Here is a 55800-nt window from a genome sequence, read left to right on the forward strand (position 1 = left end):
CTTGTCGCCGTAGGCCGGGCCGATGCCGCGGCCGGTGGTGCCGATCTTGCGCTGGCCGAGGAACCGCTCGGTGACCCGGTCCAGGGCGCGGTGGTGGGGCATGATCAGGTGCGCGTCGGCGGAGATGACCAGGCGCGAGGTGTCGACGCCGCGCTCCTCGAGGCCGGCGAGCTCGCCGATGAGCACCTCGGGGTCGATGACCACACCGTTGCCGATGACCGGCGTGCAGCCCGGGGTCAGGATGCCGCTGGGGATCAGGTGCAGCGCGTACTTCTCGCCGTCCGGGGTGATCACGGTGTGGCCGGCGTTGTTGCCGCCCTGGTAGCGGACCACGTAGGGCACCCGCCCACCCAGCAGGTCGGTGGCCTTGCCCTTGCCCTCGTCGCCCCACTGGGCGCCGATCAGCACGACTGCGGGCATGCGGCAGGTCTCCTCGTTCGTCGCGCCGGCAGGTCCCGGCGAGCCAGGTGGCAGGGTATCCGCATGCCCGCCACCCAGCTCGACCTGCGCGGCCTGGCGGCGGTCCAGCCGCCCTCGCGCCGGCACGTCGCCTCGGTGGTGGACGGCGCCGACGAGGTGCACGTCCTGGGTCCGGTCCCCGCGCTGTCCGCCGTCCTGACCCGACTGTGGCGTACCGAGCGACTGCCGGGCGTGCCGGTCGCCTGGACCCCGGCGGAGGACGCCGCGTCGACCGGGCTGGCCCACGCGCTGGGGGTGGGCACCGGCACCGACCGCGAGCTGCCGCTGGTGCGCGACGACCACGGCGGGGTGCTGCTGCACGCCGGGCGGGTGACCGCCGCCGGCGAGCAGCGTCGCGTCCTGGAGCGGCGGTTCGGCGCGCAGGCGTACTGCGACGACGACCGGGTGGCCGACGGCGAGATCAGCCGGATCGACGCGCGGCCGGACTGGACGGCGGTGGACCGGCTGTCCGTGGCGGTGGTGCGGCTGCCGCTGCGCCCGGTGCGCCGCGCCACCGGGCGGGCGCTCCAGATCGCCTGCGCCCCGGCCCAGGTCGTCCGGGACGGAGTGCCCTTCGACCGCGAGGTGACCAAGTGGACCTGGTACGCCGACGACCGGGTGCGCTGGCGGCTGCGCCCCTGAGCCGGGGTCTCCGCCACCGGCTGAGGACGGGCGCGCGGGGGCATGCCCGGTCCCCGCGCCGCGACGTCACCACAGCGGGGTGGTGAGGCCGGAGTCTCCCGTCAGGCGCCGCCGGATCGTGGACACTGAGATGACCGCCCCGATCGAGGAGGCCTCGCTGTCGTCGTCCCGTCGCCCGACCGTCCTGCCGGTCGCTCCCGAGCGGCTGCCCGCCTTCGGGCCCGCTGTGCCGGTGGTGCCCCGCTCGCCCGGACGGCGGCTGCTGGACCGGGTGCTGGCCCGACCCGGCGCCTCCGCCCTGTTCGGCCTGCTCGTCGTCGGCCTGTTCTTCGGGCTGCAGTCCCCGGGCCTGCTGAGCTCCGGGGGCCTGGCCACCGTGCTGGACGTGGCGGCGCCGCTGGGCATCGGCGCGGTGGCCGTGGGCATGCTGCTGGTGGCCGGCCAGTTCGACCTCTCGATCGGCGTGGTGGCGGTGACCACCAGCCTGGTGACGGCACTGCTGGTCAGCGAGCTGGGGCTGGGCATCTGGCCGGCGCTGCTGGTCTCCCTCGCCGCGGCCCTGCTCATCGGCGCGGTCAACGGGCTGCTGGTGGTGAGCACCGGGCTGCCCAGCTTCCTGGTGACCCTGGCGACCTTCCTGGTGCTGCAGGGCAGCTCGCTGGCCGTCGCGAGCGCGGTCGCCGGGTCTTCCCGGGTCACCGGCCTGGCCGGTTCGTCGGGCTGGGACTCCGCGCTGGCCGTGTTCGGCGCGACCGCCCAGCTGGGTGACGGACGGTTCCGCATCTCGCTGGTCTGGTGGCTGCTGGCCACCGCGCTGACCACCTGGCTGCTGTGGCGCACCCGGTTCGGCAACTCGGTCTTCGCCAGTGGCGGCGCCGGTCAGGCGGCGCGGGAGCTGGGCGTCCCGGTGGCCCGCACCACCGTGCTGCTCTTCCTGGGCACCGCCACCGCCGGCTGGCTGATCGGCACGCTGGGGCTGGTCCGGCTGGGCGGGGTGCAGGTCGACCCGGCCCTGGGCGCGGAGATCGAGTTCATCGTGGTCGCGGTGATCGGCGGGTGCCTGCTGACCGGCGGCTACGGCTCGACCGTCGGCGCCGCGCTGGGCGCCCTGCTGTACGCCGTCGCCCGGGAGGGGATCCTGCTGGCCGGCTGGGACCCGCGCTGGTTCCAGGCCTTCCTCGGTCTGCTGCTGCTGGTGGCGCTGCTGGCCAACGGCCTGGTCCGCAGCCGGCTGCGCACGGCGCCCCGGTCATGAGCACGGCCGCCGACACCGGGACGACGCCGGCGCTGGAGCTGCGCGGGGTGACCGTGCGGTACGGCAGCGTGCCGGCCCTCTCCCGGGTCTCGCTGGCGCTGCGGGGCGGCCAGGTGCTCTGCGTGCTGGGGGAGAACGGGTCCGGGAAGTCGACGCTGGTCGCCGTGCTGTCCGGGCTGCAGCGACCGGCCGAGGGCGAGCTGCTGGTCGACGGCCGCCCGGTGCGGTTCCGCTCGCCGCAGCAGGCCCGGGCGTGCGGGATCGCGACCGTCTGGCAGGACCTGGCGATCGCCCCGCTGATGTCGGTCTGGCGGAACTTCTTCCTCGGCGCGGAGCCGACCCGCGGCACGTGGCCGTTCCGCCGGCTGGACGTCGGCCGGGCGGAGGAGGTCACCGCGCGGGCGATGGCGCAGGTCGGGGTCACCGGGCTGGACCCGGGGCAGGCGGCGAGCGCGCTGCAGGCCGGCGAGCGGCAGAGCCTCGCGATCGCACGGGCCCTGCACTTCGGCGCCCGGGTGCTGGTGATCGACGAGCCGACCGCGCCGATGACCGTGACCCAGCGGGCGCTGGTCCTGCAGTCGGTGCTGGCCGCCCGGGACTCGGGGCTCGCGGTGCTGTTCGTGACGCACAGCCCGCAGTACGCCCACCTGGTGGGCGACCGGTTCCTGCTGCTGGGCGACGGCCGGGTGGCCGGTGACCTCACCCGGGAGGACGTCGACGTGCACGACCTGACCCGGCTGGTGGCCGGGGGCGACGAGCTGTCCCGGCTCACCGACTCGCTGCGCGAGGCGCACCAGCGACGTTGAGGGGGCGCCCCCTCACGTCGGCGCCAGGGGCGCGACATGAGAGGGCGCCACGTCAGTTGAAGACGCTGACACCGCCCGGGCCGACCAGCAGCCCGACGATGATGAGGACGATGCCCCACAGCAGTTGCTTGCGCACGATCGCGACGATGCCCGCGATCACCAGGACGACGGCCAGGATCCACAACAGGGTGACCATGACGAACCCCCTTCTCGGGGCGACGCCCTGCTGGCGTCGACCGGACGACGACGCTAACGGCCCGTGATCATCCCGGCATCAGGACGATCACGGTCCGCAATCAGCGGGCCGACGGCCTCAGGCCGCCAGCGTCGGGTCGCAGTCGCGCAGCAGCTGGGTGCAGCGTTCCTGCTCGTCCACCTCGCCGATCCGCTCCGCGGCCTTCGCCAGCACGGTGACGCAGCGCAGGAAACCGCGGTTGGGCGCGTGTGACCACGGCACCGGGCCGAAGCCCTTCCAGCCGTTGCGGCGCAGCGCGTCCAGGCCGCGGTGGTAGCCGGTGCGGGCGTAGGCGTAGGCCTCGATCGTGCGGCCGGCCTCCAGTGCCCCTTCGGCCAGCGCCGCCCAGGCGGCACTGGAGGTGGGGTGGGCGGCGGCCACCTCGGCCGGGTCGGCGCCGGCGGCGAGCGCGTCGTCGGCCTCGGGGATCCCGGGCAGCAGGGTCGCCGGCGGCTCGCCGAGCAGGTTGCGGTGTGCGTGGGTCACGGCTCAGCCCGCCTGCGACTGACCGGCGGACAGCAGGTCCTCGCAGGCCTGCACGACGCGGTCGGCCATGTTGGCCTCGGCCAGCTTCATGTAGGTGCGCGGGTCGTAGGTCTTCTTCACGCCGACCTCGCCGTCCACCTTCAGCACGCCGTCGTAGTTGCTGAACATGTGGCCGGCGATGGCCCGGGTCAGCGCGTACTGGGTGTCGGTGTCGACGTTCATCTTCACCACGCCGTAGGAGATCGCCTCGCGGATGTCGGAGAGGTCCGAGCCCGAGCCGCCGTGGAAGACCAGGTTGAACGGCTTGGCCCCCTCGCCCAGGCCGAACTGCTCGGCGACGACGGCCTGCCCGCGCTCGAGCACGTCGGGGCGCAGCTTCACGTTGCCGGGCTTGTAGACCCCGTGCACGTTGCCGAAGGTGGCGGCCAGCAGGTAGACGCCCTTCTCTCCCAGGCCCAGTGCCTCCGCGGTGCGCACGAAGTCGCCGTCAGCGGTGTAGAGCTTCTCGTTGATCTCGTGGGCGACGCCGTCCTCCTCGCCGCCGACGACACCGATCTCCACCTCGAGCACGATCTTGGCGGCGGCGCACTTCTCGATGAGCTCCTGCGCGATGGACAGGTTCTCGGTGAGCTCGACAGCCGACCCGTCCCACATGTGCGACTGGAACAGCGGCGCCTGACCGGCGTCGACCCGGTCCTGGGACAGCGCGATCAGCGGGCGGACGTAGTCGTCCAGCTTGTCCTTGGGGCAGTGGTCGGTGTGCAGCGCGACGTTGACCGGGTAGCGCTCGGCGACCACGTGGGCGAACTCGGCGAGCGCGACCGCGCCGGTGACCATGTCCTTGACCCGGGTGCCGGAGCCGAACTCCGCCCCGCCGGTGGAGAACTGGATGATCCCGTCGCTGCCGGCGTCGGCGAAGCCACGCAGGGCGGCGTTGATCGTCTCGGACGAGGTGCAGTTGATCGCCGGGTAGGCGAAGCCGCCCTCCTTCGCCCGGGTGATCATGTCGGCGTAGACCTCGGGGGTCGCGATGGGCATGCGGTGCACTCCTGATGTCGGGACCAGCGGCTCTGCTCGCCGCCAGTATCGCGCCGGGTGATCGTCGGTGGCGTGCCCGGGGCTCCCCGGGTGAGCCCGCGGGTGCCCCTCAGCCCTGCTCGGTGCGGCTGACGGCCCGGGCGGCGACCACGACCGGGTCGTAGGTGGGCGAGAACGGCGGGGCGTAGGACAGGTCGCTGCCGGCCAGCTCCTCGGCGGTCAACCCCGCCCAGATCGCGGTGGCCAGCACGTCGATCCGCTTGGCCGAGCCCGGCCCGCCGACCACCTGCGCGCCCAGCAGCTGACCGGAACCGGCCTCCGTCACCAGCTTGACCGCGACATCCTCGGCACCCGGGTAGTAGCCGGCCCGGGTGGTGGCCTCGATGGTGTCGGTCCGGAAGGCGAACCCCGCCTCCTCGGCCTGGGTGGTGCACAGCCCGGTCCGGCCGATCTCCAGCTGCCCCACCTTGGTCACCGCGGTGCCCAGCACCCCGGCGAACCGGGCCGGCCGGCCGCCGATCACCGAGCCCGCGACCCGGCCCTGCTTGTTGGCGTGCGTGCCCAGCGCCACGTGCGCGACCTCGCCGGTGACCCGGTGGAAGGTCTGCGCGCAGTCGCCGGCGGCGAAGACCTCCGGATGGTCGCGGCAGCGCTGGCTGCGGTCGACGTCGACCGCCCCGGTCGGCCCGATCGCCAGCCCGGCGTCCGCGGCCAGCCGCACCTCCGGCCCCATGCCCAGCCCGAGGACGACGAGGTCGGCCTCGTACGAGCCGACGTCGGTGCGCACCCCGCACGCCCGCCCGGCCGCGTCCACCAGCACCTCGCGCACCGCCTGGTCGGTGTGCACGGCCATGCCCATCGCCACCATGCCGTCGCAGACCCGCCGGCCCATGTCGGCGTCCAGCAGCTGCATCGGCAGCGGGTCGGCGAGCACGACGGTGACCTCCAGCCCGCGCCGCTGCAGGGCCTCGGCCATCTCCAGGCCGATGTAGCCACCGCCGAGCACCAGCCCCCGGCGGGCCCCGGCCGCGACCGCGGCCCGCACCGCCGCGCCGTCGTCCAGCCGGTGCACGCCGAACACCCCGTCGGCGTCCAGGCCGGGGATCGGCGGCCGGGTGGGCCGGCCGCCGGTGGCCACCACCAGCCGGTCGTAGCCCAGCCGCTCGCCGGCGGCGGTGACCACGACGCCGGCGTCCAGGTCGATCGCCTCCGCGCGGGTGCCGGTGCGCACGGTGATGCCGGCTGCGGCGAACTCCGCCGGGGTCCGGGCGATCAGGTCGCTGCGGTCGGCGACCTGGCCACCGACCCAGTAGGGGATGCCGCAGGCGGAGAAGGAGACGTCCTCCCCCTGCTCCAGGACGACGATCTCCAGGTCCTCGGCGGTCCGCAGCCGGCGGGCCTGCGCGGCGGCGGACATCCCGGCGGCGTCCCCGCCGACGACCAGCAGGCGTTCGCTCATGCCCGCCACCCTGCCACCGCTCAGGCCCGGGGCAACCGGCCGACGGCAGCGAGGTCTGCGACCGCGGCCCGGCGGAACACCTTGCCGGGGTTGAGGATGCCGGCCGGGTCGAGCGCGTCCTTGATCGCCTGGTGCACCGACAGCGACACCGGGCCGATCTCGCGTTCCAGCCAGTCGGCCTTGAGCGTGCCGACGCCGTGCTCCCCGGTGATCGTGCCGCCGAGGGACAGGCCGAGCTCGAGGATGGCGTCGAAGGCGGCGAACGCCCGGGTGCGCTGGTCGGGGTCGGCGCCGTCGAAGACGACGGTCGGGTGCATGTTGCCGTCCCCGGCGTGCCCGACGACCCCCACCACCAGGCCGGCGGTGGCGGCGATGGCGTCGCAGCCGTCGATGAAGGTGGCCACCTGGGACCGGGGCACGGCGACGTCGTCGAGCAGGAGGCTGCTGCCCAGCCGCTCCAGCGCCGGCAGCGCCATCCGCCGGGCGGTCATCAGCAGGTCGCCCTCGGCGGGGTCGTCCGTGGAGTGCACGAAGTCCGCCCCCGCTGCCTCGCACAGCCGGGTCAGCGCGGCGATCTCCGCCGCGGCGACCTCGCCGCCGCTGTCGGACTGGGCCAGCAGCAGCGCGGCGGCGTCCCGGTCCAGGTCGGCCTTCATCAGGTCGTCGACGGCGCGGATGCAGGTGCGGTCCATCACCTCGAGCATGCTGGGCACCAGCCCGCTGGTGACCACCTGCTCGACGACCTGCCCGGTCCGGGCGCTGGTGCCGAAGCTGGCGACCAGCGTGACCGGCGGCTGCGGAGCCGGGCGCAGCGCCAGCGTCGCCTCGGTGATCACCCCGAGGGTGCCCTCGGAGCCGACGAACAGCCGGGCCAGGTCGTAGCCGGCCACACCCTTGACGGTGCGCCGCCCGGTGCGCAGCACCCGGCCGTCGGCGAGCACGACCTCCAGGCCGAGCACGTAGTCGGTGGTGACCCCGTACTTGACGCAGCACAGTCCGCCGGAGTTCATCGCCAGGTTGCCGCCGAGGGTGCACCAGTCGTAGCTGGCCGGGTCCGGCGGGTAGAACAGCCCGTGCCCGCGGACGGCGTCGCGCAGGGTCTTGTTGACCACGCCGGGCTGGACGACGGCGAGCCGGTCGGCCGCGGACACCTCCAGGACGGCGTCCATCCGGGTGAGGGCCAGGGTGATGCACCCGTCGACGGCGTTGGCCGCGCCGACCAGCCCGGAGCCGGCCCCACGCGGCACCACCGGGACGCCGTGCCGGTCGGCCAGCCGCAGCACGGCCGAGACCTCCTCGGTGCTGCGCGGCAGCGCCACCGCGGCCGGGAGCCCCGCCTCGGCGAGCATCGCCTGGTCCCGGGCGTAGGCGGCGGTGACGTCGGGGTCGGTGAGCACGCTGTCCGGCCCCAGTGCGTCCTGGAGCTCGCGGACCCACGTCGTCGTGAGGGCGGTCACGCCGCCACGGTACGTCCCGGGCGGACCGCCGGTGGCGCCCCCGTGCGGAGCGGCGCGGCGGCCTCGATCAGGAGAGGCCGAGGTCGGCCAGGTCGAACGCCGCCCGGTACTCCAGGCCGGCGGCCTCCACCGCCGCCCGGGCGCCGCGGTCGACGATGACCGCCACCGCGACGACCTCGGCCCCGGCCTCCTGGAGCGCCTCGACCGCGGTCAGCGGGCTGCCGCCGGTGGTGGAGACGTCCTCGACGACCAGCACCGCGCGCCCGGCGACGTCCGGCCCCTCGATCCGCCGCTGCATCCCGTGCGCCTTCATCTGCTTGCGCACCACGCAGGCGTCCAGGAAGCCCTCCCCGGCGGAGGCGGCGTGCAGCATCGCGGTGGCGACCGGGTCGGCGCCCAGGGTGAGCCCGCCGACCACGTCGTAGCGCAGGTCACCGGTGAGCTGGCGCATCACCCGGCCGACCAGCGGGGCCGCCTCGTGGTGCAGCGTCACCCGGCGCAGGTCGATGTACCAGTCGGCCTCCTGGCCGGAGGACAGCGTCACCTTCCCGTGCACCACGGCGAGGTCGACGATGAGCTCGAGCAGCCGGTCGCGGTCGGGGTGGGCCGGGGCGGGGACGTCCATGCCGGGCACCCTACTGAGCCCGCGTGGGCCCGGTCCGCGGCCCGGGAGCCCGGCGGGCGCTCAGCCGACGGGGGCGAGCACCTGGTCGACGACGTAGACGGTCGCGTTCGCCGTCGGCACGTTGCCGCAGACGACCGTCGCCGGCGCCGCCCCGGCCACGGTCTGCTCCGCGGAGACGCTGGGGGCGTCGGCCGGCCCGGCGACGGTCACCCGGTCGCCGGCGAGGGTGGTGTGCTCACCGGCGAGCTCGTCGGGGGCCAGCCGGCCCGGGAGGACGTGGTGGGTGAGCAGCGCGGTCAGCCGGGGCACGTCGGCCAGCAGGGCCGGGAGCGCCTCGGGCCCCAGCGCGTCGAAGGCGGCGTTGGTCGGCGCCAGCACGGTGACGTCCTCGCGGGTGTTGACCACGTCGACCAGGTTGGCGGTCAGCACCGCCGAGGTGAGGGTGCTGAGCTCCGGCACCGCCCCGGCAGCCGTGCCCACCGGGGTGGTGGCCAGGGCGGCCAGGCTCGCGGGCCCCTCGGCCGGGAAGAGCCCGCAACCGGGCCCGATCGGACCGGTCACGGCCGGGGCGCTGCTCGGCGCGGTGCTGCTGGCCTGGCCCGCGGCCGTGCTGCTGCCTGCGGCGGCGTCGCCGCCCTCGGCGTCGGAGCTGCAGGCACCCAGCCCGCCGAGCAGCAGGGGCACCGCCAGCAGCGGGGCCAGCCGGGCGGCGCCGGGCCGGGAGAGCAGGCGGGGTCGGGACCGGGGGGCCTTCACGGTGGGGTGCTCCTGCTCGTCGGGACGACGCCGCCGGGGTGCGGCGGCCGGGTGTGCTGACCGTCGAGCATGGCAGCTGGGCCGGCCCGCCACGCGGTGCCGCCCCGGCACCGGCCGCGCGCCGCACCGGCGTGCCAGGCTGGGCGGGTGAGCGCCCGTCCGTCGTCCCCCGGTCCGCTCGGCCCGGACCAGAGCCGCCCGGGGATGCCGTTGTCGGCGCGGATGTCGGTGGGCCTGCTCGTCGGGCTGGCCGTGCTGCTGCTGCTCAACGGGCTCTTCACGCTGCTGGCCCGGGACGCCGTGGTCGACGCCTTCGTGCGCGCCCAGCCCGACTCGCCGCGGTCGGACGCCGAGCGGATCGTGCTCATCACCCTCGTGCAGGCAGCGGTCTTCGGAGGGCTGGCTGCCGTCTCGGCGGCCGGGCTGGCCCGGCGGCACAACTGGGCACGGTGGGCCGGGCTCGCGACGAGCGCGGCGCTCGGGCTGGTCACGCTCGCGGCGACCTTCCTGGCCGGTGGCGTCGCCGTCTCCACCTTGTTGCTGCTGGTGCTGTGCGCGGCGGCCGTGGCCAGCCTCGCCGCCCGCACCACGGCTGCGTGGACCGCTGGTCCACGCAGCCGCGGCTCGGACTGACCCGGCTCAGAACCGGTTGCGCCGCTGGCTCTCGGCCTTGTACCAGTCGCTGGAGGGCTTGAGCGCCAGCAGCACGATGCCGGCGATGACCAGCAGCAGCTGGACCACGCCGAGGAAGCCCAGGGCCGAGGCGCCGAGCAGGCTGAAGAGCACGTTGAGGCCGCCGAGCACGAAGAGCACGATGCGCGCCCAGTTGTGGCCCTTCCAGGCGAACCAGAGCACGAGCAGGAAGGCGGCCGTGATGACCAGGCCGATGACCGCGCCGATGGTGATCACCGCGGACACCTCGTCCCGGCTGAGCCCCTGGTCGAGCGCGGCGTCGTCGATGTAGGAGTCCAGGTCGGCGAAGGTGAGGATCGAGCCGATCAGCCCGAGCACCGTGTTCGCCAGGAAGGCGCCGATGCCGGCCTTGACCGTGGTCGGCCGCTCCGTCGGGGCGCTCGGGGCGCCGCCGTACTGGGCGCCCGGCGCGGCGGGGTAGTCGTACTGGCCCGGCTGGCCCGGGGTGCCCTGGCCGTAGCCGGGCTGCTGCCCGTACCCCGGCTGCTGGCCATAGCCGGGCTGCTGCCCGTACCCCGGCTGCTGCCCGTACCCCGGCTGCTGCCCGTACCCCGGCTGCTGGCCGTAACCGGGCTGCTGGCCATAGGGGGGCTGCTGGCCGGACCCGCCCTGCTGGGGGTCCTGCGGTCCTGACGTCATGACGGCTCCTCGGGTGACCTTCGCGTGCGACTGCCGGTGATCATGGCGCATCCCGGCGCTCCCGGCACCGGAACAGCTGCCTCGCCGCACCGGCCGGCCCCGACACGGTGCGTGCCCGCCGCCCGCGGCAGCGGGCGGCGGGCACGGTGCCTCACTCGGTGCCGGCCTCCAGCGCCAGCGGGGCCGCCGGGTCAGCGGCACCGTCGCCCGGGCCGGGGTCGGCCCCCGGCGCGGGAGCCCGGGTGACGCTCAGCCCGGTGTCCCCGTCGGCGACGTCGGCCGGCCAGTCGACCAGCACCTCGTCGCCGTCGCGGATGTCCCCGCTCAGCAGGGCGCGGGCCAGCTGGTCACCGATCGCCGACTGCACCAGCCGCCGGAGCGGGCGGGCGCCGTAGACCGGGTCGAACCCGTTGAGCGCCAGCCACTCGCGGGCCGCGTCGGTGACGCGCAGGGTGAGCCGGCGAGCGGCCAGCCGCCGGGCCAGCACCCCGACCTGGATGTCCACGATGCCGGCCAGCTCGTCGGTGCCGAGCGCCCGGAAGGTGACGACGTCGTCGAGGCGGTTGAGGAACTCGGGCTTGAAGTGCGCCCGCACCACGTCCTGGACGGCGCGGCGCTTGGTCTCCTCCGGGAGGGACTGGTCGGCGATCACCTGCGAGCCGAGGTTGGAGGTGAGCACCAGCAGCGTGCTGCGGAAGTCGACGGTCCGCCCCTGCCCGTCGGTGAGGCGGCCGTCGTCGAGCACCTGCAGCAGCACGTCGAAGACGTCCGGGTGGGCCTTCTCCACCTCGTCGAGCAGCACGACGGTGTACGGACGGCGCCGCACCGCCTCGGTGAGCTGGCCGCCGGCCTCGTAGCCGACGTAGCCGGGCGGGGCCCCGACCAGCCGGGCCACCGAGTGCTTCTCGGAGTACTCGCTCATGTCGATCCGGACCATCGCCCGCTCGTCGTCGAACAGGAACTCCGCCAGCGCCTTGGCCAGCTCGGTCTTGCCGACGCCGGTGGGGCCGAGGAAGAGGAACGACCCGGTCGGCCGGTCGGGGTCGGCGACCCCGGACCGGGCCCGGCGGACGGCGTCGGCGACGGCCCGGACGGCGTCGGGCTGGCCGACGACCCGCTGGGCGAGCTCGTCTTCCATCCGCAGGAGCTTCTGCGTCTCCCCCTCCAGCAGCCGGCCGGCCGGGATCCCGGTCCAGGCCTGGACGACCTCGGCGATGTCGTCGGCGCCGACCTCCTCCTTCAGCATCGACTCGCTGGCGGCGACCGACGTCTCGGCCTCGCGCAGCGCCCGCTCCAGGGCCGGCATCCGGCCGTAGCGCAGCTCGGCGACGTGGGCGAGGTCGCCGTCGCGCTCGGCGCGCTCGGCCTCCAGCCGCACCGCCTCCAGCTCCTCCTTCGTGCGCTGGATGCGGTCGATGGCGGTCTTGTCCTGCTGCCAGCGGGCGGTGAGCTCGTCGAGCTCCTCGCGCCGGTCGGCCAGCTCGTCGCGCAGCGCCGCCAGTCGCTGGAGGGACGACGGGTCGTCCTCCTTGGCCAGCGCCATCTCCTCGATCTCCAGCCGGCGGACGACCCGCTCGACCTCGTCGACCTCGACCGGGCGGCTGTCGATCTCCATCCGCAGCCGGCTGGCGGCCTCGTCGACCAGGTCGATCGCCTTGTCGGGGAGGAACCGCGCGGTGACGTACCGGTCGGACAGCGTGGCGGCGGCGACGATGGCCGCGTCGGTGATCCGCACACCGTGGTGCACCTCGTAGCGCTCCTTGAGCCCACGCAGGATGCCGATGGTGTCCTCCACCGAGGGCTCACCGACGTAGACCTGCTGGAAGCGGCGCTCCAGGGCCGGGTCCTTCTCGATGTGCTCGCGGTACTCGTCGAGCGTCGTCGCACCGACCATCCGCAGCTCGCCGCGGGCCAGCATCGGCTTGATCATGTTGCCGGCGTCCATCGCCGAGTCGCCGCTGGCGCCGGCCCCGACGATCGTGTGCAGCTCGTCGATGAAGGTGACGACCTGGCCCTCGGCGTCGGTGATCTCCTGGAGCACGGCCTTGAGCCGCTCCTCGAACTCGCCGCGGAACTTGGCCCCGGCGACCATCGAGCCCAGGTCCAGCGCCATCAGCCGCTTGCCCTTGAGGCTCTCGGGGACGTCACCGGCGACGATCCGCTGGGCCAGGCCCTCGACGATCGCCGTCTTGCCGACCCCGGGCTCACCGATCAGCACCGGGTTGTTCTTGGTGCGCCGCGACAGCACCTGCACGACCCGGCGGATCTCGGTGTCCCGGCCGATGACCGGGTCGATCTTCCCCTCGCGGGCCCGCTCGGTCAGGTCGACGGCGTACTTCTCCAGCGCCTGGAAGGTGCTCTCCGGGTCGGGGCTGGTGACCTTGCGGTTGCCCCGCACGGTCCGGAAGGCCGCGACCAGGGCGTCGCGGGTGGCGCCGGCGCCGGTGAGCACCGCGCCCGCCTCGCCCTCGGTGGTGGCCAGCCCGACCAGCAGGTGCTCGGTGGAGACGTACTCGTCACCGAGCGCGCTGGCCTGCTCCCCGGCGGCGTTGATCGCCCGCAGCAGCTCGCGGGACGGCGCCGGGGCGGCGACGGTGGCACCGCTGACGCTGGGCATGCGGCGCAGCGCGGCATCGGCCTTCGCCCGGACGTCGGCCGGGTCGGCACCGGTCGCCTGCATCAGCGGGCCGGCGATGCCGTCGGGCTGCTCGAGCAGGGCGACGAGCAGGTGCAGGGGCTCCAGGGCGGCCTGGCCGCGGTCGACCGCGAGGCGCTGGGCGGCGGCGACCGCCTCCTGCGAACGGGTGGTGAGCTTGCTCTGCATGGTCGGTGCGGGTGTCCTCTCTGGCGACTGGCGACGTGCCACTGCGGGGCGCGACGGGGGACGTCTCGATGGGTGCAACGGAGCGGGAGTTGAGTCTGTTCCGCTCAACTCCGGACGTCCAGTCCACCGCCGCCCACCACTGCGGGAACGATTGCAGTGCACAACTCACTGTCCGAGACGGAGAACACGGCGGTCTACGGCCGGGTGGCGTCCTACTGTGGGGCCCATGACGGACACCCCGTCGCCGAGCGTGGCACTCGACGACCAGCTCTGCTTCGCCCTGTACGCCGCCTCCCGGGCCGTCACGGCCCGCTACCGGCCGATGCTGGACGAGCTCGGCGTGACCTATCCCCAGTACCTGGTGCTGATGCTGTTGTGGGAGGAGGACGGCCAGACCGTCGGGCAGCTCGGCTCCCGCCTGGCGCTGGACTCCGGCACCCTCTCCCCGCTGCTCAAGCGGCTCACCACCGCCGGGCTGGTCACCCGGCACCGCCGGGCCGACGACGAGCGCTCGGTCTCCGTCCGGCTCACCGACGCGGGCCGCGCCCTGGAGGGCCCGGCGTGCTCGATCTCGAGCCAGATGATCGACGCCCTCGCGCTGGACCAGCAGCAGTTCGACGCGCTCAAGGACACGCTGCGGCAGATCACCGCACGGGTCTCCGACGCCCGCGTCGACGCCCCCGCCTGACCGAGTCCACCTCCGCGGGTCCAGGGCCGACCCCGGGACCCGGCCCGACCGCCTGCCCTCGGGCGGGCGCTGACGCCTGCCCGCACGCCTGCGGCGAGGCGTCGCACGGGCGCCCGGAGGCCCGCCCGGAGGCCGCAGTCCCCGGGTGGCGGGAACAGCGCCGTCCCGGTGAGGTTGTCTGGGACAGCACAGGTGACCGGCCGGAGCGCAGCCCGCGCCCGGAGGTCACCCCCGAAGAGGAGGTCCGATGCCCACTCGTACCGCACGCACTGCCTGGAACGGCTCGCTGCAGGAGGGGTCCGGCCAGGTCGAGCTCTCCAGCTCCAAGGTCGGCACCTTCGACGTCAGCTTCCCGAAGCGGACCGCCGACGAGGCCGGGGGCACCACCAGCCCCGAGGAGCTCATCGCCGCCGCCCACTCGTCCTGCTACGCCATGGCGCTGTCCAGCGAGATCGGCAAGGCCGGCGGCACGCCGCAGTCGCTGGAGATCAGCGCCGACGTCACGCTGGGGCAGAAGGACGGCGCCCCGACGATCACCACCATCAAGCTCACGGTCCGCGGCGAGGTCGACGGCCTGGACGCCGACGGCTTCGAGAAGGCCGCTCAGGCCGCCAAGGTCGGCTGCCCGGTGAGCAAGGCGCTGTCCGCGGTGGACATCTCCCTGGACGCCGCGCTCGTCTGAGGGAGGACCGTCCTCCCCGCCCCTGGACGGGGCCGACGGCCCTGCAGCCGGCGTGTACGACAGAGGCCCGCCTCCCCGAGGGGAGACGGGCCTCCGTCGCGTCCGGCCGTCCTCGCGTCAGGCCCGCTGGGTCGCCGTCGTCCGGCCGGCCAGCTGGTCGTCGACGTCCGCGGTGGTGTTCGGCTCGACCGGGCGCTCGCCCTGGAGCCGCTCGTCGCCGGACTCGGTGCGCAGCGCGACCTCGCGGATGAAGAGGATCGCCAGGATCGTGATGATCGACAGCACCGCCGAGATCAGGAAGACCCGGCCGGTCGCGTCGCCGTAGGAGACCTGGATCAGCTCGCGGACCGGAGCCGGCGCGTCCGCCAGGGAGGCCAGCCCGATGTCGCCGGAGCCGGCGGCGGCCGCCGCACCCGGGACGTCGGCCAGGCCGGACTGGATGAGGTTGCCCACCCGGCTGGACAGCACCGCGCCGAGCACCGAGACGCCGATCGTGCCGCCCAGGCTGCGGAAGAAGGCGACCGCCGAGCTCGCCGCACCCAGGTCGGTGGCGGCGACGGTGTTCTGCACGGCCAGCACCAGGTTCTGCATGGTCATGCCGATGCCGACGCCGAGGACGGCGAGGAAGACCCCGAGCACGACCATGTTCGTCGCGTGGTCGATCGTCGCCAGCAGGCCGAACCCGATCGCGACCAGCAGGGAACCGGCCACCAGGTAGCGCTTCCACTTGCCGGTGCGGGTGATCAGGATGCCGGAGACGGTGGAGGAGACCAGCAGCCCGCCGACCATCGGGATGGTCAGCAGACCGGCGGCGGTGGGCGAGTAGCCACGGGAGATCTGCAGGTACTGGCCGAGGAAGACCGTCGAGCCGAACATCGCCACACCGATCGCGACGCTGGCGATGATCGCGAGGGTGGTGGTGCGGTCACGGAAGAGCCGCAGCGGGACGATCGGCTCCTCGGCGCGCAGCTCCGTGACGACGAACGCCACGATGGCGAGCACGCCGCCGCCGACGAAGAGCGCGGTCTCCAGCGAGGCCCAGGCGAAGCTGTCCCCGGCGAGGGTGACCCAGATCAGCAGGGCCGAGACACCGGCGGTCAGGAACGCCGCGCCGAGGTAGTCGATCGAGACCTCGCGCTTGGTGACCGGCAGGTGCAACGTGCGCTGCAGCAGGATCACCGCCGCCAGGGCGAAGGGGACGCCGACGAAGAAGCACCAGCGCCAGCCGAGCCAGCTGGTGTCCACCAGCAGGCCGCCGATCAGCGGCCCACCGACGGTCGCCACCGCCATGACCGAACCGAGCAGCCCGGAGTACCGGCCGCGCTCCCGCGGGCTGATCATCGCGGCCATGGCGATCTGCACCAGCGCCTGCAGGCCACCCAGGCCCAGGCCCTGCAGCACCCGCCAGCCGATCAGGGTGGGCACCGACTGGGAGAGCCCGGCGAGCATCGAGCCGACGATGAAGACCACGATGGCGATCTGGATCAGCAGCTTCTTGCTGAACAGGTCGGCGAGCTTGCCCCAGATCGGGGTGGAGGCGGTGGAGGCCAGCAGGGTGGCGGTGACCACCCAGGTGTACTGGCTCTGGGTGCCGCGCAGGTCGGTGATGATCGTCGGCAGCGCGTTCGAGACCACCGTCGAGGACAGGAAGGCGACGAACATCGCCAGCAACATCCCCGACAGGGCGCTGAGGATCTCCCGGTGGGTCATCCGGCCCTGTTGCTCGGCCGGGGCGACCGCCGGGTCGGCGGCGGGTCCGGCTGCGGGCCGGACGGGGGCGGGGGTGCTCATCTGCGTCTCTCCTGGTGGTGCAGTGCGGGTGGTGCGGGACGGCGGCCCAGCGGGCCGCCCGGGGTCAGGCGGCGGACCGCCGGTGGCCGGCGCGGTCGAGGCCGTCGGCGAGCTTCTCGAGCAGGCGGCTGAACTGCTGCGCCTCCTCCTCGGTCCAGTCCGACAGCGCCTCGACCGCCCACTGGCCCCGGACCTGCCGGGTGTGGGCGAGCGCGTCGGCACCGGCCGGGCTCAGGCTGATCAGGCTGGCCCGCCCGTCGAGCGGGTCGGGCCGGCGCTCGACGAGCCCGGACCGCTCCAGCACCGACACCTGGCGGCTGACCACCGAGACGTCGACGCCGGCATGGCCGGCCAGGGCGCTGCAGCGCTGCGCGCCCTCCCGCTCCAGCGGGGCCAGCAGCGCCCAGCCGAAGGAGGGCAGGTCGCCGTAGAGGTCGGCGGCCACCCGGGTGCCCAGGTGCTTGGCGGTGCGGACCAGCCGGGCCACTCCGGCGGTCATCCGCTCGGACGTCTCCCGGGTGAGTGCCACGTCGTCCCCTGTTCCGCCGGTCGCCGGGCCCTCGCCCGTTACGTGTAGACAGCAACCATGGTGCACCTGTTGGTTGGCGTCTGCAACAACCCGTCGGGTGAGGCCCGTCTCCCCACACGCGACGACGGGCGGCGACCGGACCGTCGAGGTCCGGTCGCCGCCCGTCGCGGCCGTGCACAGCCGGCCTGGCGGCCGGCACCGGTCAGCTGGGAGCCAGCGCCTCCAGCACGAGCTCAGCGGGGTGCCACGCCGTGCGCTGGGTGCCGTGGAAGATCTGCTGGCGGCAGGACACCCCGGTCGCGGCGATGACGGCGTCGGCCGCCGCGGCCCGGACCGCCGGGAAGAGCCGGTCCTCCCCCACCTGCAGGGACACGTCGTAGTGCTCGGACTCGAAGCCGAACGACCCGGCCATGCCACAGCAGCCGGCGTCGAGCTCCTGCACCGTGACGCCGGGGATCCGCGACAGCAGGGCGACCGTGGCCGCCGTCCCGGCCTCGGCCTTCTGATGGCAGTGGCCGTGGAAGACCACGGTCCGCCCGGCCAGCCAGCTGTCCTCGCGCAACCGCAGCCGGCCGGCGTCGATCGCCTCGACCAGCAGCTCCTCGGGCAGCTTCACCCTCGCCGCCACGTCCCGCACGTTCGGGTCGTCGGGGAGCAGCTCCACGTGCTCGGCGCGCAGCGTGAGGATGCAGGAGGGCTCGCAGCCCACGATCGGCGAACCCGGCTCGGAGCCCTCGCAGAGGTTGGCCGCCAGCTTCTGCGCCTTGCCCCGGGCGTCGTCCAGCAGGCCCTTGGAGATGCTCGCCCGGCCGCAGCAGCCCTTGCTCTCCAGCCGCACCGGGTGCCCGGCCGCCTCCAGCAGCCGCACCACGGCCTGGCCGATGCCCGGCTCGGTGTAGCTGGTGAACGAGTCGGCCAGCATCGTGACCGGCTGCTGGGTCAGCGCCGCCGGGGCCTCGTGCCGCTTGAACCAGCGCATCAGCGTCGTCCGGTGGAAGACCGGCAGGTCCCGCTGGCGGGCGATGCCCAGCCGGGCGTCCATCAGCGCCCGCAGCGGCTTGATCTTCAACGGCAGGTTCGACAGCGGCGCCGTCGCCGAGCCCAGCCGGTTCAGCGTCCGGATCGCCCCGAACGCCCGCGACCGCAGCGGGGTGCCGTGCACGTCGTGCTTGGCCGCCAGCGCCTCGCTCTTCATCGCCGAGACGTCGACGCCGAGGGGGCACTCGCTCTTGCACGCCTTGCACATCAGGCACAGGTCGAGCACCTCGTGCAGCCGCTCGTCGGCCAGCGCGGTGTGCGGGTCGCCCTCGCTGAGGGCCTTGACCAGCGCGCCGGCGCGGCCACGGGTGGAGTGCTCCTCCATCCGGGTGGCGATGTAGGAGGGGCACATCGCCCCGGTCGTGGACTTGCGGCACAGCCCGATGTTCATGCAGCGGTCGGCGGCGCCGAACATCCCGCCCACGACGTCGAACTGCAGCCGGGTGCGCAGCGGGCCGGGCGTCGGCGGGTTCGCGTCCCGCAGGTGCTCGGTCATCGCCGGGGAGTCGACGATCTTGCCGGGGTTGAGCGTGCCCTGCGGGTCGAAGAGGGCCTTGACCTGCCGCATCGCCTCGTAGAGGTCGTCGCCGAACAGCTCGCGGTTGAACTCGCTGCGGGCCAGGCCGTCGCCGTGCTCGCTGGAGTTCACCCCGCCGTACTCGCGCACCAGGTCCTTGATCTCCACCGCCACCGAGCGCATGACCTCGACCTGGCCGGGCTGGCTCAGGTCGACGAACGGGCGGATGTGCAGGCAGCCGACCGAGCAGTGCCCGTAGAAGCCCGCCTCCAGCTCGTGCCGGTCCAGCACGTCCTTGAACCGGGCGGTGTACTCGGCCAGGTGCCTGGGGTCGACCGCGGTGTCCTCGATGAACGCCAGCGGCCGGCGGGCGCCCACCGAGTTGGCCATCAGCAGGCCCAGGGCGGACTTGCGCACCTTCAGCAGCGCGCCCTGCTGGGCCGGGGTGACCGCCCGCAGGGTGTGGTAGCCGTGCCCGTTGCGCTCCCACAGCTCGACCAGCCGGTCCATCGACTCGACCAGCTGGGCCTCGTCGTCCCCGGTGAAGGAGACGAACAGCAGCGCGTCGGGGTCGCCCTGCAGGATCCTGCCGAGCCCGGCGTACTCGATCTTCTGCCGGGACAGGTCCAGGATCGTGCGGTCCAGCAGCTCGACCTGGGCGGGGTCGACCGACAGCGCGTCCTCGGTGGCGTTGATCGCCGCCTGCACCGTCTCGAAGTGGCCCACCGCGAAGACCTGCTTCGACGGCTTGGGCACCAGCCCGACCCGGGCGGCGGTGATGATCGCCAGGGTGCCCTCGGAGCCGACCAGGAACTTCGCCAGGTCGAAGGGCTGCCCCTCGGCGAGCCGGTCCAGCCGGTAGCCACCGGCCCGCCGCCAGAACGACGGGAACCCGGTGGCGATCGCCTCCGCGTTCTCCGCCACCAGCTCGGGCAGCCGGCGGTAGATCTCCGCCTCGAGCGTGTCGCCCTGGGCCCGGCGGGCCCGCTCGGCCTCGTCGACGACGCCGAAGGTGGCCGTCGACCCGTCGGCCAGGACGACGTCGACCTCCTCGACGTGGTCGATCGTCATGCCGAAGCGCACCGAGCCGCTGCCGGCGGAGTTGTTGCCGATCATCCCGCCGATCGTGGCGCGGTTGGACGTCGAGGTGTCCGGCCCGAACATCAGCCCGTGCGCGGCGGCGGCCCGGTTGAGGTCGTCCTGCACCACGCCGGGCTCGACCCGGGCGGTGCGCGCCTGGGGGTCCAGCTCGGTGATCCGGTGCATGTGCCGGGAGAGGTCGAGCACCAGGCCCGGGCCGACGGTCTGCCCGGCCAGGCTGGTGCCCGCACCCCGGGCGAGCACCGGGATGCCCACCTCACGGGCCAGCCGCACTGCGGCGACCACGTCGGCGGTGTGCGCCGGGTAGGCGACCCCGACCGGCGTCATCGTGTACATCGAGGCGTCCTGGCTGAACAGGTGCCGGGTGTAGTCGTCGAAGGCGACCTCGCCGTCCAGCGCGCGGGTCAGCTCCTGCTCGAGGTCGGCCACCCCCACGCGCGGGCGCTCCGGGGCCGCCGTCATGCCTGCTGCAGGCGCTCGAGGGCCGCCTGGATGCCGTTCGGGTCGATCTGCACACCGGCTCGCACCAGGCCCATCTGCACGCCGCCCAGGGTGCCGACCAGTGTCAGGTCGTTGAAGTGGCCCAGGTGCCCGATCCGGAAGACCTTGTCGGCCAGCTTGCCCAGCCCGGCGCCCAGGGACATGTCGTACTCGCAGAGGATGACCTCGCGGATCGCGTCCGCTCCGCCGTCCGGCAGGTAGATGGCGGTCAGCGAGCCGGAGTACTCGCGCTCGTCGAGGGCCAGCACCTCCAGGCCCCAGCCCCGGACGGCGGCGCGGGTGGCCTCGGCGTGCCGGGTGTGCCGGGCGTAGACGTTGGCCAGGCCCTCGTCGTCGAGCATCTCCAGCGCGACCTTCAGTGCGTAGAGCAGGTTCGTGGCCGGGGTGTAGGGGAAGAAGCCCCGCTCGTTGGCGGCCAGGATCGGCTGCCAGTCCCAGAACGACCGGGGCAGACCGGCGTTCTTGGACGCCTGCAGGGCCTTCTCGCTGACCGCGTTGAAGCTCAGCCCCGGCGGGAGCATCAGGCCCTTCTGGGAACCGGCCACGGTGACGTCGACGCCCCACTCGTCGTGCCGGTAGTCGATGCTGCCCAGCGAGGAGATCGTGTCGACCAGCAGCAGCGCGGGGTGCTCGGCGGCGTCGATGGCCCGCCGCACCTCGGCGACCCGGCTGGTCACGCCGGTGGAGGTCTCGTTGTGCACCACCATGACGGCCTTGATCTCGTGGCCCGTGTCGGCGGCGAGCCGCTCCTGGGCCGCCTCCGGGTCGGCGCCGTGCCGCCAGTCACCCGGGACGAACTCGACCTGCAGGCCCAGCCGGGTGGCCATCTCCTGCCAGAGGGTGGCGAAGTGGCCGGTCTCGAAGGCCAGCACCTTGTCGCCCGGGGAGAGCGTGTTGGTCAGCGCCGCCTCCCACGCCCCGGTGCCCGAGGCGGGGTAGATGACCACCGGCTGGGTGGTGCCGAAGACGGGCTTGACCGCCTCGAGGACCTCCAGGCCCAGCGCGGCGAACTCCGGCCCGCGGTGGTCGATGGTCGGGGCGGCCATCGCCCGCAGCACCCGGTCGGGCACGTTGGTCGGCCCCGGGATCTGCAGGAAGTGCCGCCCGCCGGTCGTCGTCGTCACTGACATGCCCGTGCCTCCATCGGATGTGGCCCTCTGAGTCGGGGCTCCCGGCTCGGCGCGGATCGCGCTCGGGCGGAAGTCCACCATGCGGGAGGCTACTACCGGCAGGTGGATGGATGAACAGACCTCTCGGACGTCCTGTGACCCTTGACACTGATCGTCGCGCCCACTTCAATCCCCGCTGAGCGAGAACACGCTTCCGTATCGCGGAAGCGCCACCGAGCGGGCCGCGGCCCGTTCCGACGAACGCATGGGGACGCCGGTGTCCGTACAGCTCGTCTTGATCCTGATCCTGTTGGCGATCTTCCTGGTCGCCACGGTGCTGCCCGTGCACATGGGGGCGTTGGCGCTGGTCGCGGCCTTCGTCGCCGGGTACTTCATCTTCGGTACCGATGGCGACCCGACCTACGACGACGCGGTCTTCGGCTTCTTCCCGGGGTCGCTGTTCGTCGTCCTGGTCGGGGTCACCTACCTGTTCGCCATCGCCAAGAACAACGGCACGGTCGACTGGCTGGTCCATGCGGCGGTGAAGGGCTCCGGCGGGCGGCTCGCGGCGATCCCGTGGGCGATGTTCGCCGTCACCGGCGCACTCACCGCCATCGGCGGCGTCGTCCCGGCCGTGGTCGCGATCATCGCCCCGGTCGGCATGTCCTTCGCCCGGCGCTACGGCATCAACCCGGTGCTGATGGGCCTGTTCATCATCAACGGCGCCACCGCCGGCGGCTTCTCCCCGCTGTCGATCTTCGGCGTCATCACCAACACCGTGGTCGACGACAACGGCCTGGCCGGCAGCCCGCTGTTCCTCTGGGGCGCCTCGATCGTCATCAACATCCTGCTGTCGATCGGCGTCTTCTTCCTCTTCGACGGCCGGAAGCTGCTCGGTGGTGGCCGGGTCGACGTGACCGACCAGCGGGACGACGACTTCGTGGCCGCCACGGTCGCCGGCGACGCCACCGAGGACACCGGCGAGGACATCCCCGGCGGCGGCAACGGCGCGCAGCGGGCCGCGGTCGGCAGCACCGGCACCGGTGGGGCGGCACTGTCCGGCGGCCGGGTCACCGAGCCCGTGCACGGTCAGCCCGGTCACCAGCACCCGACGGCCGGCGAGCGCGCCGACCAGCGGTCCCTGCAGACCACCGCCCTGGCCCCCGAGGCCCAGGGCCAGGTCACCAGCCTCGACCGGGACCGCTCCCTCACCCTGGGCGGACTGGTGCTGCTGGTCGTGGGTGCGCTCGTCTTCGACCTGGACATCGGCCTGATGGCCGTCAGCGTCGGCGTGATCCTCTCGATCGTCGCCCCGCGCGGAGCCAAGGGCGCCGTGGGCCAGATCGCCTGGCCGACCGTGCTGCTGATCTGCGGCATCGTCACCTACGTCGGCCTCATGCAGGACCAGGACGTGCCCGGCTGGCTCGGTGACAACGTGGCCCAGCTCGGCGTCCCGCTGATCGCCGCCCTGCTGATCTGCTACATCGGTGCGGTCGTCTCGGCCTTCGCCTCGACCACCGGCATCCTGGGCGCGCTCATCCCGCTGGCGGTGCCGTTCCTGCAGGGCGACAACGCGATCGGGGCGATCGGCCTGATCACCGCGCTGGCACTGTCGTCCTCGATCGTCGACTCCAGCCCGTTCTCCACCAGCGGCGCCCTCGTGGTCGCCAACGCCACCGAGGCCGAGCGGGACAAGACCTTCCGGACCCTGATGATCTGGGGCTTCTCGATGGTCGCGATCATCCCGCTCATCACCTGGCTGATCCTGATCGTCCCCGGCTGGCTCTGACGGAGGACCCCGTCCTCCCCACCCCTCGCACACTCGCGGCGGGACCCGGGACGGGGCCGACCAGCACCTCACCAGACCGCGCCCCGGACGGCGACCTGCCGCCGGGGCGCGGTCGTGTCCGGACCACGACGAGAGGACCGAGCCACCCCGTGGAGGCAGACGTGAGCACACCCACCCCCACCGACCAGCCGCCGCTGACCGGCATCACCGTGCTGGAGGTCGGCGTCTTCATGGCGGCCCCCTATGCCGCCATGCAGCTGGCCGACCTCGGTGCCCGGGTGGTCAAGGTCGAGGACCCGCGGTCGGGGGACCCGGTGCGGGCCAGTGGGCCGTTCGTCGACGGCGAGAGCTCCCCCTACCTGCGGCTGAACCGGAACAAGGAGTCGGTGGCACTGGACCTGAAGTCCGCGGCGGGCAAGCAGGCGTTCCTCGCCCTGGCCGAGACCGCCGACGTGGTGATCGAGAACCTCCGGCCCGGTGCGATGGCCCGGCTCGGCCTCGACGCCGAGGCCATCTGGGCGGTCAACCCGCGGGTGGTGCACGCCTCCGGCTCCGGCTGGGGCCAGGACGGCCCGCTGGCCCCGCTGCCCGGACTGGACATCATGGCGCAGGCCCGCAGCGGGATCATGAGCATCACCGGCACCCCCGGCGGGGAGCCGGTCAAGGTCGGCGTCCCGGTCTGCGACCTGGTCTGCGGCCTCTACCTGGCCCTCGCGGTCACCGCCGCGCTGCGCGAACGCGACCGCACCGGCGTCGGCCAGTCGATCGACGTCTCGCTGTTCGAGGCCGGCGTCAGCCTGGCCGTCTGGGAGGCCGGCAAGTGGTTCGCCACCGGCGAGGTCGGCGGGCCCCTGGGCTCGGCGCACCAGAGCCAGGCGCCGTACCAGGCCTTCCAGACCGCCGACGGGTGGCTGACCATCGGCGCGAACACGCCCAACACCTGGGCCGGGCTGTGCCGGACGCTGGACACCCCCGAGCTGCTGGCCGACGAGGGGCTCTCCGACGCCACCCGCCGGCACGCCCGCCGCGGCGAGCTGCTCGACGCCATCGAGGCCCGCACCCGCACCCGCAGCACCGCGGAGCTGCTGGCCGCGCTCAACGCCGCCGGGGTGCCCTGCGCGCCGATCAACGACTACGGCCAGGTGTTCACCGACGAGCACCTGGCCGCGCGGGAGTTCTTCTGGGACGCCCCGCACCCCACACTCGGCCCGGTGCGCCAGCTGGGCTCACCGATGCGGTTGAGCCGCACACCCGCCGTCCGCGGGGTGGCCGGCCCGCCACTGGGCGCCGACACCCGTGCGGTGCTGGAACGGGCCGGCGTCCCGGCCGAGATCGTCGACGCAGTGGCACCCACGGGAGGAGACCGGGCATGAGCGAACTCGAGGTCAGCCAGGACGGCGCCGTCCTGACCGTGCTGTTCAACCGGCCCGAGGCGCGCAACGCGATGACCTTCGCGATGTACGAGGGCCTGGAGGAGGCCTGCGCCCGGGCGGACGCCGACGACTCGGTCCGCGTCCTGGTGCTCCGCGGGGCCGGCCGGGCGTTCGTCGCCGGCACCGACATCGCCCAGTTCCTCGAGTTCGGGACGGGGGAGTCCACCAGCGGGGACGACGGCATCGCCTACGAGGCGCGGATCGAGCGGGTGGTCAACCGCCTGGAGGACGTCACGGTGCCCACCGTCGCCGCGGTCGACGGCGCCTGCGTCGGCGGCGGGCTGGCGCTGGCCGCCGCCTGCGACCTGCGGATCGCCACCGCGTCGTCCCGGTTCGGCGTCCCGATCGCCCGCACGCTGGGCAACTGCCTGTCGATGAACACCTACTCGCTGCTGGTGCACCACCTGGGCCCGGGTCGGACGCTGGACATGCTGCTGCGCGCGAAGCTGCTGTCGGCCGCCGACGCGGCCGGTGCCGGCTTCGTCGGCGAGGTGGTGCCCGACGGCGAGCTCGACCCGGCACTCACCTCGCTCATCGAGACGCTGCTGGCCCACGCTCCGCTGAGCACGAAGGCCGCCGGCCAGGCGGTGGCCCGGCTGCGCCGGGCCACGCTGCCCGACGGCGACGACCTGGTGCGCGAGGTGTTCGGCAGCGAGGACTTCCGGGCCGGGGTGCGGGCGTTCGTGGACCGCGGCCGGGTCAGCTGGACCGGGCGCTGAGCGCGCGGCCGCCGTCCTCGTGCAGCTCGGCAGCGAGCGCGGCCGCGGTCTCCTGCAGCCGCGCCACGATCCCCGGGACGCTCTCCATCGGCACCCGGCCCTCCGGGCCGGAGACCGAGATCGCCGTCTGGGCGGGGCCGCCCGGCACCGGCACGGCCACGCACCGGACGCCGATCTCCTGCTCCCCGTCGTCGAGCACGTAGCCCTGCGCGGCGATCTGCGGCAGCAGCGCCAGCAGCTCGTCGGGGTCGGTGACCGTCTTGGCGGTACGGCGGGGCATCCCGCCGCGCTCGAGCAGGTCACGGGCGGTCCCGGCGGGCAGCTGGGAGAGCAGCGCCTTGCCCACGCCGGTGCAGTGCAGGTGCACCCGGCGGCCGACCTCGGTGAACATCCGCATCGAGTGCCTGGAGGGCACCTGGGCGACGTAGACGACCCGGTCGCCGTCCAGCATCGCCAGGTTCGCCGTCTCCCCCGTGGCGTCGACCAGGTCGCTCAGGTGCGGGCGCGCCCAGGTGCCGAGCGTCCGGGAGGAGCTCTCCCCGAGGTGGATCAGCCGCGGCCCCAGCACGTAGCGCCGGGAGGGCAGCTGCCGCACGTAGCCCCGGGCGACCAGGGTGCGCACCAGCCGGTGGATCGTGGACAGCGGCAGGCCACTGTCCACGGCGAGCCGGGACAGCGCCACCTCGCCGCCGTCCTCGGCCATCAGCTCCAGCAGCAGGAACGCCCGCTCCAGGGACTGGACCCCACCGTCCGTGCCGTCGGCCATGTCGTTCCTCTCCGTCGTGGGCACCCACCGGGCGGACGTCATGACCTCCGCCGGCGGGTGCTCCCGGGCCGGACGGGCGGGATGCTGGCCCCGCCGTCGTCTTGACCCGACTGGTGACCGAGGATACGTTTTCCACATCACAGATGGAACCTTCCGCTTCACGGAAGGTGCGTTCGCTGCGTCTCACTGCGTGCGGCCCCGGAGCACCGGGCGGCCCTCGCAGGAGACCGACCTCCAGGGAGAGTCATGAGCACGGTCGACGGCGTGGAGATCACCGGCCCGATGGGCCCGCGGTTCGACGAGGTCCTGACACCACAGGCTCTCGGCCTCATCGCCCTGCTGCACCGGGAGCTCAACGGGCGCCGGCTCGAGCGGCTGCGGGCGCGCACCGAGCGGGTGCAGGCGCTCGCCGCCGGCGGCACGCTGGACTTCCTGCCGGAGACGGCCTCGATCCGCGAGGACGACTCCTGGCGGGTGGCCCCGCCGGCCCCCGGCCTGGTCGACCGCCGGGTGGAGATGACCGGCCCGACCGACCGCAAGATGACGATCAACGCGCTCAACTCCGGCGCCAAGTGCTGGCTGGCCGACCAGGAGGACGCCAACTCCCCGCTCTGGGAGAACGTCGTCAACGGCCCGCTCAACCTGATGGACTCGATCGACCGCACGATCGACTTCACCAGCCCGCAGGGCAAGAAGTACGAGCTCAAGCCGGACGACGAGCTGCCCACGATCATCGTGCGCCCGCGCGGCTGGCACCTGCCGGAGAAGCACATCACCGTCGACGGCGAGCAGACCTCCGGCAGCCTGGTCGACTTCGCGCTGTACCTCTCCGCCTGCGGCCAGAAGCAGATCGACCGCGGCCAGGGGCCGTACTTCTACCTGCCGAAGATGGAGAGCCACCTCGAGGCGCGGCTGTGGAACGACGCGTTCGTCCTCGGCCAGGACCACCTGGGCATCCCGCGCGGCACCATCCGCGCCACCTGCCTGATCGAGACCTACCCGGCCGCGTTCGAGATGGAGGAGATCCTCTACGAGCTGCGCGAGCACTCCTCCGGGCTCAACGCCGGCCGCTGGGACTACCTGTTCAGCGTGATCAAGACCTTCCGCACCCGGGGCGAGGACTTCACCCTCCCCGACCGGAACTCGATCACGATGACCGTGCCGTTCATGCGGGCCTACACCGAGCTGCTGGTGCGCACCTGCCACAAGCGCGGCGCGCACGCGATGGGCGGCATGTCGGCGTTCATCCCGAGCAAGGACCCGGCGAAGAACGAGTTCGCCTTCAACAAGATCACCGAGGACAAGACCCGCGAGGCCAACGACGGCTTCGACGGCTCCTGGGTCGCCCACCCCGGCATGGTGCAGACGGCGATGGACGCCTTCGACAAGGTGCTCGGCGACAAGCCCAACCAGCTGGACAAGCTCCGCGAGGACGTGCACGTCACCGCCGCCGACCTGCTCAACGTCAAGGCCACCCCCGGTGAGGTCACCGAGGGCGGGCTGCGGGCCAACGTCAGCGTCGGCATCCAGTACGTCGAGTCCTGGCTGCGCGGCTCCGGTGCCGCGGGCATCAACGGCCTGATGGAGGACGCCGCCACCGCCGAGATCAGCCGCAGCCAGGTCTGGCAGTGGCTGCACAACGGCGTGACGCTCAGCGACGGCCAGCCGGTCACCACCGAGCTGGTGCAGCGGGTGATCGAGGAGGAGGTCGCCGCCATCGCCGAGGCCAAGGGAGATGCGTACGCCTCGGGCCGGTGGGACGATGCCCGTGCGCTGTTCACCGAGATGGCCCTGGGCGACGACTACAACGACTTCCTGACCGTCCCGGCCTACGAGCGCATGCCCTGACGCTCGCCCCCCGGGCGGCCATGTTCGCCAACATGGCCGCCCGGGGTCGCACCACCACGTACGAACCTGCAGGTCCGGCAATGAAGGCGGAACCTCATGAGCGGTACGCACGGCACCCAGACGACGGCCGGCCCGGTCCTCGGCGACACCCCGCCCGAGGCGACCTCGGCCACCGGTGAGGCGGGCGACAACGCCGCGGGGATCGAGGCCGTCGGCCGGGTCGCCCGGACGGTGATGCCCGAGACCGGGGTGATCGCCGACCCCACCCAGCTGCGCACCTACGAGTGCGACGGCCTGGCCCACTACCGGGTCACCCCGGCGCTCGTGGTGCTCCCCGAGACCACCGAGCAGCTCGCCGCCGTGGTGAAGGCGTGCGCCGACCACGGGGTGCCCTTCGTCGCCCGCGGCTCGGGCACCGGCCTGTCCGGCGGGGCGCTCCCCCGGGCCGACGGCGTCCTGGTGGTCACCTCCCGGATGCGGACGATCCGCGAGATCCGGCGGGCCGACCAGCGCGCGGTCGTCGAGCCCGGCGTGATCAACCTCGACGTCACCCGGGCCGCCACCGGTGAGGGCTACTACTACGCCCCCGACCCCAGCAGCCAGCAGATCTGCTCGATCGGCGGCAACCTGGCGGAGAACTCCGGCGGCGCGCACTGCCTGAAGTACGGCTTCACCAGCAACCACGTGCTCGGCACCGAGCTGGTCACCCCGCAGGGCGACCTCGTGCAGCTGGGCGGGCTGGCGCCGGACTCCCCCGGCTACGACCTGCTCGGCACCGTCGTCGGCTCCGAGGGCACCCTCGGCATCGCCACCACCGCCACCGTGCGGCTGGTCCGGCTGCCCGAGGAGGTGCGCACCCTGCTCGTCGGCTTCCACAGCACCGACGACGCCGGCGCGGCCACCTCGGCGATCATCGGCAGCGGGGTCCTGCCGGCGGCCATCGAGATGATGGACGCCCTCGCCATCGAGGCCGCCGAGGCCGCGGTGCACTGCAACTACCCCGACGGCGCCGGCGCCGTGCTGGTCATCGAGCTCGACGGAGCCGCGGCCGAGGTCGAGCACGAGTACGCCCTGGTCGAGCGGTTCTGCCAGGAGAACGGCGCCTTCGAGCTGCGGCTGGCCATCGACGCCACCGAGCGGGCGCTGATCTGGCGGGGCCGCAAGTCCGCCTTCGCCGCCGTGGGCCGGATCAGCCCCGACTACATCGTCCAGGACGGCGTGATCCCCCGGACCGCGCTCCCCGAGGTGCTGCGGGCGATCGCGGAGCTCTCGGAGTCCTCCGGCGTCCGGGTGGCCAACGTCTTCCACGCGGGCGACGGAAACCTGCACCCGCTGGTGCTCTTCGACGGGGAGAAGGAGGGCGCCACCGAGGCCGCGGAGCAGGTCAGCGGCGCGATCCTGGACCTCTGCATCACCCACGGCGGGGCGATCACCGGCGAGCACGGAGTGGGCGTGGACAAGGCCGCCTACATGCCCAAGATGTTCACCGACGACGACCTGGACACCATGCAGCTGGTCCGGTGCGCGTTCGACCCGGGCAACATCTCCAACCCCGGCAAGGTCTTCCCCACGCCCCGGCTGTGCGGCGAGGTGCCCGGCAAGCGGAAGAAGGCCCACCCGCTGGTCGAGGCCGGCCTGGCGGACGCGTTCTGATGACCACCATCAGCCTGGACGCCGCCCGCACCGCCCTCGCCGACGCCTGCCGCGAGGTCGCCGACGCCACCGCGGCCGACGCCGTCGACGGGGTGCCCACCGCCCTCGTCGCCCGACCCGGCTCCACCGAGGAGACCGCCGCCGTGCTGCGGGCCGCCGCCGCGCAGGGGCTCACCGTCGTCCCCCGCGGCCAGGGCACCAAGCTCGGCTGGGGCCGCCCGCCCGAGTCCGCCGACGTGGTCCTCGACCTGAGCCGGATGGACCGCGTGCTCGACCACGCCGCCGGCGACCTGATCGTGGAGACCCAGGCCGGCGCGCTGCTCGGCGACGTGCAGCAGACGGTCGGCTCGGCCGGTCAGCGGCTGGCGCTGGACGAGCCGGTCCCCGGCGGCACCGTCGGCGGCATGCTGGCCACCAACGCGAGCGGCCCCGGCCGGGTCGCCGTCGGCACCGCCCGCGACCTGCTGATCGGCTGCACCGTGGTGCGCGCCGACGGCGTGGTCGCCAAGGCCGGTGGCCGGGTGGTCAAGAACGTCGCCGGCTACGACCTCGGCAAGCTGGTCATCGGCTCGTTCGGCACGCTCGTCGTGGTCACCGAGGCGGTGTTCCGGCTGCACCCCGTGCCGGCCGCCCGGCGCTTCCTCACCGTGCCGTTCGGCGCCCCCGAGGACGCCTCCGCCCTGGTGCAGGCCGTCGTGCACGCCCAGGTCGTGCCGGCCGCGGTCGAGGTGGAGGAGCGCGCCGACGGCAGCGGCACGGTCGGCGTGCTGCTGGAGGGCACCCCCGCCGGGGTCGAGGCCCGCACCGCGACCGCCCGGCAGCTGCTGGGCGCGGGCACCGAGGACGCCGAGCAGCCACCGTCCGGCTGGGGCGTGCTGCCGTGGACCGAGCAGGCCGGGTCGACCGGCCTCAAGCTCACCTGCGCGCTGTCCGGGCTGGCGCCGGTGCTCACCGCCGCCCGCCGGGCCGCCGACGAGGTGGGCGTGCAGCTCACCGTTCGCGGCTCCGGGGGCGCCGGCGTCCTGTACGCCGCGCTCGCCGCCGACGCTCCGGTCGACGCCGTGGCCGCGGTCGTCGCCCGTACCCGCGCGGTCTGCACCGAGCACGGCGGGTCGCTGGTCGTCCTGGACGGGCCGGCCGCGGTGAAGGCCGGGGTGGACACCTGGGGGCCGGTGCCGGCGATCGACCTGATGCGCCGCGTGAAGGAACAGTTCGACCCCGAGCGCCGCCTGGCGCCGGGCCGTTTCGTCGGAGGCATCTGATGGCCGAGTCCACCCGCGCCCGTTCCGACGAGCCGCAGAGCGACCCCCGCAAGGCCGACGCCCTCAGCGCCGGGCCGGTGCCCGTGGGCACCCCGACCGTGCGCCCGGCCTTCGACGACGAGCACCCGCCCTCGGCCGAGCTGATCAGCGACTGCGTGCACTGCGGCTTCTGCCTGCCCACCTGCCCCACCTACACGCTGTGGGGTGAGGAGATGGACTCCCCGCGCGGGCGGATCGACCTGATGAAGGCCGGGCTGCAGGGCGCGCCGATGACCGACACGATGGTGCAGCACTTCGACGCCTGCCTGGGCTGCATGGCCTGCGTGACGGCCTGCCCCTCCGGGGTCCAGTACGACAAGCTGATCGAGGCCACCCGGGTCCAGGTGGAGCGGCACCACACCCGCAGCCCCGGCGACCGGGCGATGCGCGCGGCGATCTTCGCGCTGTTCCCGTACAAGAAGCGGCTGCGGGCACTGCGCGGGCCGCTGCGCGCCTACCAGGCCAGCGGCCTGCCCGGGGTGGTGCGCAAGAGCGGCCTGCTGGAGCGGCTCGCCCCCAAGCTGGCCGCCATGGAGGGCCTGGCCCCGGTGCTGGAGAAGCGGGAGAAGCTGCCCGAGCGGGTGCCGGCGACCGGCACCCGGCGGGCGGTGGTCGGGCTGCTCACCGGCTGCGTGCAGGGCGAGTTCTTCCCCGGCGTCAACGCCGCCACCGCCCGGGTGCTCGCCGCCGAGGGCTGCGACGTGATCATCCCGCGCCGGCAGGGCTGCTGCGGTGCACTGTCGGTGCACAACGGGCGACAGGAGGAGGCGGAGTCCTTCGCCCGGGCCACCATCGACGCGTTCGAGGCCGCCGGCGTGGACACCGTCGTGGTCAACGCGGCCGGCTGCGGCTCCAGCATGAAGGAGTACGCCGACGTCCTGGCCGACGACCCCGACTACGCCGAGCGCGCGAAGGCCTTCTCCGGCAAGGTGCGGGACGTCTCGGAGTTCCTCGCCGACCTGGGCAGCGTCGCCGTCCGGCACCCGCTGGAGGTGACCGTGGCCTACCACGACGCCTGCCACCTCGGGCACGCCCAGGGCATCCGCAGCCAGCCGCGCAGCCTGCTCAAGGAGGTGCCGGGGCTGCAGCTGAAGGAGATCCCGGAGGCCGACATCTGCTGCGGCTCGGCCGGCATCTGGAACGTGCTGAACCCCGAGCCCGCGCGCGAGCTCGGTGACCGCAAGGCCCGCAACATCGCCTCGACCGGGGCCCAGCTGCTGGTCACGGCGAACCCCGGCTGCCTCATGCAGGTGTCGTCCTCGCTGGAACGGCAGGGCACCCGGATCGGACTGGCCCACACCATCGAGGTGCTCGACGCCTCGATCCGCGGGCTCCCGGTGTCCACCCTCGGCCCGCAGCACTGAAAGGACCCCGTTCTCCTCACCCCTCGCGAGCTCGGGGCGAGCCTCGGAACGGGGCCTGACCGTCACGCCGGACGCCCCGCCCACTCAGGGCGGAGCGTCCGGCGGTCAGTCGGTGCGGCCGGTGACCTCGGCCTCGTGCGCCTCGCCGAGCCGGTTCAGGCGGCCCAGCAACTGCGCGAGCGTCGCCACGTCCGCGGTGTCCCAGTCGCTGAGGTCGGCCTCCCAGCGGGCGCGGCGGGCGTCCCGGAGCCGACTGAGCCGGCGGTGCCCCTCCTCGGACGTGGACAGCACCTGCGCCCGGCCGTCGTCGGGGTCGGCCGCCCGGTCGACCAGGCCGAGGTCGACCAGTGAGGCCACCTGCCGGCTGACCGTGCTCTTGTCCAGCCCGAGCCGAGCGACCACGTCGCTGGCCCGCAGCGGGCCGGCGTCGTCCAGCAGCACGAGCAGCCCGTAGGCCGCGCCGTCCAGGTCCTGGTGCAGCTCACCTCCCAGGCGGCCGGAGATGGCCCGGGAGCGGCGGAGCAGCAGCGCGACCTCCCGCTCCAGCGCCACGTAGGCGGCGTGGCTGTCCAAGAGGGCGTCCTGCGGCCCGGCACCGCCCTCGGCGGTCTGCGGTCCCGATGCACTGTCGACGGTCACGTGGTTCTCCACGTCCAAGGCGGACCCTGCGTTCCCGGAACCGGTCACTGCTGACCTCGGGGCCGCCACACCACCAGGGCGGAACTGGCGGTACGCGGCACCAGATCGCGTCGGTAGGCGGCCGAGACCGCCGACTCCGCGGCGATCCGGCGGGCCTCGGAGACCTCGAGCTCGTCGAGCAGCTCGGCGACCCGCCCCTGCAGCGCCTCCACCCGGGACTCCAGCTCGATGATCCGCTTGATGCCGGCCAGGTTGACACCGTCCTCCTGGCTGAGCCGCTGCACCTCCCGGAGCAGCGCCACGTCGCGCGCGCTGTACCGGCGCCCGCCACCGGCGGTGCGGCCGGGGCTGACCAGGCCGAGCCGGTCGTACTGCCGCAGCGTCTGGGCGTGCATGCCGGCGAGCTCGGCAGCGACGGAGATGACGAACACCGGCGCGTCCTCGGCGAAGGACCGGCCGGGGCCGGGCAACGTCATCGGGCGCCTCCCTCACGCAGGGCCGCGGTGATCTCCGGCCGCGGGTCGTCGGGCAGTTCGGTGGCGAGCTTCTCGATCGCCTCCCGCGCGCCGGGGGTGAGCCGGCTGGGGACGGCGACCTCCACGGTCACCAGCAGGTCGCCGGTGCCACCCTTGCCGGGGACGCCGCGCCCGCGCACCCGCATGGTGCGGCCGCTGGACGTGCCGGCCGGCACCTTCAGCGACACCGAGCCGTCCAGCGTGGGCACGGTCAGCGTCGTCCCGAGCGCGGCCTCGGCGAAGGAGACCGGCACGGTGAGGGTGAGGTCGTTGCCGGAGCGGCCGAACAGCTCCGACCCGGTCACGTGCACCACGACGAACAGGTCGCCGGCCGGGCCGCCGCGCCGGCCGGGGGCGCCCTTGCCGGCCAGCCGGATGCGCTGGCCGTCCTTGACGCCGGCCGGGATCCGGACGGTGATGGTGCGGGTCTGGTTGGTGACGCCGCTGCCCCGGCACTCCGGGCAGGGGTCGTCGACGACCGAGCCGGTGCCGCGGCACTCCTTGCACGGCTCGGAGAAGGCGAACGCACCCTGGCTGCGACTGGTGACGCCGGCGCCGTTGCACACCGGGCAGGTGTGCGGACTGGTGCCCGGGCGGGCGCCGTTGCCGGAGCAGGTGGGGCAGGTGCCCGGGCTCTGCATCCGCAGCGGGACGGTCACCCCGAGCACGGCCTCGTCGAAGGCGAGGGTCGCCTCGGTCTCGACGTCCTGGCCCCGTGCGGGGCCGGAGCCGGCCTGGCTGCGGCCGCGGGCCGTCCCGGCACCGCCGGGGGCACCGGCGCCGGTGAACAGCCCGCCGAACAGGTCACCGAGCCCACCGGCGCGGCCGCCGGCCCCGGGGGCACCGGCGCCGCCGAACAGGTCACCGAGGTCGAAGGGCTGGCCTGCACCGGCGCCGCCACCGGGGAACCCGCCCGGGAACCCGCCGCCCGGCGCACCAGCGCCCGGCCGGAAGCCACCGCTGCCGAACAACCGGCGGGCCTCGTCGTACTCGGCCCGCCGCTTGGGGTCCGACAGCACGTCGTAGGCCTCGGAGACCTCCTTGAACCGTGTCTCGGCGCGGGTGTTCCCCGGGTTCTTGTCCGGGTGGAGCTCACGGGCCAGCTGGCGGTACGCCTTCTTGATGGCCGCGGCATCGGCGTCCTTGGCGACGCCCAGGGCCGCGTAGTAGTCCTTCTCGATGAAGTCCCGGGTGCTGCTCATCGGACGCCTCCTCTCTGCTGGGCTGGGAACGGGGCGGTCCGGCCTCCGGGTGCCGGAGGCCGGACCGGCCTGAGGGTGGTGCTCAGCCGGCGGCCGGGCCCGCGCCCGGCTGCTCGGCGTCCTGCTGCTCGGTGACGGGCAGCTCGCCGTCGGCGGCGACCGCCGGCTCGGCTGCGGGGGCCGGCGCCTCGGGGTCGGTCACCCCGACCATGGCCGTGCGCAGCACCCGGTCGCCGCGCCGGAAGCCCGGGCGGAGCACCGTCGTGGCGGTCGGCTGGCTGACCTCGGGGGAGGTGTCGTGCAGCACCGCCTCGTGCAGTGCGGGGTCGAACACGTCGCCCGGCTGGCCGAACGTGGTCACACCGAGGCCGTCCAGCAGCCCCAGCACCCGGTCGGCGACCACCTTGAAGGCACCGGTGAGGTCGCCGTGGTCCCGGGCGCGCTCGATGTCGTCGACGATCGGGAACAGCTGACCGGCGAAGCGCTCCGCCGCCTGGTCCACCACCAGGGCCCGGTCCCGCTCGACCCGGCGCCGGTAGTTCGCGTACTCGGCGGTGACCCGCTGCAGGTCCTCGGTCCGCTCGGCCAGCTGGCGGGCGACCGGATCGGCGCCGCTGTCGGGCGCCCCGGCCACCGGCTGGTCGGCGAGCGGAGCCGCCCCGTCGTCGACCCCGGCCATGTCGCTGTGCTGCTCGCTCATCTGCTCTCCCTGCTCGCTCGCGGTGCCGGCCGGCGCGTCGCCGTCCGGCACCCGGGCCGCTCCGCTGGTCGGGTCGATGCGCCGCTTGTCGCGGATGACCACCCGCGGCGCCTCGTCCTGCTGGCTCATCGTCTCCCCCGGTGTCCACCGGCCCGGCGGACCGGGCCGGTGGACACGCACGTGGCCGGTGAGGTCACCGCTTGTCGGTGTCGTCGTCCACGATCTCGGCGTCGACGACGTCGTCATCGGCAGCGGTCCCGGTCGAGGAGGCACCGGTGGCCCCGGTGGCCCCGTCGAAGCCGGCGTCACCCGTGGCAGCGCCGTCGGCGCCGTCGGCCTGCGCCTGGGCGTAGAGCGCCCCGCCGACCTCCTGGGAGACCCGGGCGACCTTCTCCTGCGCGGACTTGATCGCGTCGATGTCCGAGCCGCCGAGGGCGGAGCGCAGCTCGGTCAGCGCCTCGCCGAGCTCCTCCTTCTTGTCGGCCGGGATCTTGTCGCCGTTCTCGGCCAGGAACTTCTCGGTCTGGTACTGCAGCGACTCGGCCAGGTTGCGGGTCTCGGCCTCGTCGCGGCGGCGCTTGTCCTCCTCGGCGTGGGCCTCGGCGTCGCGCATCATCCGCTCGATGTCGTCCTTGGGCAGGGCCGAGCCTCCGGTGATGGTCATCGACTGCTCCTTGCCGGTGCCCAGATCCTTGGCGGACACGTGCACGATGCCGTTCGCGTCGATGTCGAAGGCGACCTCGATCTGCGGGACGCCACGGGGCGCCGGCGGCAGACCGGTCAGCTCGAACATGCCGAGCTTCTTGTTGTAGGCGGCCATCTCGCGCTCGCCTTGGAACACCTGGATCTGCACCGACGGCTGGTTGTCGTCGGCCGTCGTGAAGATCTCCGAGCGCTTCGTCGGGATCGTGGTGTTCCGCTCGATGAGCTTGGTCATGATCCCGCCCTTGGTCTCGATGCCCAGGGAGAGCGGGGTGACGTCGAGGAGCAGGACGTCCTTGACCTCACCGCGGAGCACACCGGCCTGCAGCGCGGCACCCACGGCGACGACCTCGTCGGGGTTGACGCCCTTGTTGGGCTCCTTGCCGCCGGTCAGCTCGCGCACCAGCTCGGTGACGGCGGGCATGCGGGTCGAGCCACCGACCAGGACGACGTGGTCGATGTCGCCGACCTTGACGCCGGCGTCGCGGATGGCCTGGTTGAACGGGGCCTTGGTGCGGTCGAGCAGGTCCTGGGTCATCCGCTGGAACTCGGCGCGGGTGATGGTGACGTCCAGGTGCAGGGGGCCCTCGGCGCCGGCGGTGATGTAGGGCAGGTTCACGTTCGTCGACTGCGCGCCGGACAGCTCGATCTTGGCCTTCTCGGCGGCCTCGCGGAGGCGCTGCATGGCCAGCTTGTCCTTCGCCAGGTCGATGCCGCTCTGGGCGTTGAAGGTCTGCACCAGGTGCTTGACGACCCGCTCGTCCCAGTCGTCGCCGCCGAGCTTGTTGTCACCGGCAGTGGACTTGACCTCGATGACGCCGTCGCCGATCTCCAGCAGGCTGACGTCGAAGGTGCCACCGCCGAGGTCGAACACCAGGATGGTCTGCTCGGTCTCGCCCTTGTCCAGCCCGTAGGCCAGCGCGGCCGCGGTCGGCTCGTTGACGATGCGCAGCACGTTCAGGCCGGCGATCTCACCGGCCTCCTTGGTGGCCTGGCGCTGGGCGTCCTCGAAGTAGGCGGGGACGGTGATGACGGCCTCGGTGACCGGCTCGCCCAGGTAGGTCTCGGCGTCGCGCTTGAGCTTCTGCAGCACCCGGGCGCTGATCTCCTGCGGGGTGTACTGCTTGCCGTCGATGTCGCCGGTCTTCCAGGTCGTGCCGATCTCGCGCTTGACGCTGCGGATCGTGCGGTCGACGTTGGTGACCGCCTGGTTCTTCGCCGACTGGCCGACCAGGACCTCGCCGTTCTTGGCGAAGGCCACGACCGACGGGGTGGTGCGGGCACCCTCGGAGTTGGCGATGACGGTGGGCTCGCCGCCCTCGAGGACTGCCACGACGGAGTTCGTCGTGCCCAGGTCGATTCCGACTGCTCGTGCCATGGAAGGACTCTCCTGTGCGTTGCTGACGGGGTGGTGCTGGTCGAGGAGCTGAGGGCCACCACGCCGGGGACGCCGGGCTCGTGACACCGGCCGACCGCCTTGCGCGTGGTCCGCTCAACTTTCCTGCCCAGCCTAACGGCAGTCCGCCCCGCCCTGTTCCCGGCCCCCACGGGTCACCTCACCGCGTCCCGCCGCAGGCACCTCCCCACCGTGCGGGCCAGGAGAGGAGCGCGCACGGTGAGGGAGGCAGGGAGCGGCCGGTCAGTCGCCGGCGACCCCGGTCGGGCCGGTGGCGGTCGCCGCGGTCGGCACCTGCTCCGGGAACGTCGGCAACGAGACCTCGGGTCGCGCCACCGTGGCGTCACACAGGGCCGGGTCACCGAACGCCGGGTCCAGCGCGTAGGTCTGCGGGAACGCGTGCGGCACCGGCACGCCGTCGGCCGCCAGCGGCTGCCGGAGCACCCGGGCACACCCGTCGGCCCACCACTCCTGGAAGCCGACCTGGAGCGGGCGGCCGTCCTGGTCGTAGAGGAGCACGTCCTCCAGCGGCGTCCCGTCGGCCGCGTAGGGCAGCACGTCGGTGACCGGCCCGTACCGCGACACCAGCGGGTGCTCGCCGACGGCCTGGTCGTAGACCGCCGGGTAGGTGTAGCCGGCGTCGTAGGACGGGTACGAGGTGCGGTCGGCGGCCAGGACGAACGCCACCAGCGCGAGGACGGCGCCGGCGCCGGTCAGCAGCCGGGCGGCCAGCGGAGCGAGCTCCCGCCGGCCGAGCACGACCGAGCCGGCGATCGCGGCCGGCACCATCAGCACGCCGAGCTCGTCGCTGCCCAGCGGCGCCGGGACCGGGAAGTCCCACTGGCCGGCCAGCGCGCAGGGCACGGCCACGACCAGGTAGCCGCGCAGCACCCACCAGGCGGGGCGGAGCTCGACCCACAGGCGGCGCACCTCGCCGGCCAGCGGATGGGCCCGCACCTCGGCCGCCACCCGCCGGAGCTCGGCCAGCCGCGCCGACGGTGCGAGCGCACCCCGTGCCGGCAGGCCGGCGGCGGCCCGCAGCTCCTCGGCGTAGGCCGCTGGCGAGCCGAGCCGGATGACGACCGGGCAGTCGTCGCCCTCCTCGGCCAGCGCCGCCAGGTGCAGCTCGAGGTCCTCCAGGAGGGCCGCACGCTCCTCGGCAGGGAGGTCGGCGAGCTCGCGGTCGACGTCGGCCAGGTAGTCCCGCGCCTCCTGCGTCAGCCCGGGGGCCGTCGGAGAGCTCATGCCGGCGCCCCGCTCAGCAGCCCGTCGACGGCGTCGACGAACGTCCTCCACGTCTTGCCCGAGTCCTCCAGCACCGAACGCCCCCTGTCGTTGATCGCGTAGTACTTGCGGTGCGGCCCCTCGTCGCTGGGGACGACGTAGGACGTGAGCGCCCCGGCCTGGTAGAGCCGGCGCAGCGTCCCGTAGACCGACGCGTCGCCCACCTCCTCCAGGCCGGCCGAGCGCAGCCGTCGGACGACGTCGTAGCCGTAGCCGTCGGCCTCTCGCACGACGGCCAGCACCGCGACGTCGAGCACGCCCTTGAGCAGCTGACTGGCGTCCATCGCCACCCCCTCGCGACGCCGCCCCGTGGCGACGTCCGCGGTAGTGCACCATGCGCAGTAGTGCGGACCAGCGAGGACGGCGGCGTGTCGCCGACCTCAGCCCATCGGATCCGGTCAGCGACCACCAGGGCAGGACGGCCACCCCGGCCGCGCGGGCCCCGCGGAGCGGCGCCACTGGGGTTACCGATGAGTAGCCTGTGGGCGCCCGGTTAGTGTCCCTGCCGGGTGGGCGACGACGCCCGCGCACGCACGAGAGGGAGCTCATGGGCCCGTTGCAGATCGTCCTCGGCACGCTGGCCGTGCTCCTGCTGGTCGTCTCGGTGGTCTACGCCACCAAGGCCGTCCGCGCGATGCTGCGGATCTTCCGCACCGGCCAGCCCGACCCGACCCGCTCCGGCCCGGTCGGCCCACGGCTGAAGACGCTGGCCATCGAGTCCTTGGGGCACACCCGGATGCTCAAGTGGTCGGCGATCGGCGCCGCCCACTGGTTCGTCTTCATCGGGTTCTACGGCCTCTTCCTCACCCTCGTCGAGGCGTTCGGTGAGGTGTGGAACCCGGAGTGGCACCTCCCGCTGATCGGCGAGTGGGCCCTGTGGAACCTCTTCGTCGACCTGATCGGCGCCGCCACGGTGCTGGGCATCCTGTACCTGATCGTCCGGCGGCAGCTGGACCACCCGCGCCGCAAGGGCCGGGACAGCCGGTTCGCCGGGTCCAACGAGGGCCGCGGCTACTTCGTCGAGGCCGTCGTCCTCACCATCGGCGTCTGCATCCTGCTGATCCGCGCGATCAAGGTCGCCGCCGACCTGACCGACGCGCCCGCCTGGTCGCACCCGGTCTCCGGGGCCCTGGCGAACTTCGTCCCGGCCAACCCGGACCTGCTGTCGATCGTCGCCTTCGTCAAGATCGTCGTCAGCCTGGTCTGGCTGATCACCATCTCGCGGGTGCTCAACATGGGCGTCGCCTGGCACCGGTTCAGCGCCTTCTTCAACATCTACTTCAAGCGTGAGGACGACGGCTCGGTCGCCCTCGGCCCGCTGCAGCCGATGACGTCGGGCGGCAAGCCCATCGACTTCGAGGACCCCGGCGAGGACGACGTCTTCGGCCGCGGCAAGATCGAGGACTTCACCTGGAAGGGGATGCTGGACTTCACCACCTGCACCGAGTGCGGGCGGTGCCAGAGCCAGTGCCCGGCCTGGAACACCGGCAAGCCCCTGTCGCCGAAGATGGTGATCATGGACCTGCGGGACCACCTGTACGCCAAGGCCCCGTACCTGACCGGCGCGACGAAGGCGTCGGACAACGCCCCCGACTTCGCCGACTACTCGACGCTCAAGGCCAGTGACGAGCAGGTCTGGGCCTCCGGGTACGCCCGGATCGAGGGCACCAACGACGCCCAGGCGCACCGCCCGCTGGTCGGCACCCTCGAGGAGGGCGGGGTCATCGACCCCGACGTGCTGTGGAGCTGCACCAACTGCGGCGCCTGCGTCGAGCAGTGCCCGGTCGACATCGAGCACGTCGACCACATCATGGACATGCGCCGCTACCAGACGCTGATCGAGTCCAGCTTCCCCTCCGAGGCCGGCGTGATGATGCGCAACCTGGAGAACCGCGGGAACCCGTGGGGCGTGGGCGGCAACGTCCGCGAGGAGTGGATGAAGGACCTGGACTTCGAGGTCCGGCAGGTCGAGGGCGCGATCGACGACGACGTCGAGTACCTGTTCTGGGTGGGCTGCGCCGGCGCCATCGACGACCGCGCCAAGAAGGTCACCAAGGCCGTCGCCGAGCTGCTGCACATCGCCGGCGTCGAGTTCGCCGTCCTGGGCAACGGGGAGACCTGCTCGGGCGACCCGGCCCGCCGGATGGGCAACGAGTTCCTCTTCCAGCAGCTGGCCGCCGAGAACGTGGAGACGCTCAACGCCGTCTTCGAGGAGCGCCCGGCCGGACGACGGAAGATCGTCGCGACCTGCCCGCACTGCTTCAACTCGATCAACCGCGAGTACCCGCAGCTGGGCGGCGACTACGACGTCGTCCACCACACCCAGCTGCTGGGCCAGCTGGTCGAGGAGGGGCGGCTGACCCCGGTCACCCCGATCGACCGCAAGGTCACCTACCACGACCCGTGCTTCCTGGGCCGGCACAACAAGGTCTACACGCCCCCGCGCGAGATCCTCGACTCCGTCAAGGGCCTGACCACCCAGGAGATGCACCGCTGCAAGGACCGTGGCTTCTGCTGCGGCGCCGGCGGCGCGCGGATGTGGATGGAGGAGAAGATCGGCAAGCGGATCAACGTGGAGCGCACCGAGGAGGCGCTCGACCTCGACCCCGACGTCATCTCCACCGCCTGCCCGTTCTGCATCACCATGCTCAGCGACGCGGTGACCAGCAAGCAGCAGGCCGGCGAGGCCAAGGACCACGTCGAGGTCCTGGACGTCAGCCAGATCCTGCTGCGCTCGATGGCCCCGGTGGGCGCGCCCGGCACGGAGTCCGGCCCCGGCGTCGGCACTGAGCCCGACGACCCCGCCGGCACCGGCTCGGCCGCCACCCAGCACGACTGAGGAAGGACCCCGCGCCCGCGAGGCGTGGACCAGGTCACCTGAGCAACGGCCGTCCCCCTGCACCGGCGTCGGTGCGGGGGGACGGCCGTTGGTGCAGGGGGACGGCTTGGGACGCCGTCCGGGGGACACTGGCCCGGTGAGCTTCATCTTCGGTGGCGTCCGCGGCCACGAGGACCCGGAACTGGCGGCCGGCAACCGCCGCACCCGGATGCACTACGCCCGCGACGTCAACGACGAGCGCGCGCTGGCCGACGACCGGCCCACCATCCGCCGCGGGCGGAACTGGACGTGGCTGGCGGTGGCGGTGGTGGTCATGTCGCTGCTGGCCTTCGCCGGCAGCCGCGGCGCGGAGGACGTGCCGCTGGCCGCCGACTGCGACCGGCCCGCGATCGCCGTGGAGTCCAGCCTGGTCACCGCCGGCGAGCCGCTGCGCTTCCGGCTGACCGGCCCGGACGACGTCGACTACCTCATGACCCTGGACGGCGAGCCGGTGCGCGGGGATGCCGGCGGGACGGTGGCCTACACCGAGACCCCGGCCGGATCGACGTTCCGGCTGGCGCAGTGCCTGAGCCCGACGCTGCGACTGGCCACCCCGGCCGGCGACGGCCCGCACGAGCTGGCCGCTCTCCGGGTGGCCGCCGACGGCACGACCGAGCAGGTCACGGCGGTCACGGTCACGGTGTCCGGCACCCGGTAGCGGAGCCGGCGGCCGGCCGGGGCCCGCGGCTGCTCCCCCAGCCGTGCGGACCGGCCACGCTGCGCCGGACCGTGCAGCAGGAGGACCACTCTGCCCCCACCGCTCACAGGCTCGCGGCGGGACCCTGCAGAGTGGCCGCGTGCTCCTCCACCTGCGGGTCACCGTGCCGGCCGACCGCACCGCCGCCGTCACCGAGCTGCTCGATGCCTGCCCCGGCGTCGCGCACCTCGCCGTGCTGCCCGCCGCCTCGCTGCGCCCGGCCGGTGACGTGTTCCTCGTCGACGTCGCCCGCGAGTCCGCCGACTCGCTGGTCAACGGCCTGCGCCGGCTGCGCATCGACGTCGACGGCGGCATCGCCATGGAGGCCGTGGACGCCGCGGTCTCCCGGATGGCCGAGGAGGCGGAGCGACGGGCTCCCGGCGACGGGACCGACGCCGTGGTGTGGGAGCAGGTGGTGCGGACCACCGACACCGACGCCGCTCTGTCGGTCTCCTACCTGGCGTTCCTCACCATCGCCACGCTGCTGGCCACCGTGGCGATCATCAACGACTCGGCCGTGCTGCTCATCGGTGCGATGGTGCTCGGCCCGGAGTTCGGTCCGCTGGCCGCGCTGGCCGTGGGCCTGGTGCACCGGCGGCGGGCGATGGCCCGCCGCGCGGTGGTCTCCCTGGCGGCGGGGTTCGCGGTCGCGATCGCCGTCACGGCGCTGGCGGTGCTGTCCGGCCGTGGGCTGGGCTGGTTCGGCCCTGAGCTGCTGGCCGGTGAGCGCCCGGCGACCGGTTTCATCACCCAGCCCGACCGGTGGTCGGTGGTGGTGGCCGTGCTGGCCGGCGTGGCCGGGGTGCTGTCCCTGACCTCGGCGCGCTCGGGTGCGCTGGTCGGCGTCTTCATCTCGGTCACCACCGTGCCCGCGGCCGGGGACATGGCACTGTCGCTGGCCCTGGGAGGTGCCACCGAGTTCCGCGAGGCGACCACCCAGCTGGTGGTCAACCTGGTCGGCATCGTGCTCGCGGCGCTGATCACGCTGGCGGCCCAGCGGGCACTGTGGCAGCGGGTGCCGACCGCGGCGCCCCGCGTACAGGGGATCGGCCGCACCCACCACTGACCCGCGCCCACGTCAGCGGCCCACCCACCACTGGCGCGCCGGCCGCTGACCCGCTCCGCGGCGGTGACGCCCGGGTGGAGCAGGATGGTCGGACGTGACCCGCGCCGCCACCCCCGCTCCCGCGACGAGCCGCCGAGGCCTGGTGCTGGTCGGGACGGCGATCGTGCTGACCGGCTTCAACCTGCGCACCGCGGTCAACAGCGTCGGGCCGGTGCTGGAGGAGATCGAGCGCGGCCTGGGCATCTCCTCCGGGCTGGCCGGGCTGATCACCAGCATGCCGCTGATCTGCTTCGCGCTGATCGGCTTCGCCGGGCCCCCGCTCGCCGCCCGGTTCCGGGACGGGCACGTGCTCGCCGCCGCCCTGCTGGTGATGACCCTCGGCCTGCTGCTGCGGGTCGCCGTGCCCAGCATCTGGGTGTTCCTGGCCGGCACCGTGGCGACGATGGTCGGCGGCGCGCTGGGCAACGTGCTGCTGCCCGGCCTGGTGAAGCGGTGGTTCCCCACCCGTACCGGCCTGCTGGTCGGCGCGTACAGCACGGCGCTGGCCGTCGGCGGCGCGGTGGCCAGCGTCTCGACCGCTCCCGTCGCCGAGGCGGTCGGCGCCGACGGGTGGCGGTGGGCGCTGGGCGTCTGGGCGGTCTTCGCCCTGGTCGCCGCGCTGCCCTGGCTCCTCGTCCCCGTCCGGCCGGGCGCCTCGCGCGGCGGGCACACCGCGGTGCGGCTGCGCGCGCTGGGCCGCAGCCGGCTGGCCTGGACGATGGCCGCCTTCTTCGGGCTCCAGGCCATGCAGGCGTACGTGATCGTCGGCTGGACGGCGCAGTACCTGCGCGACCAGGGCATGTCCGCGCACGCGGCCGGCTTCCTGGTCGGGCTGAACGCGCTGATCGTGATCCCGCTGAACGCCGTCGTCCCGCTGGGCGCGGTGCGCCAGCAGCTGCAGCGGCCGATGCTGCTGGCCTTCGTCGCCTGCTACCTGGCCGGCTGGACCGGTCTGCTCGTCGCCCCGCTGACGCTGACCTGGCTGTGGGTCTGCCTGCTGGGACTGGGCATGGGCACCTTCGCGATGATCCTGGCGCTGTTCGGCCTGCGCGGCCGGACGCCGGAGTCGGTCGGCGCCCTCTCCACCGTCGCCCAGGGCTGGGGGTACGCCCTGGCCGGGGTCGGCCCGCTGCTGGTCGGCCTCCTGCGCGGGGTCACCGGCGGGTACACGGGCATGTTCGTGCTGGTCTACGCCGGAGTGGGCCTGCTGCTGGTCACCGGCTGGTCGATCTGCCGGGAGCGGTACGTCGACGACGAGGTGGCCGGGCTGGTGGGCCCAGCCTCCCCGACCGTCGCCGGCCGGGACGGCGAGGTGGAGGTCGCCGGTGCGGAGCCGCCGGTGACCCTCCGCCCGCGCGAGTAGCCCGTCAGGCGGAGAGCTGCAGAGCGCGCTCGAGCTCGGTCGCGCGGTCCCGGCCGACCTGCGGGGACCGGGTGAGCAGGGCGACGGCGACCACGTACTCGTCCTCCCCCGCCCAGCCGTGCCCCTCCGCGGTCAGCCGGGCGATGTGCTCGCGCACCTTGGGCTCGCGGCTGTAGGCGCCGAACTCCAGCCCCATCGCCAGGAAGTTGACCACCCGGTAGCCCAGGTCGGCAGCGGCGGCGAGGGTGGCCGCGGGGTCGGAGTAGCTGGGCAGGGCGACCAGCAGGTGGTCGAAGCCGGCCTTGAGCAGCCGGAGCACCAGGTCGTTGCCGTACCAGCCGCCCCACAGCTCCGGCATCATGATGTCGCCGTCCGGCGCGGGGATGTAGGGCGGGTTGGCGATCACCGTCGAGACCTCGCGCCCGCTCGGGGAGTCGGCCCAGCCGAAGAAGTCGCCGTGCTCGACCGTGTACCGGTCGGCGACGTCCAGGTCGCTGATCGTCTGCCGGGCCCGCTCCACCGAGGTCGCGCTGATGTCGGTGCCGTGCACCCGCAGCCCGGGCACCGCCCGCACCACGTGCGCGATGGCCCGCGCGTCACCGCTGCCGAGCTCTGCCACGCCCTCGCTCTGCCAGGGCACCACCGACGCGTACTGGGTGAGCAGCAGCTGCACGGAGAACGCGTAGTGGGCCGACTCCTCGGCACAGTCGAAGAAGCCGTCCACGACCTGGTTGCCCGACGGCTGGGGCAGCAGAACAGCGGTGTCCCGGGGGTCCATGCAGACCTCCCTACCCCGATCGGCGCCTCGTCACCCTGCGCCGACCCAGCGTTCACCCGCTGGTGCCGCCACCGTCGCCGTGTCGTTCCCGGCGATGGTCAGGACGGCGGGGTCGCGCGCCGGGTGTCGGCGCGGCTGAAGTTGCGGAACGACCGGGACGGGGTCGGGCCCCGCTGGTCCTGGTAGCGCGAGCCGTAGACGGCCGAGCCGTAGGGGTGCTCGGCCGCGGAGCTGAGCTGGAACAGGCACAGCTGGCCGATCTTCATCCCCGGCCAGAGGGTGATCGGCAGGTTCGCGACGTTCGACAGCTCCAGGGTGATGTGCCCGGTGAAACCCGGGTCGACGAACCCCGCGGTGGAGTGGGTGAGCAGCCCCAGCCGGCCCAGCGAGGACTTGCCCTCCAGCCGGGCGGCGAGGTCGTCGGGGATGCGCACGACCTCGAGCGTCGAGCCGAGCACGAACTCGCCCGGGTGCAGCACGAACGGGTCGTCCCCGGTCGGCTCGACCAGGGTGGTCAGGTCGTCCTGCTGCTGGGCCGGGTCGATGTGGGTGTACCGGGCGTTGTTGAACACCCGGAAGAACCGGTCGAGCCGGACGTCGATGCTCGAGGGCTGCACCATCGCGGCCTCGTAGGGCTCGATGCCGAGCCGGCCGGCGGTCAGGGCGGCACGGATGTCGCGGTCGGACAGCAGCATGGCGCGGAGTCTAGGGACCACCACCGGGCGGTGGCCGCCGTCCTCCGGTCACCCGATGGGGCGAACCGCGGCCGGCGTGCTCCAGCTCGGCCACCGGCCAGCCGATGCCCTCCCGTCGAGTGCCCTCTCGGGCGCGGGTGGAGGAGGACCGGATGGGTCTCGTACGGACCAGCAGTCGGCAGGTGCGTGCCGTCGCCGTGGTGGCGGCCGCGCTCACCGGGTTCGGCGCTGCCGCCGCGGTCGACGCGATGGCCCAGCCGGCCGTGGCAGTGGCCGACGGCTTCGGCGCCGGCGACGGGCTGACCCGGTACGTGGTCACCGCCGCCTCCGGGGACGCGTCCCCGGAGCTGCTCGCCACGCTGGCCGGCCAGGACGGCGTCGACTCGGCCCAGCGCCTGTTCGACGGCAGCGCACTGGTCGCGGCCGACGGGGTGACGCCGCAGCAGCTGCGTGCCGTCGTCGGGGTGGCCGCCGTCGAGTTCTCCCCGTCCGTCCCGGTGCTCGGGACGGCCTCGGACCCCTACTACGCCCCCTACGGCTGGCATCTGGAGAACACCGGGTCCAACGCCTACGGCCAGACCCAGGTCAGGGCCGACGCCGACATCGACGGCTCCGTGGCCTGGGACGTGTCCACCGGCGACGGGATGGTCGTGGCCGTGGTCGACACCGGCTTCGACTCCGACCACCCCGACCTGGCCGGCGCGCTGTGGACCAACCCGTCCTGCGGCCCGGAGGACGCGGACGGTGACGGACTGACCGGGGACTGCCACGGCTGGAACTTCACCACCAACAGCCCGGACGTCGACAACGGCGTCGAGGGGTCGCACGGCGCCTCCGTCGCCGGCGTCATCGGCGCCCGCAAGGACGACGGGGTGGGCTCGGTGGGCGTCGCCCCCGACATCACCCTGATGCCGCTGGTGATCGGCTCCGGCGAAGGCGTCGACGTCAACCTGGGCGCGCAGGCGATCCGTTACGCGGCCGACCACGGCGCGTCCGTGGTCAACGCCTCCTGGGGCGGCCCGGTCACCGGCTCGGCGCTGACCAACCTGCAGGCCGCGGTCGACTACGCCGCGAGCAAGGGCGTGCTGGTCGTCGCGGCCGCCGGCAACGACTCCGGCGACCGGGACACCGCGCCCCTGTACCCGGCCAGCCTGACCCAGCCGAACGTGGTCACCGTCGGCAACTCCACCGCCGCCGACACCGTGGCGCCGAGCTCCGCCTACGGCGCCACCTCCGTCGACCTGTTCGCGCCGGGCACCCTCGTGATCACCACCTGGAACGACGGGGGCCACCGGCTGGTGTCGGGCACCTCCATCGCCGCTCCGCAGGTCGCGGCCGCGCTCGCGCTGTACCAGGCCACGATGCCCACGGCCTCCCTGGCCGACGTGCGGGCGGCGTTGCTGGCCGACGTCGACCCGGTGGCGACCTTCGCCGGCCGCTCGGTCACCGGCGGCCGGCTCAACGTCAGCCGTCTCGACCCCGCCGGCGCCGTGCGCGTCGGGTACGAGTTCACCTCGATGACCGGGCCGGTGGGTCCGGTGACCCCGCAGGTCCGCGCGACCGGTCCGGCGGTGGCCGGCCGGTACGACGTCGTCCTCGGGCTCGGCATGGAGCACGGCGGGGAGGTCTTCGCCCTCTCCGGCGAGCCGGTCACCTTCGCCGGCACCACGCTGACCACCGACGACGCCGGGCAGGTCACCTTCCCACTCGGCGACCAGACCACCGCCGACGGGCTGACCGTCGCACCCACGGCCGACCTGGCCCAGGGGCGGTACGCCCTCAGCGTGCAACTGCTGGTGGACGGCCAGCCGCTGGGCGAGACGTTCGCCGCGCCGCTGCTGGTGGGCGACGTCCCCCCGGCCCCGGACACGACGGACGGTGGGACGCCCGCCCCGCCCGGCTCGACCGCCCCGGCCCCCGGGACCGGCGACGGCTCCGGTACCGGCGACCCGGGCACCGGCGACCCGGGCACCGGCGACTCAGGGACGGGTGACTCGGGGACGGGTGACTCGGGCACCACCCCGGGCACCACGCCGGGCACCGGCGGCTCGGGCAGCGACCCGACCGAGCCGGGCACCGACGGTCAGGACGGCACGCCCGACGCGCCGGCCACCACCCCACCGGGCACCACCGACCCGGGGACCGGCGACTCGGGCACCGGCGACGGCACCAGCGACCCGGGCACCGACCCGGGCACCGGCGACACCGGCGACGGCACCGGCACGACGCCCGGCACGGAGCCGGGCACCACTCCGGACAGCGGGACGGGCACCGGCACGACGCCGGGCACCACCCCGGGCACGACGCCCGGCACCGACAGCCCCGACACCGGGACCGGCGACGGCAGCACGCCCGACGTGGTGACCTACCCCGAGGTCGGCACCTTCGGCCTGACCAGCATCTCGCCGTCGGTGGTCAGCACCGCCGGGGGCACGCGGGTCACCGTCACCGGCACCGACCTGCCCGACGACGTCCGGGTGCGGATCGGGGACACCCGGGCCGCGACCGTGCTGCGCGCCGACGGCACCTCGGTGGAGTTCGAGGCACCGGCGCTGGTGGCCGGCAGCTACGACGTCTGGGTGTTCAGCGCCGGCGGCGCGGAGTCCTCGGTGCTCACCGACGGCCTCCGCTACGTCGAGGACCCGGCCGACGGCGGCACCACCCCTGGCACCGGCGACGGCTCCGGCACCGGGACCGACGGTCCGGACGGCGGCACCGGCGACGGGACCGACGGCACCGGTGGCGGCGTCACCGCACCGGTGACGGCGGTCGGCCCGAACGGCGAGCGGCTGGTCCGGTCGGCGGCGTTCCGGTCGCTGGGCGCGTCGTTCTGGTCGCTGGACTGCAGCACCAGCTGCCGGGGCGTGCGGCTCTGACCTGCTGAGACGCAGTCGCCCCCGACCGGGTACCGGTCGGGGGCGACTGTCTTGCTAGGGTGTCCACACAGGTCACTGGCCTGACGCGGGTGTAGTTCAATGGTAGAACATCAGCTTCCCAAGCTGACAGTGCGAGTTCGATTCTCGTCACCCGCTCTCCCTCCCCTCCGGCCCTCCCGCTGCGCCGGGTCCGCCGCTCGGGAACGCTGTTCCGGTGAGCGCCTCCCCCGCCGTCCGCACCGTCCCCACGGCCGACCTCTCCCCCGCCGAGCTCGACCGGCTGCGCAGGTTCCTGGACACCGCCTACGCGGGCCGGTTCACTGACGACGACTGGTCGCACGCACTGGGCGGGGTACACGTCCTCGCCACGGTGGACGGCGAGCCGGCGGGCCACGCGGCGGTCGTCGTCCGGCAGCTGGTCGTCGGCGACACCACCCTGCGCACGGGTTTCGTCGAGGCGGTGGCCACCGCGGCCGGCCTGCGGCGCCGCGGCGTGGGGACGGCGGTGATGGCCGAGGTCGAGCGCCTGGTCCGCGGCGGCTTCGAACTGGGTGCCCTGGCCGCGAGCGAGGACGGCGCGGCCCTCTACGCCCGCCGGGGCTGGCTGCCCTGGCGCGGGCCCACTGCCGCGCTCACCCCGGACGGCGTCGTCGACACCCCGGGAGAGGCGGTGTTCGTGCTGCCCACCCCGGCCACCCCGACGCCGCTGGACACCGCCGTCCGACTGGTGTGCGACTGGCGCCGCGGCGACCTGTGGTGACCCGGGGCCTTGCCGGTGGCCCGGCCGTGACGGAGGCTGCCGCCGTGGACGGCTACGCCGAGATCGGCTTCGTGACGCTGACGCCGGCCCAGCGCCGGTGGACCCGGTTCATCCGGGTCACCGGTCTGCGCGAGGTGCTGTTCTTCCTCGACTGCTCGGTCCCGCTCACCCGCGGGCGGCTGCGCCGCTGGCACCGCCCCGGCCTGCCCCGCCGCTGACGCCGCAGGCGCGCCAGCGGCGGGGTCCCTGCCTCAGGCGGCCTTCTTGCCGACCATCCCGTGCGGGTCGATCACGTACTTCTTCGCTGCGCCGGAGTCGAACTCCTGGTAGCCCTGCGGCGCCTCGTCCAGGGAGATGACCGTGGCGTTGACCGCCTTGGCGATCTGCACCTTGTCGTTGAGGATCGCCTTCATCAGGCCGAGGTTGTAGCGCATGACCGGGCACTGACCGGTGGTGAAGGAGATCGACTTCGCCCAGCCGGTGCCCAGGCTCAGCGACAGGGAGCCCACCTTCGCCGCCTCGTCGATGCCGCCCGGGTCGCCGGTCACGTAGAGGCCGGGGATGCCGATCGCCCCGCCGGCGGCGGTGACCTCCATCAGCGAGTTGAGCACCGTCGCCGGAGCCTCCTTGCCGGCACCCTCGCCGTGGCCACGGGCCTCGAAGCCCACCGCGTCGACGCCCGCGTCCACCTCGGGCACGCCGAGGATCTGCTCGATCTGGTCCTGCGGTGCCCCCTTGGACACGTCGACGGTCTCGCAGCCGAAGCTGCGTGCCTGGGCCAGCCGCTGCTCGACGAGGTCGGCGACGATCACCACCGACGCGCCCAGCAGCTGGGCGCCGACGGCCGCGGCGAGCCCGACCGGGCCGGCCCCGGCGATGTAGACGGTCGACCCGGGCTTCACCCCGGCGGTGACCGCCCCGTGGAAGCCGGTCGGGAAGATGTCCGAGAGCATGGTCAGGTCCAGGACCTTCTCCATGGCCTGGTCCTTGTCCGGGAACTTGAGCAGGTTCCAGTCGGCGTAGGGCACCGTCACGTACTCGGCCTGCCCGCCGACCCAGCCGCCCATGTCCACGTACCCGTAGGCCGCGCCGGGGCGGGCCGGGTTCACGTTCAGGCAGATCCCGGTCTTGCCCTCCTTGCAGTTGCGGCAGCGCCCGCAGGCGATGTTGAACGGCACCGAGCACAGGTCGCCAACCTCGATGAACTCGACGTCCGGCCCCTTCTCGACCACCTCGCCGAGGATCTCGTGGCCCAGCACCAGGTTCGGCGGGGCCGTCGTCCGGCCACGGACCATGTGCTGGTCGCTGCCGCAGATGTTGGTGGTGACCACCTTGAGGATCACGCCGTGGTTGAGCTTGCGGCCCACGTTCGCCGGGTTCACCCCCGGCCCGTCCCGCAGTTCCAGCTTCGGGTAGTCGGTCTCGTGCACCTCGACCTTGCCGGGCTCGATGTACGCAACGCCTCTGTTGCCAGCCATGTGGGAGCTCCTCACCTCGTGGGACCGCATCCGGGTCGTACCGCCCTCCGGCGTCCGCTCCTCTCCGTGCATGCGGTGGAGGGCATGTGACCCGAGTGTGCTCCAGGTCACGAGCCCGCGCCCAGCGCCGTCCGACGATGCGGACCACCCCCCGTTGCCCTGAGACGTGGCCCACTCCTACGGTTCGCTGGCACCCACGTGATCAGGAGCCTGCGATGAAGAAGCTCATCAACGCCCCGGCCGACGTCGTCGACGACGCCCTCCGGGGGATGGCCGCCGCCCACCCCGACCTGCGGATCGACCCCGAGCACCGGATCGTCTTCCGCGGCGACGCCCCCGTGGCGGGCAAGGTCGGCCTGGTCTCCGGCGGCGGCTCCGGCCACGAGCCGATGCACGGCGGCTTCGTCGGGATGGGCATGCTCGACGCCGCCTGCGCCGGCGAGGTGTTCACCTCCCCCGTGCCCGACCAGGTGGTTGCCGCCACCCAGGGCGTGGACGCCGGCGCCGGCGTGCTGCACATCGTGAAGAACTACACCGGCGACGTGATGAACTTCGAGATGGCCGCCGAGCTGGTCGCCGCCGAGTCCGGCACCGAGGTCGTCTCCGTCGTCACCGACGACGACGTCGCCGTCCAGGACAGCCTCTACACCGCCGGACGACGCGGCGTGGGCGTCACCGTGCTGGTGGAGAAGCTGGCCGGCGCCGCGGCCGAGCAGGGCCGCCCGCTGGCCGAGGTCGCCGAGGTGGCCCGCCGGGTGAACGGCCAGGGCCGCAGCATGGGCATGGCGCTGACCTCCTGCACCGTGCCGGCCGCCGGCAAGCCGACCTTCGACCTGCCGGAGAACGAGATGGAGCTGGGCGTGGGCATCCACGGCGAGCCCGGCCGGCGCCGGGTGCCGGTGGCCCCGGCCCGCGAGGTGGCCGAGATGCTGTTGGAGCCGGTGCTCGCCGACCTGGACTTCACCGGCGGCGACGGGGTGCTGGCCTTCGTCAACGGCCTGGGCGGCACGCCGCTGCTCGAGCTCTACGTCGTGTACGCGGAGGTGCAGGCGGTGCTGGCCAAGGCGGGCGTGCCGGTGGCCCGCTCGCTGGTCGGCTCCTACATGACCAGCCTGGAGATGGCCGGCTGCTCGATCACCCTGCTGAAGGTGGACGACGAGCTGATCCGGCTCTGGGACGCCCCGGTGCGCACCCCGGCGCTGCGGTGGGGGGTCTGAGCGTGACCGCACTGGACACCGACGCCCTGGGGGCCTGGGTGCGCGAGTTCGCCCGCGCCGTCACCGAGCACCGCGACGAGCTCACCGAGCTCGACTCCGCCATCGGCGACGCCGACCACGGCACCAACATGGACCGCGGGATGACCGCGGCGGTCGCCGCCCTGGACGCCACCCCGCCGGCCGACGCCGCGGCGCTGCTGAAGACCGTGGCGATGACCATGATCAGCAAGGTCGGCGGAACCAGCGGCCCGCTCTACGGCACGTTCTTCCTCCGGATGTCCGGTGCTGTCGGTGACGGCTCGCCGGCCGCGTTCGCCGCGGCCTTCCGGGCCGGGGTCGAGGGTGTGGTGGCCCGGGGCAAGGCCGAGCCCGGCGACAAGACCCTGCTCGATGCCCTGCTCCCGGCCGCCGACGCCCTCACCGAGGCGGTCGGCGCTGGGCAGGGGCTGGACACGGCGCTGCGCGCGGCCGCCGACGCCGCTGCGAAGGGGCGCGACTCGGTGACGCCACTGGTCGCCCGCAAGGGCCGGGCCAGCTACCTGGGTGAGCGCAGCGCCGGCCACGTCGACCCGGGGGCCGCCTCGGCGGTGCTGCTGGTCGAGGCCGCCGCGACGACCCTGGCGAGGAGCTGACCGTGGCGCAGGTGGGGATCGTCGTCGTCTCGCACAGCCGACCGCTGGCCGAGGCCGCGGTCGAGCTGGCCCGGCAGATGCTGCCCGGCTCGACCGTGCCGATCGAGGTGGCCGCCGGCACCGACGACGGCGGGCTGGGCACCGACGCGGTCGCCGTCTCCGCGGCGATCACCGCGGCCGACTCCGGCGACGGCGTGCTCGTGCTGATGGACCTGGGCAGCGCGGTGATGTCGGCCGAGACCGCGCTGGAGCTGCTCGACGAAGACGTCCGGGCCCGGGTGCTGCTCAGCCCGGCGCCGCTGGTCGAGGGCCTGGTCGGCGCGGCCGTGGTCGCCGCCGGCGGCGCCGACCGCGACCGGGTGGCCGCCGAGGCCCTCCGCGGCCTGGCCCCCAAGCAGGCCCACCTGGGCGGTTGAGGGCCGGCGGCTTGCTGCACGGCGGGTCGAGCCGGACGAACTGACGTCGAGCCGCGCCACGACGCGGCTCGACGTCAGCTCGTGCGGGTTGACCCGGCTGAGCGCCGGGCCGGGCTCACCAGCCGCGCGGCGGGCGCTCCCGGCCGTTGCGGCGCCAGTGCTCGCCGATCGCCGCGTCGTGGTCGGCCCGGACCCGGCGGAGCAGCAACGCGAGCCCGCCGATCAGCGCGAGCAGGACCAGTGCGATGACCAGCAGGGCGGTCACGGCGACTCAGGCCGGGAGCAGCAGGGTGGCGTAGAGGGTCAGGCCGGGGCCGAAGGCCATCGCCACGATCGGGCCGTCGACGTCGGCGAGCTCCTCCAGCACCAGCAGCACCGTCGCCGACGAGCAGTTGCCGTGCTCGGCCAGCACCCGCCGCGAGGCGGTCATCTGCTCCTCGGCCAGCCCCAGCTCGTCCCGGACGACGTCCATGATCCGCGGGCCGCCGGGGTGCACCGCCCAGCCGGCGACGTCCTCGATGCGCAGGCCGGCCTCGGTGAGCAGCTCGTCGACGACCCCGCCGACGTGCCGGGACAGCACGTCGGGGACCTTCGGCGACAGGCCCATCCGGAAGCCGAGGTCGGTGACGTCCCAGGTCATGTGGTCGGCGGTGGCGTGGTCGGTGCGCGCGACCATCCCGGCGACCCGGCGGCCCCGCCCGGCGCCGGGCTCGACCACGACCGCGGCGGCGGCGTCGCTGAACAGCGCGTGGGTGACCACCTGCTCCAGGTCGGCGACCGCCGGCTGCACGTGCAGGCTGGTCAGCTCCAGGCACAGCAGCACCGCCGGACGGGACCGCGCCGTCACGAAGTCGCTGACCGCGGCCAGCCCGGGGAGCGCGGCGTAGCAGCCCATGTGGCCGACGAGCAGCCGCTGGAGCCCCAGTGGCATGCCGAGGTCGCTGGACAGCCGGATGTCGATGCCCGGGGTGGCGTACCCGGTGCAGGTCGCCACGGCGAACAGGCCGACGTCCCCCGGCGCCAGGCCGGCACCGTCCAGGGCGGCGGCGACCGCCTGCTTGCCCAGCGGCATCGCCTCGGTGACGAAGCGCTCCATCCGCGCCCCGGTGCCCCACTGCGACACGTCCTCGTCGACGGGGTTGACCACCGCGTGCCGGCTCTGCACGCCCGCGCCACGGAACACCCGCTCGGCGGCCCGCAGCCCGGCGTACTTCTCGGCGAAGTACCCGTCCCAGACCTCGCCCTGCTCGTACCGGGCCGGCAGGGCATGCCCCGCGCCGGTGACGACGGCGGCGGTCACCAGGCCGTCCCCGGCGCGTACGGGGCCACGGGACGGCGGGAGCTCATGACTCGACGGTACGTGCGGACCCCGTCGTCCGCCGCTCGGCTGCGGGCACCTGGCGCTTGGTGGCCGTGCCGGCGAAGAGGATCCCGGTCCAGGGCATGGTCCGCATCCGCACGCCGTCCCGCCGTCCGCGCCGCCAGGCGACCAGGTCGCGGACCGACGGGCGCAGGCCGACCAGCCGCAGGTCGAGCCCCAGCCGGTCGGCGGTGGCCCGCAGCTCGCGCCGGTCGACGAACAGCGCCGGGTCGTGGATGCCCGGCGGCGGGCCACCGGGCATCCGCTCGGCGATGCGCACGGCCACGAGCGGGGCGAGCCGGGTGGCCGCGATCGAGTCGATCACCAGGAGGCCGCCGGGCTTGAGCAGCCGGGCGCTCTCGGCGAGCACCTGCCCCGGGTCCGCGACGTGTTCGAGGATCTCGCCGGCGGTCACCACGTCGGCGCACCCGTCGGCCAGCGGGACGGCGAGCACCGACCCGCGGACGACGAAGACCCCGTGCGGGCGGGCGATCTGCAGCCCGGCCAGGCCGATGTCCACGCCGACGTGCCGGTACCCCAGCCGTTGGACGTGCGGGGCCATCAGGCCACCGCCGCAGGCCAGGTCGACCAGGACGGCGCCGGGGGCGGACGCCGGGGGCACGTGCCCCGCTCGGGAGGCCGCGATCCACTGCAGCATCGCGAACCCCCCGCGGGGGTCCCACCACTGGTCGGCCAGCTGGTCGTACTGCGCCGGGTCGTTGCGCTGCACGCCGCGGACGCTACTTCCCCTTCAACGGGTCGTGACCCCAGTTCATCAGCGACCACCGCCACTTGGAGTCCTCGACGTCCTCCTTGGCGGGCTCCTGCGCCAGGTGCCGCTGCACGTAGCCGTGCACCTTGCGCATGTGTGCCAGGTCGTCGTCGGTCAGGTCGGCCTTCTTCG

At 73.9% G+C, this 55800-nt stretch carries 52 protein-coding genes and 1 tRNA gene (2 of these 53 cut by a window edge); 24 read left to right on the top strand and 29 right to left on the bottom strand.

Going from position 1 to position 55800, the window contains the following annotated elements; translation table 11 throughout:
* Positions 1-420, bottom strand: the start of a protein-coding gene (locus HLA93_RS11330) for an adenylosuccinate synthase (protein WP_222194486.1). 867 nt of this gene lie to the left of the window's left edge; only the first 420 of its 1287 coding nucleotides appear in the window; its start codon is at positions 418-420; its stop codon lies beyond the left edge, outside the window.
* 63 nt (positions 421-483) lie between these two features.
* Here HLA93_RS11330 and HLA93_RS11335 point away from each other — a divergent pair, with 63 nt between their 5' ends.
* The 3 genes from HLA93_RS11335 to HLA93_RS11345 all read left to right on the top strand — a co-directional run bounded on the left by HLA93_RS11335 (position 484) and on the right by HLA93_RS11345 (position 3162).
* Positions 484-1101 carry a hypothetical protein gene (locus HLA93_RS11335; protein WP_222194487.1) on the top strand — a complete coding sequence of 206 codons (618 nt, stop codon included), beginning with the start codon at positions 484-486 and terminating at the stop codon, positions 1099-1101.
* A 130-nt stretch (positions 1102-1231) separates the two neighbouring features.
* Positions 1232-2356, top strand: coding sequence for an ABC transporter permease (locus tag HLA93_RS11340; RefSeq protein ID WP_222194488.1), 1125 nt, complete (start codon positions 1232-1234; stop codon positions 2354-2356).
* Positions 2353-3162 carry an ATP-binding cassette domain-containing protein gene (locus HLA93_RS11345; protein ID WP_222194489.1) on the top strand — a complete coding sequence of 270 codons (810 nt, stop codon included), beginning with the start codon at positions 2353-2355 and terminating at the stop codon, positions 3160-3162. Before HLA93_RS11340 ends, HLA93_RS11345 begins: the two co-directional genes overlap by 4 nt.
* 52 nt (positions 3163-3214) lie before the next feature.
* Here the strand turns inward: HLA93_RS11345 and HLA93_RS11350 are convergent, their stop codons facing one another.
* From HLA93_RS11350 to HLA93_RS11380, 7 genes are all read right to left on the bottom strand, one after another.
* Positions 3215-3358 carry a GPGG-motif small membrane protein gene (locus tag HLA93_RS11350; protein ID WP_222194490.1) on the bottom strand — a complete coding sequence of 48 codons (144 nt, stop codon included), beginning with the start codon at positions 3356-3358 and terminating at the stop codon, positions 3215-3217.
* 117 nt (positions 3359-3475) lie between these two features.
* Positions 3476-3883, bottom strand: coding sequence for a DUF3151 domain-containing protein (locus HLA93_RS11355; protein ID WP_222194491.1), 408 nt, complete (start codon positions 3881-3883; stop codon positions 3476-3478).
* Between the two features lie 3 nt (positions 3884-3886).
* Positions 3887-4921 carry a class II fructose-bisphosphate aldolase gene (gene fbaA / locus HLA93_RS11360; RefSeq protein ID WP_222194492.1) on the bottom strand — a complete coding sequence of 345 codons (1035 nt, stop codon included), beginning with the start codon at positions 4919-4921 and terminating at the stop codon, positions 3887-3889.
* Between the two features lie 109 nt (positions 4922-5030).
* Positions 5031-6380 (bottom strand): FAD-dependent oxidoreductase, encoded by a 1350-nt coding sequence (locus HLA93_RS11365; protein WP_222194493.1) that lies wholly within the window; start codon positions 6378-6380, stop codon positions 5031-5033.
* A 20-nt stretch (positions 6381-6400) separates the two neighbouring features.
* The gene (locus HLA93_RS11370) at positions 6401-7837 is read right to left on the bottom strand and encodes an FAD-binding oxidoreductase (protein ID WP_222194494.1); all 1437 of its coding nucleotides are present in this window, start codon (positions 7835-7837) and stop codon (positions 6401-6403) included.
* Between the two features lie 67 nt (positions 7838-7904).
* Positions 7905-8462, bottom strand: a complete 558-nt coding sequence (gene pyrE, locus HLA93_RS11375) for an orotate phosphoribosyltransferase (protein WP_222194495.1) — start codon at positions 8460-8462, stop codon at positions 7905-7907.
* Between the two features lie 60 nt (positions 8463-8522).
* The gene (locus tag HLA93_RS11380; RefSeq protein ID WP_308128069.1) at positions 8523-9218 is read right to left on the bottom strand and encodes a fasciclin domain-containing protein; all 696 of its coding nucleotides are present in this window, start codon (positions 9216-9218) and stop codon (positions 8523-8525) included.
* Positions 9219-9365: 147 nt separating this feature from the next.
* Between HLA93_RS11380 and HLA93_RS11385 the strand changes: the two genes are divergently transcribed.
* Positions 9366-9851, top strand: a complete 486-nt coding sequence (locus HLA93_RS11385) for a hypothetical protein (RefSeq protein ID WP_222194496.1) — start codon at positions 9366-9368, stop codon at positions 9849-9851.
* Positions 9852-9857: 6 nt separating this feature from the next.
* On the opposite strand, the gene HLA93_RS11390 is transcribed toward HLA93_RS11385, so the two are convergent.
* Both HLA93_RS11390 and clpB read right to left on the bottom strand, forming a co-directional pair.
* Entirely contained in the window at positions 9858-10550 is a 693-nt protein-coding gene (locus HLA93_RS11390) for a hypothetical protein (protein WP_222194497.1), read from the bottom strand.
* A 151-nt stretch (positions 10551-10701) separates the two neighbouring features.
* Positions 10702-13374, bottom strand: coding sequence for an ATP-dependent chaperone ClpB (clpB, locus tag HLA93_RS11395; protein WP_246626405.1), 2673 nt, complete (start codon positions 13372-13374; stop codon positions 10702-10704).
* A 226-nt stretch (positions 13375-13600) separates the two neighbouring features.
* On the opposite strand from clpB, the gene HLA93_RS11400 reads away from it, so the two are divergent.
* Entirely contained in the window at positions 13601-14062 is a 462-nt protein-coding gene (locus HLA93_RS11400; protein ID WP_222194498.1) for a MarR family winged helix-turn-helix transcriptional regulator, read from the top strand.
* 247 nt (positions 14063-14309) lie between these two features.
* Positions 14310-14744 carry an OsmC family protein gene (locus HLA93_RS11405; RefSeq protein WP_222194499.1) on the top strand — a complete coding sequence of 145 codons (435 nt, stop codon included), beginning with the start codon at positions 14310-14312 and terminating at the stop codon, positions 14742-14744.
* A gap of 117 nt (positions 14745-14861) precedes the next feature.
* Here HLA93_RS11405 and HLA93_RS11410 read toward each other — a convergent pair whose 3' ends face one another.
* From HLA93_RS11410 to HLA93_RS11425, 4 genes are all read right to left on the bottom strand, one after another.
* Positions 14862-16535 carry an MDR family MFS transporter gene (locus HLA93_RS11410; protein WP_222194500.1) on the bottom strand — a complete coding sequence of 558 codons (1674 nt, stop codon included), beginning with the start codon at positions 16533-16535 and terminating at the stop codon, positions 14862-14864.
* A gap of 64 nt (positions 16536-16599) precedes the next feature.
* Positions 16600-17064 carry a MarR family winged helix-turn-helix transcriptional regulator gene (locus HLA93_RS11415; RefSeq protein WP_222194501.1) on the bottom strand — a complete coding sequence of 155 codons (465 nt, stop codon included), beginning with the start codon at positions 17062-17064 and terminating at the stop codon, positions 16600-16602.
* Positions 17065-17266: 202 nt separating this feature from the next.
* Complete coding sequence (locus HLA93_RS11420) at positions 17267-20182, bottom strand: FAD-binding and (Fe-S)-binding domain-containing protein (protein WP_222194502.1); 2916 nt, start codon at positions 20180-20182, stop codon at positions 17267-17269.
* Positions 20179-21351 (bottom strand): pyridoxal-phosphate-dependent aminotransferase family protein, encoded by a 1173-nt coding sequence (locus HLA93_RS11425; protein ID WP_222194503.1) that lies wholly within the window; start codon positions 21349-21351, stop codon positions 20179-20181. Before HLA93_RS11425 ends, HLA93_RS11420 begins: the two co-directional genes overlap by 4 nt.
* Before the next feature lie 256 nt (positions 21352-21607).
* On the opposite strand from HLA93_RS11425, the gene HLA93_RS11430 reads away from it, so the two are divergent.
* The 3 genes from HLA93_RS11430 to HLA93_RS11440 all read left to right on the top strand — a co-directional run bounded on the left by HLA93_RS11430 (position 21608) and on the right by HLA93_RS11440 (position 25271).
* Positions 21608-23119: an SLC13 family permease gene (locus HLA93_RS11430; protein ID WP_222194504.1), complete on the top strand. Its 1512-nt coding sequence runs from the start codon at positions 21608-21610 to the stop codon at positions 23117-23119.
* Between the two features lie 161 nt (positions 23120-23280).
* Positions 23281-24492: a CaiB/BaiF CoA transferase family protein gene (locus HLA93_RS11435; RefSeq protein ID WP_308128070.1), complete on the top strand. Its 1212-nt coding sequence runs from the start codon at positions 23281-23283 to the stop codon at positions 24490-24492.
* The gene (locus HLA93_RS11440; RefSeq protein ID WP_222194506.1) at positions 24489-25271 is read left to right on the top strand and encodes an enoyl-CoA hydratase/isomerase family protein; all 783 of its coding nucleotides are present in this window, start codon (positions 24489-24491) and stop codon (positions 25269-25271) included. The genes HLA93_RS11435 and HLA93_RS11440 overlap by 4 nt, the downstream gene beginning before the upstream one ends.
* On the opposite strand, the gene HLA93_RS11445 is transcribed toward HLA93_RS11440, so the two are convergent.
* The gene (locus HLA93_RS11445; protein WP_281425273.1) at positions 25252-26079 is read right to left on the bottom strand and encodes an IclR family transcriptional regulator; all 828 of its coding nucleotides are present in this window, start codon (positions 26077-26079) and stop codon (positions 25252-25254) included. The two genes, HLA93_RS11440 and HLA93_RS11445, sit on opposite strands and share 20 nt — an antisense overlap.
* 204 nt (positions 26080-26283) lie before the next feature.
* Between HLA93_RS11445 and aceB the strand changes: the two genes are divergently transcribed.
* The 4 genes from aceB to HLA93_RS11465 all read left to right on the top strand — a co-directional run bounded on the left by aceB (position 26284) and on the right by HLA93_RS11465 (position 32203).
* The gene (aceB, locus tag HLA93_RS11450) at positions 26284-27885 is read left to right on the top strand and encodes a malate synthase A (RefSeq protein ID WP_222194507.1); all 1602 of its coding nucleotides are present in this window, start codon (positions 26284-26286) and stop codon (positions 27883-27885) included.
* A 96-nt stretch (positions 27886-27981) separates the two neighbouring features.
* Entirely contained in the window at positions 27982-29538 is a 1557-nt protein-coding gene (locus tag HLA93_RS11455; RefSeq protein WP_222194508.1) for an FAD-linked oxidase C-terminal domain-containing protein, read from the top strand.
* A complete protein-coding gene (locus HLA93_RS11460; RefSeq protein ID WP_222194509.1) occupies positions 29538-30800 on the top strand; it encodes an FAD-binding oxidoreductase in 1263 nt (420 codons plus the stop codon). The genes HLA93_RS11455 and HLA93_RS11460 overlap by 1 nt, the downstream gene beginning before the upstream one ends.
* Positions 30800-32203 carry a (Fe-S)-binding protein gene (locus HLA93_RS11465; protein WP_246626407.1) on the top strand — a complete coding sequence of 468 codons (1404 nt, stop codon included), beginning with the start codon at positions 30800-30802 and terminating at the stop codon, positions 32201-32203. Before HLA93_RS11460 ends, HLA93_RS11465 begins: the two co-directional genes overlap by 1 nt.
* Before the next feature lie 105 nt (positions 32204-32308).
* Here HLA93_RS11465 and HLA93_RS11470 read toward each other — a convergent pair whose 3' ends face one another.
* The 7 genes from HLA93_RS11470 to HLA93_RS11500 form a co-directional block, all read right to left on the bottom strand.
* Entirely contained in the window at positions 32309-32842 is a 534-nt protein-coding gene (locus HLA93_RS11470; protein ID WP_308128071.1) for a MarR family winged helix-turn-helix transcriptional regulator, read from the bottom strand.
* A gap of 44 nt (positions 32843-32886) precedes the next feature.
* Positions 32887-33318: a heat shock protein transcriptional repressor HspR gene (locus HLA93_RS11475; RefSeq protein ID WP_222194511.1), complete on the bottom strand. Its 432-nt coding sequence runs from the start codon at positions 33316-33318 to the stop codon at positions 32887-32889.
* Positions 33315-34559, bottom strand: a complete 1245-nt coding sequence (gene dnaJ / locus HLA93_RS11480) for a molecular chaperone DnaJ (protein ID WP_222194512.1) — start codon at positions 34557-34559, stop codon at positions 33315-33317. Before dnaJ ends, HLA93_RS11475 begins: the two co-directional genes overlap by 4 nt.
* Before the next feature lie 82 nt (positions 34560-34641).
* Positions 34642-35388: a nucleotide exchange factor GrpE gene (gene grpE / locus HLA93_RS11485; protein WP_222194513.1), complete on the bottom strand. Its 747-nt coding sequence runs from the start codon at positions 35386-35388 to the stop codon at positions 34642-34644.
* A 64-nt stretch (positions 35389-35452) separates the two neighbouring features.
* Positions 35453-37339: a molecular chaperone DnaK gene (dnaK, locus tag HLA93_RS11490; RefSeq protein ID WP_222194514.1), complete on the bottom strand. Its 1887-nt coding sequence runs from the start codon at positions 37337-37339 to the stop codon at positions 35453-35455.
* Positions 37340-37600: 261 nt separating this feature from the next.
* Complete coding sequence (locus HLA93_RS11495; protein WP_222194515.1) at positions 37601-38602, bottom strand: HAAS signaling domain-containing protein; 1002 nt, start codon at positions 38600-38602, stop codon at positions 37601-37603.
* A complete protein-coding gene (locus HLA93_RS11500) occupies positions 38599-38925 on the bottom strand; it encodes a PadR family transcriptional regulator (RefSeq protein WP_222194516.1) in 327 nt (108 codons plus the stop codon). Before HLA93_RS11500 ends, HLA93_RS11495 begins: the two co-directional genes overlap by 4 nt.
* Before the next feature lie 263 nt (positions 38926-39188).
* On the opposite strand from HLA93_RS11500, the gene HLA93_RS11505 reads away from it, so the two are divergent.
* The 4 genes from HLA93_RS11505 to HLA93_RS11520 all read left to right on the top strand — a co-directional run bounded on the left by HLA93_RS11505 (position 39189) and on the right by HLA93_RS11520 (position 44684).
* Positions 39189-41480 carry a (Fe-S)-binding protein gene (locus HLA93_RS11505; RefSeq protein WP_222194517.1) on the top strand — a complete coding sequence of 764 codons (2292 nt, stop codon included), beginning with the start codon at positions 39189-39191 and terminating at the stop codon, positions 41478-41480.
* A 136-nt stretch (positions 41481-41616) separates the two neighbouring features.
* Positions 41617-42177 (top strand): hypothetical protein, encoded by a 561-nt coding sequence (locus HLA93_RS11510; protein WP_222194518.1) that lies wholly within the window; start codon positions 41617-41619, stop codon positions 42175-42177.
* A 139-nt stretch (positions 42178-42316) separates the two neighbouring features.
* A complete protein-coding gene (locus HLA93_RS11515; RefSeq protein WP_222194519.1) occupies positions 42317-43282 on the top strand; it encodes a DUF389 domain-containing protein in 966 nt (321 codons plus the stop codon).
* Positions 43283-43376: 94 nt separating this feature from the next.
* On the top strand, positions 43377-44684 hold the full coding sequence (locus HLA93_RS11520) for an MFS transporter (RefSeq protein ID WP_222194520.1): 1308 nt from the start codon (positions 43377-43379) through the stop codon (positions 44682-44684).
* Between the two features lie 4 nt (positions 44685-44688).
* Here HLA93_RS11520 and HLA93_RS11525 read toward each other — a convergent pair whose 3' ends face one another.
* Entirely contained in the window at positions 44689-45462 is a 774-nt protein-coding gene (locus HLA93_RS11525) for a methylase (protein ID WP_222194521.1), read from the bottom strand.
* A gap of 98 nt (positions 45463-45560) precedes the next feature.
* Positions 45561-46157, bottom strand: coding sequence for a dCTP deaminase (dcd, locus tag HLA93_RS11530; RefSeq protein WP_222194522.1), 597 nt, complete (start codon positions 46155-46157; stop codon positions 45561-45563).
* A 152-nt stretch (positions 46158-46309) separates the two neighbouring features.
* On the opposite strand from dcd, the gene HLA93_RS11535 reads away from it, so the two are divergent.
* The 4 genes from HLA93_RS11535 (at position 46310) to HLA93_RS11550 (ending at position 50011) form a co-directional block, all read left to right on the top strand.
* Positions 46310-49033 carry a S8 family serine peptidase gene (locus HLA93_RS11535; RefSeq protein ID WP_222194523.1) on the top strand — a complete coding sequence of 908 codons (2724 nt, stop codon included), beginning with the start codon at positions 46310-46312 and terminating at the stop codon, positions 49031-49033.
* An 85-nt stretch (positions 49034-49118) separates the two neighbouring features.
* Positions 49119-49189 (top strand) — tRNA-Gly (locus HLA93_RS11540).
* 58 nt (positions 49190-49247) lie between these two features.
* A complete protein-coding gene (locus HLA93_RS11545; RefSeq protein WP_222194524.1) occupies positions 49248-49793 on the top strand; it encodes a GNAT family N-acetyltransferase in 546 nt (181 codons plus the stop codon).
* A 26-nt stretch (positions 49794-49819) separates the two neighbouring features.
* The gene (locus tag HLA93_RS11550; RefSeq protein WP_222194525.1) at positions 49820-50011 is read left to right on the top strand and encodes a hypothetical protein; all 192 of its coding nucleotides are present in this window, start codon (positions 49820-49822) and stop codon (positions 50009-50011) included.
* A gap of 33 nt (positions 50012-50044) precedes the next feature.
* Here the strand turns inward: HLA93_RS11550 and fdhA are convergent, their stop codons facing one another.
* Entirely contained in the window at positions 50045-51271 is a 1227-nt protein-coding gene (fdhA, locus tag HLA93_RS11555; RefSeq protein ID WP_222194526.1) for a formaldehyde dehydrogenase, glutathione-independent, read from the bottom strand.
* Positions 51272-51486: 215 nt separating this feature from the next.
* Here fdhA and dhaK point away from each other — a divergent pair, with 215 nt between their 5' ends.
* The 3 genes from dhaK to dhaM are packed head-to-tail and all read left to right on the top strand — an operon-like array spanning position 51487 to position 53536.
* Positions 51487-52488 (top strand): dihydroxyacetone kinase subunit DhaK, encoded by a 1002-nt coding sequence (gene dhaK, locus HLA93_RS11560; RefSeq protein ID WP_222194527.1) that lies wholly within the window; start codon positions 51487-51489, stop codon positions 52486-52488.
* Positions 52489-52490: 2 nt separating this feature from the next.
* Positions 52491-53120: a dihydroxyacetone kinase subunit DhaL gene (gene dhaL, locus HLA93_RS11565; RefSeq protein WP_222194528.1), complete on the top strand. Its 630-nt coding sequence runs from the start codon at positions 52491-52493 to the stop codon at positions 53118-53120.
* Between the two features lie 2 nt (positions 53121-53122).
* On the top strand, positions 53123-53536 hold the full coding sequence (gene dhaM / locus HLA93_RS11570; RefSeq protein WP_222194529.1) for a dihydroxyacetone kinase phosphoryl donor subunit DhaM: 414 nt from the start codon (positions 53123-53125) through the stop codon (positions 53534-53536).
* A gap of 115 nt (positions 53537-53651) precedes the next feature.
* Here dhaM and HLA93_RS11575 read toward each other — a convergent pair whose 3' ends face one another.
* The 4 genes in view from HLA93_RS11575 to HLA93_RS11590 are tightly spaced (at most 43 nt apart) and all read right to left on the bottom strand, a layout consistent with a single transcriptional unit that may run on beyond the window.
* Positions 53652-53801 (bottom strand): hypothetical protein, encoded by a 150-nt coding sequence (locus HLA93_RS11575; protein WP_222194530.1) that lies wholly within the window; start codon positions 53799-53801, stop codon positions 53652-53654.
* Positions 53802-53807: 6 nt separating this feature from the next.
* A complete protein-coding gene (locus tag HLA93_RS11580; RefSeq protein WP_222194531.1) occupies positions 53808-54836 on the bottom strand; it encodes a type III polyketide synthase in 1029 nt (342 codons plus the stop codon).
* 43 nt (positions 54837-54879) lie between these two features.
* Positions 54880-55626, bottom strand: a complete 747-nt coding sequence (locus HLA93_RS11585) for a methyltransferase domain-containing protein (RefSeq protein WP_308128072.1) — start codon at positions 55624-55626, stop codon at positions 54880-54882.
* A gap of 10 nt (positions 55627-55636) precedes the next feature.
* A protein-coding gene (locus HLA93_RS11590) for a DUF3140 domain-containing protein (RefSeq protein WP_222194532.1) crosses the window boundary here: on the bottom strand, positions 55637-55800 show its end. It continues 190 nt past the right edge of the window; the window shows 164 of its 354 coding nt (coding positions 191-354); its start codon lies off the right edge, out of view; its stop codon occupies positions 55637-55639.

The organism is Modestobacter italicus, from assembly GCF_019799965.1.
Lineage (GTDB): Bacteria > Actinomycetota > Actinomycetes > Mycobacteriales > Geodermatophilaceae > Modestobacter > Modestobacter italicus_A.

What these genes read in the sequence shown, in the direction of transcription:
- HLA93_RS11335 (WP_222194487.1), top strand. Translation starts at nt 484, where the DNA reads ATGCCCGCCACCCAGCTCGACCTGCGCGGCCTGGCGGCGGTCCAGCCG.
- HLA93_RS11340 (WP_222194488.1), top strand. Translation starts at nt 1,232, where the DNA reads ATGACCGCCCCGATCGAGGAGGCCTCGCTGTCGTCGTCCCGTCGCCCG.
- HLA93_RS11345 (WP_222194489.1), top strand. Translation starts at nt 2,353, where the DNA reads ATGAGCACGGCCGCCGACACCGGGACGACGCCGGCGCTGGAGCTGCGC.
- HLA93_RS11350 (WP_222194490.1), bottom strand. Translation starts at nt 3,358, where the DNA reads ATGGTCACCCTGTTGTGGATCCTGGCCGTCGTCCTGGTGATCGCGGGC.
- fbaA (WP_222194492.1), bottom strand. Translation starts at nt 4,921, where the DNA reads ATGCCCATCGCGACCCCCGAGGTCTACGCCGACATGATCACCCGGGCG.
- HLA93_RS11365 (WP_222194493.1), bottom strand. Translation starts at nt 6,380, where the DNA reads ATGAGCGAACGCCTGCTGGTCGTCGGCGGGGACGCCGCCGGGATGTCC.
- pyrE (WP_222194495.1), bottom strand. Translation starts at nt 8,462, where the DNA reads ATGGACGTCCCCGCCCCGGCCCACCCCGACCGCGACCGGCTGCTCGAG.
- HLA93_RS11390 (WP_222194497.1), bottom strand. Translation starts at nt 10,550, where the DNA reads ATGACGTCAGGACCGCAGGACCCCCAGCAGGGCGGGTCCGGCCAGCAG.
- clpB (WP_246626405.1), bottom strand. Translation starts at nt 13,374, where the DNA reads ATGCAGAGCAAGCTCACCACCCGTTCGCAGGAGGCGGTCGCCGCCGCC.
- HLA93_RS11400 (WP_222194498.1), top strand. Translation starts at nt 13,601, where the DNA reads ATGACGGACACCCCGTCGCCGAGCGTGGCACTCGACGACCAGCTCTGC.
- HLA93_RS11405 (WP_222194499.1), top strand. Translation starts at nt 14,310, where the DNA reads ATGCCCACTCGTACCGCACGCACTGCCTGGAACGGCTCGCTGCAGGAG.
- HLA93_RS11410 (WP_222194500.1), bottom strand. Translation starts at nt 16,535, where the DNA reads ATGAGCACCCCCGCCCCCGTCCGGCCCGCAGCCGGACCCGCCGCCGAC.
- HLA93_RS11420 (WP_222194502.1), bottom strand. Translation starts at nt 20,182, where the DNA reads ATGACGGCGGCCCCGGAGCGCCCGCGCGTGGGGGTGGCCGACCTCGAG.
- HLA93_RS11425 (WP_222194503.1), bottom strand. Translation starts at nt 21,351, where the DNA reads ATGTCAGTGACGACGACGACCGGCGGGCGGCACTTCCTGCAGATCCCG.
- HLA93_RS11440 (WP_222194506.1), top strand. Translation starts at nt 24,489, where the DNA reads ATGAGCGAACTCGAGGTCAGCCAGGACGGCGCCGTCCTGACCGTGCTG.
- HLA93_RS11445 (WP_281425273.1), bottom strand. Translation starts at nt 26,079, where the DNA reads ATGACGTCCGCCCGGTGGGTGCCCACGACGGAGAGGAACGACATGGCC.
- aceB (WP_222194507.1), top strand. Translation starts at nt 26,284, where the DNA reads ATGAGCACGGTCGACGGCGTGGAGATCACCGGCCCGATGGGCCCGCGG.
- HLA93_RS11455 (WP_222194508.1), top strand. Translation starts at nt 27,982, where the DNA reads ATGAGCGGTACGCACGGCACCCAGACGACGGCCGGCCCGGTCCTCGGC.
- HLA93_RS11460 (WP_222194509.1), top strand. Translation starts at nt 29,538, where the DNA reads ATGACCACCATCAGCCTGGACGCCGCCCGCACCGCCCTCGCCGACGCC.
- HLA93_RS11465 (WP_246626407.1), top strand. Translation starts at nt 30,800, where the DNA reads ATGGCCGAGTCCACCCGCGCCCGTTCCGACGAGCCGCAGAGCGACCCC.
- HLA93_RS11475 (WP_222194511.1), bottom strand. Translation starts at nt 33,318, where the DNA reads ATGACGTTGCCCGGCCCCGGCCGGTCCTTCGCCGAGGACGCGCCGGTG.
- dnaJ (WP_222194512.1), bottom strand. Translation starts at nt 34,559, where the DNA reads ATGAGCAGCACCCGGGACTTCATCGAGAAGGACTACTACGCGGCCCTG.
- grpE (WP_222194513.1), bottom strand. Translation starts at nt 35,388, where the DNA reads ATGAGCCAGCAGGACGAGGCGCCGCGGGTGGTCATCCGCGACAAGCGG.
- dnaK (WP_222194514.1), bottom strand. Translation starts at nt 37,339, where the DNA reads ATGGCACGAGCAGTCGGAATCGACCTGGGCACGACGAACTCCGTCGTG.
- HLA93_RS11495 (WP_222194515.1), bottom strand. Translation starts at nt 38,602, where the DNA reads ATGAGCTCTCCGACGGCCCCCGGGCTGACGCAGGAGGCGCGGGACTAC.
- HLA93_RS11500 (WP_222194516.1), bottom strand. Translation starts at nt 38,925, where the DNA reads ATGGACGCCAGTCAGCTGCTCAAGGGCGTGCTCGACGTCGCGGTGCTG.
- HLA93_RS11505 (WP_222194517.1), top strand. Translation starts at nt 39,189, where the DNA reads ATGGGCCCGTTGCAGATCGTCCTCGGCACGCTGGCCGTGCTCCTGCTG.
- HLA93_RS11525 (WP_222194521.1), bottom strand. Translation starts at nt 45,462, where the DNA reads ATGGACCCCCGGGACACCGCTGTTCTGCTGCCCCAGCCGTCGGGCAAC.
- dcd (WP_222194522.1), bottom strand. Translation starts at nt 46,157, where the DNA reads ATGCTGCTGTCCGACCGCGACATCCGTGCCGCCCTGACCGCCGGCCGG.
- HLA93_RS11535 (WP_222194523.1), top strand. Translation starts at nt 46,310, where the DNA reads ATGGGTCTCGTACGGACCAGCAGTCGGCAGGTGCGTGCCGTCGCCGTG.
- fdhA (WP_222194526.1), bottom strand. Translation starts at nt 51,271, where the DNA reads ATGGCTGGCAACAGAGGCGTTGCGTACATCGAGCCCGGCAAGGTCGAG.
- dhaK (WP_222194527.1), top strand. Translation starts at nt 51,487, where the DNA reads ATGAAGAAGCTCATCAACGCCCCGGCCGACGTCGTCGACGACGCCCTC.